Source organism: Agrobacterium sp. K11 (assembly GCF_059429395.1).
Genome location: NZ_JCAHRB010000002.1, coordinates 1 through 56,958 on the forward strand (window position 1 = coordinate 1; position 56,958 = coordinate 56,958).

The 56,958-nt window shown below is 58.4% G+C and carries 50 protein-coding genes and 1 tRNA gene (1 of these 51 only partly in view); 23 read left to right on the forward strand and 28 right to left on the reverse strand.

The features are described 5' to 3' along the window. Positions 1–66: 66 nt before the first annotated feature. Complete coding sequence (locus AC5SEO_RS01720; RefSeq protein ID WP_174068896.1) at positions 67–1,380, forward strand: sugar ABC transporter permease; 1,314 nt, start codon at positions 67–69, stop codon at positions 1,378–1,380. Between the two features lie 18 nt (positions 1,381–1,398). Further along, positions 1,399–2,181, forward strand: a complete 783-nt coding sequence (locus AC5SEO_RS01725) for an ATP-binding cassette domain-containing protein (RefSeq protein WP_003511297.1) — start codon at positions 1,399–1,401, stop codon at positions 2,179–2,181. Positions 2,182–2,381: 200 nt separating this feature from the next. Here the strand turns inward: AC5SEO_RS01725 and AC5SEO_RS01730 are convergent, their stop codons facing one another. The 7 genes from AC5SEO_RS01730 to AC5SEO_RS01760 all read right to left on the reverse strand — a co-directional run bounded on the left by AC5SEO_RS01730 (position 2,382) and on the right by AC5SEO_RS01760 (position 8,752). Next, complete coding sequence (locus AC5SEO_RS01730) at positions 2,382–2,612, reverse strand: hypothetical protein (protein ID WP_003511296.1); 231 nt, start codon at positions 2,610–2,612, stop codon at positions 2,382–2,384. A 94-nt stretch (positions 2,613–2,706) separates the two neighbouring features. Further along, on the reverse strand, positions 2,707–3,144 hold the full coding sequence (locus tag AC5SEO_RS01735) for a helix-turn-helix domain-containing protein (RefSeq protein WP_025595440.1): 438 nt from the start codon (positions 3,142–3,144) through the stop codon (positions 2,707–2,709). A gap of 69 nt (positions 3,145–3,213) precedes the next feature. Then, positions 3,214–4,419: a hypothetical protein gene (locus AC5SEO_RS01740; protein ID WP_174068895.1), complete on the reverse strand. Its 1,206-nt coding sequence runs from the start codon at positions 4,417–4,419 to the stop codon at positions 3,214–3,216. Beyond that, positions 4,416–5,129 (reverse strand): TfuA-like protein, encoded by a 714-nt coding sequence (locus tag AC5SEO_RS01745; RefSeq protein WP_003511292.1) that lies wholly within the window; start codon positions 5,127–5,129, stop codon positions 4,416–4,418. Before AC5SEO_RS01745 ends, AC5SEO_RS01740 begins: the two co-directional genes overlap by 4 nt. Next, positions 5,129–6,325, reverse strand: a complete 1,197-nt coding sequence (locus tag AC5SEO_RS01750; protein WP_041694704.1) for a YcaO-like family protein — start codon at positions 6,323–6,325, stop codon at positions 5,129–5,131. The genes AC5SEO_RS01745 and AC5SEO_RS01750 overlap by 1 nt, the downstream gene beginning before the upstream one ends. A 37-nt stretch (positions 6,326–6,362) precedes the next feature. Beyond that, on the reverse strand, positions 6,363–6,791 hold the full coding sequence (locus AC5SEO_RS01755) for a hypothetical protein (RefSeq protein WP_003511290.1): 429 nt from the start codon (positions 6,789–6,791) through the stop codon (positions 6,363–6,365). Between the two features lie 8 nt (positions 6,792–6,799). Beyond that, positions 6,800–8,752: an AfsR/SARP family transcriptional regulator gene (locus AC5SEO_RS01760; RefSeq protein ID WP_019564845.1), complete on the reverse strand. Its 1,953-nt coding sequence runs from the start codon at positions 8,750–8,752 to the stop codon at positions 6,800–6,802. Positions 8,753–8,925: 173 nt separating this feature from the next. Here AC5SEO_RS01760 and AC5SEO_RS01765 point away from each other — a divergent pair, with 173 nt between their 5' ends. Together AC5SEO_RS01765 and AC5SEO_RS01770 are read left to right on the forward strand one after the other, a co-directional pair. After that, positions 8,926–9,411: a hypothetical protein gene (locus AC5SEO_RS01765; protein WP_025595445.1), complete on the forward strand. Its 486-nt coding sequence runs from the start codon at positions 8,926–8,928 to the stop codon at positions 9,409–9,411. 188 nt (positions 9,412–9,599) lie between these two features. Then, entirely contained in the window at positions 9,600–9,923 is a 324-nt protein-coding gene (locus tag AC5SEO_RS01770) for a hypothetical protein (protein WP_236771355.1), read from the forward strand. A 29-nt stretch (positions 9,924–9,952) separates the two neighbouring features. On the opposite strand, the gene AC5SEO_RS01775 is transcribed toward AC5SEO_RS01770, so the two are convergent. Beyond that, complete coding sequence (locus AC5SEO_RS01775; RefSeq protein WP_013761759.1) at positions 9,953–11,092, reverse strand: ROK family transcriptional regulator; 1,140 nt, start codon at positions 11,090–11,092, stop codon at positions 9,953–9,955. A gap of 94 nt (positions 11,093–11,186) precedes the next feature. Here AC5SEO_RS01775 and AC5SEO_RS01780 point away from each other — a divergent pair, with 94 nt between their 5' ends. From AC5SEO_RS01780 to AC5SEO_RS01805, 6 genes are all read left to right on the forward strand, one after another. Then, complete coding sequence (locus AC5SEO_RS01780) at positions 11,187–12,560, forward strand: ABC transporter substrate-binding protein (protein WP_003511284.1); 1,374 nt, start codon at positions 11,187–11,189, stop codon at positions 12,558–12,560. Positions 12,561–12,627: 67 nt separating this feature from the next. Further along, positions 12,628–13,539 (forward strand): carbohydrate ABC transporter permease, encoded by a 912-nt coding sequence (locus AC5SEO_RS01785; protein WP_013761758.1) that lies wholly within the window; start codon positions 12,628–12,630, stop codon positions 13,537–13,539. Further along, positions 13,539–14,627 (forward strand): carbohydrate ABC transporter permease, encoded by a 1,089-nt coding sequence (locus tag AC5SEO_RS01790; protein ID WP_013761757.1) that lies wholly within the window; start codon positions 13,539–13,541, stop codon positions 14,625–14,627. Before AC5SEO_RS01785 ends, AC5SEO_RS01790 begins: the two co-directional genes overlap by 1 nt. Before the next feature lie 5 nt (positions 14,628–14,632). After that, the gene (locus AC5SEO_RS01795; RefSeq protein WP_013761756.1) at positions 14,633–15,745 is read left to right on the forward strand and encodes an ABC transporter ATP-binding protein; all 1,113 of its coding nucleotides are present in this window, start codon (positions 14,633–14,635) and stop codon (positions 15,743–15,745) included. An 11-nt stretch (positions 15,746–15,756) separates the two neighbouring features. Beyond that, complete coding sequence (gene ugpQ, locus AC5SEO_RS01800) at positions 15,757–16,482, forward strand: glycerophosphodiester phosphodiesterase (RefSeq protein ID WP_003511279.1); 726 nt, start codon at positions 15,757–15,759, stop codon at positions 16,480–16,482. Positions 16,483–16,508: 26 nt separating this feature from the next. After that, on the forward strand, positions 16,509–17,423 hold the full coding sequence (locus tag AC5SEO_RS01805) for a TIM barrel protein (protein ID WP_013761755.1): 915 nt from the start codon (positions 16,509–16,511) through the stop codon (positions 17,421–17,423). A 78-nt stretch (positions 17,424–17,501) separates the two neighbouring features. Here the strand turns inward: AC5SEO_RS01805 and eglC are convergent, their stop codons facing one another. Beyond that, positions 17,502–18,899 carry an endo-1,3-1,4-beta-glycanase EglC gene (gene eglC, locus AC5SEO_RS01810; protein ID WP_013761754.1) on the reverse strand — a complete coding sequence of 466 codons (1,398 nt, stop codon included), beginning with the start codon at positions 18,897–18,899 and terminating at the stop codon, positions 17,502–17,504. Between the two features lie 209 nt (positions 18,900–19,108). On the opposite strand from eglC, the gene greA reads away from it, so the two are divergent. Further along, entirely contained in the window at positions 19,109–19,591 is a 483-nt protein-coding gene (greA, locus tag AC5SEO_RS01815) for a transcription elongation factor GreA (protein ID WP_025595449.1), read from the forward strand. A 74-nt stretch (positions 19,592–19,665) separates the two neighbouring features. Here the strand turns inward: greA and AC5SEO_RS01820 are convergent, their stop codons facing one another. Further along, positions 19,666–21,048 (reverse strand): O-antigen ligase family protein, encoded by a 1,383-nt coding sequence (locus AC5SEO_RS01820; RefSeq protein ID WP_025595451.1) that lies wholly within the window; start codon positions 21,046–21,048, stop codon positions 19,666–19,668. A 136-nt stretch (positions 21,049–21,184) separates the two neighbouring features. After that, positions 21,185–22,522 (reverse strand): SGNH/GDSL hydrolase family protein, encoded by a 1,338-nt coding sequence (locus AC5SEO_RS01825; RefSeq protein WP_013761751.1) that lies wholly within the window; start codon positions 22,520–22,522, stop codon positions 21,185–21,187. Between the two features lie 420 nt (positions 22,523–22,942). Between AC5SEO_RS01825 and AC5SEO_RS01830 the strand changes: the two genes are divergently transcribed. Together AC5SEO_RS01830 and AC5SEO_RS01835 are read left to right on the forward strand one after the other, a co-directional pair. After that, positions 22,943–24,091, forward strand: a complete 1,149-nt coding sequence (locus tag AC5SEO_RS01830; RefSeq protein ID WP_013761750.1) for a glycosyltransferase family 4 protein — start codon at positions 22,943–22,945, stop codon at positions 24,089–24,091. A gap of 55 nt (positions 24,092–24,146) precedes the next feature. Next, positions 24,147–25,241, forward strand: coding sequence for a glycosyltransferase family 4 protein (locus tag AC5SEO_RS01835; RefSeq protein WP_013761749.1), 1,095 nt, complete (start codon positions 24,147–24,149; stop codon positions 25,239–25,241). A 38-nt stretch (positions 25,242–25,279) separates the two neighbouring features. Here the strand turns inward: AC5SEO_RS01835 and AC5SEO_RS01840 are convergent, their stop codons facing one another. The 7 genes from AC5SEO_RS01840 to AC5SEO_RS01870 all read right to left on the reverse strand — a co-directional run bounded on the left by AC5SEO_RS01840 (position 25,280) and on the right by AC5SEO_RS01870 (position 34,906). Continuing rightward, positions 25,280–26,485 (reverse strand): glycosyltransferase family 4 protein, encoded by a 1,206-nt coding sequence (locus AC5SEO_RS01840; protein ID WP_025595453.1) that lies wholly within the window; start codon positions 26,483–26,485, stop codon positions 25,280–25,282. 52 nt (positions 26,486–26,537) lie between these two features. Then, positions 26,538–28,097, reverse strand: a complete 1,560-nt coding sequence (locus AC5SEO_RS01845; RefSeq protein WP_013761747.1) for an O-antigen ligase family protein — start codon at positions 28,095–28,097, stop codon at positions 26,538–26,540. A 70-nt stretch (positions 28,098–28,167) separates the two neighbouring features. After that, positions 28,168–28,827: a hypothetical protein gene (locus AC5SEO_RS01850; protein ID WP_076845501.1), complete on the reverse strand. Its 660-nt coding sequence runs from the start codon at positions 28,825–28,827 to the stop codon at positions 28,168–28,170. Between the two features lie 10 nt (positions 28,828–28,837). Then, positions 28,838–31,093, reverse strand: a complete 2,256-nt coding sequence (locus AC5SEO_RS01855; RefSeq protein WP_076845502.1) for a polysaccharide biosynthesis tyrosine autokinase — start codon at positions 31,091–31,093, stop codon at positions 28,838–28,840. 130 nt (positions 31,094–31,223) lie between these two features. Continuing rightward, the gene (locus AC5SEO_RS01860; protein WP_025595455.1) at positions 31,224–32,132 is read right to left on the reverse strand and encodes a hypothetical protein; all 909 of its coding nucleotides are present in this window, start codon (positions 32,130–32,132) and stop codon (positions 31,224–31,226) included. Between the two features lie 186 nt (positions 32,133–32,318). After that, positions 32,319–33,428: an acyltransferase family protein gene (locus tag AC5SEO_RS01865; protein WP_025595457.1), complete on the reverse strand. Its 1,110-nt coding sequence runs from the start codon at positions 33,426–33,428 to the stop codon at positions 32,319–32,321. Between the two features lie 149 nt (positions 33,429–33,577). Next, on the reverse strand, positions 33,578–34,906 hold the full coding sequence (locus AC5SEO_RS01870) for a hypothetical protein (RefSeq protein ID WP_013761742.1): 1,329 nt from the start codon (positions 34,904–34,906) through the stop codon (positions 33,578–33,580). 470 nt (positions 34,907–35,376) lie between these two features. Here AC5SEO_RS01870 and AC5SEO_RS01875 point away from each other — a divergent pair, with 470 nt between their 5' ends. The 4 genes from AC5SEO_RS01875 to AC5SEO_RS01890 all read left to right on the forward strand — a co-directional run bounded on the left by AC5SEO_RS01875 (position 35,377) and on the right by AC5SEO_RS01890 (position 40,798). After that, positions 35,377–36,612: a glycosyltransferase family 4 protein gene (locus tag AC5SEO_RS01875; protein WP_019564824.1), complete on the forward strand. Its 1,236-nt coding sequence runs from the start codon at positions 35,377–35,379 to the stop codon at positions 36,610–36,612. Positions 36,613–36,773: 161 nt separating this feature from the next. Further along, positions 36,774–38,261: a lipopolysaccharide biosynthesis protein gene (locus tag AC5SEO_RS01880; protein ID WP_013761738.1), complete on the forward strand. Its 1,488-nt coding sequence runs from the start codon at positions 36,774–36,776 to the stop codon at positions 38,259–38,261. Beyond that, on the forward strand, positions 38,246–39,571 hold the full coding sequence (locus AC5SEO_RS01885; RefSeq protein ID WP_013761737.1) for a polysaccharide pyruvyl transferase family protein: 1,326 nt from the start codon (positions 38,246–38,248) through the stop codon (positions 39,569–39,571). Before AC5SEO_RS01880 ends, AC5SEO_RS01885 begins: the two co-directional genes overlap by 16 nt. Positions 39,572–39,580: 9 nt before the next feature. Then, positions 39,581–40,798: a glycosyltransferase family 4 protein gene (locus AC5SEO_RS01890; RefSeq protein WP_013761736.1), complete on the forward strand. Its 1,218-nt coding sequence runs from the start codon at positions 39,581–39,583 to the stop codon at positions 40,796–40,798. Between the two features lie 54 nt (positions 40,799–40,852). Here the strand turns inward: AC5SEO_RS01890 and AC5SEO_RS01895 are convergent, their stop codons facing one another. The 3 genes from AC5SEO_RS01895 to AC5SEO_RS01905 form a co-directional block, all read right to left on the reverse strand. Beyond that, the gene (locus AC5SEO_RS01895) at positions 40,853–41,644 is read right to left on the reverse strand and encodes a metallophosphoesterase family protein (protein ID WP_013761735.1); all 792 of its coding nucleotides are present in this window, start codon (positions 41,642–41,644) and stop codon (positions 40,853–40,855) included. A gap of 240 nt (positions 41,645–41,884) precedes the next feature. Continuing rightward, positions 41,885–42,490, reverse strand: coding sequence for a transglutaminase-like cysteine peptidase (locus AC5SEO_RS01900; protein WP_076845506.1), 606 nt, complete (start codon positions 42,488–42,490; stop codon positions 41,885–41,887). A gap of 148 nt (positions 42,491–42,638) precedes the next feature. Then, positions 42,639–42,941, reverse strand: a complete 303-nt coding sequence (locus tag AC5SEO_RS01905) for a hypothetical protein (protein ID WP_174068893.1) — start codon at positions 42,939–42,941, stop codon at positions 42,639–42,641. 321 nt (positions 42,942–43,262) lie between these two features. On the opposite strand from AC5SEO_RS01905, the gene AC5SEO_RS01910 reads away from it, so the two are divergent. After that, positions 43,263–43,820 (forward strand): HNH endonuclease, encoded by a 558-nt coding sequence (locus tag AC5SEO_RS01910; RefSeq protein WP_003511248.1) that lies wholly within the window; start codon positions 43,263–43,265, stop codon positions 43,818–43,820. A 31-nt stretch (positions 43,821–43,851) separates the two neighbouring features. Here AC5SEO_RS01910 and AC5SEO_RS01915 read toward each other — a convergent pair whose 3' ends face one another. Together AC5SEO_RS01915 and AC5SEO_RS01920 are read right to left on the reverse strand one after the other, a co-directional pair. Further along, positions 43,852–44,367: a disulfide bond formation protein B gene (locus AC5SEO_RS01915; protein ID WP_013761732.1), complete on the reverse strand. Its 516-nt coding sequence runs from the start codon at positions 44,365–44,367 to the stop codon at positions 43,852–43,854. 268 nt (positions 44,368–44,635) lie between these two features. Further along, positions 44,636–44,720 (reverse strand) — tRNA-Leu (locus AC5SEO_RS01920). Positions 44,721–45,016: 296 nt separating this feature from the next. On the opposite strand from AC5SEO_RS01920, the gene uppQ reads away from it, so the two are divergent. Further along, positions 45,017–45,658 carry a polysaccharide biosynthesis GNAT family N-acetyltransferase UppQ gene (uppQ, locus tag AC5SEO_RS01925; protein ID WP_019564818.1) on the forward strand — a complete coding sequence of 214 codons (642 nt, stop codon included), beginning with the start codon at positions 45,017–45,019 and terminating at the stop codon, positions 45,656–45,658. Positions 45,659–45,721: 63 nt separating this feature from the next. Here the strand turns inward: uppQ and AC5SEO_RS01930 are convergent, their stop codons facing one another. From AC5SEO_RS01930 to secA, 5 genes are all read right to left on the reverse strand, one after another. Then, positions 45,722–46,993 (reverse strand): GNAT family N-acetyltransferase, encoded by a 1,272-nt coding sequence (locus tag AC5SEO_RS01930; RefSeq protein ID WP_003511245.1) that lies wholly within the window; start codon positions 46,991–46,993, stop codon positions 45,722–45,724. Positions 46,994–47,001: 8 nt separating this feature from the next. After that, positions 47,002–48,417 (reverse strand): Wzx-type polysaccharide biosynthesis protein UppV, encoded by a 1,416-nt coding sequence (uppV, locus tag AC5SEO_RS01935; RefSeq protein ID WP_174068959.1) that lies wholly within the window; start codon positions 48,415–48,417, stop codon positions 47,002–47,004. A gap of 57 nt (positions 48,418–48,474) precedes the next feature. Then, complete coding sequence (locus AC5SEO_RS01940) at positions 48,475–49,677, reverse strand: acyltransferase family protein (RefSeq protein ID WP_174068884.1); 1,203 nt, start codon at positions 49,675–49,677, stop codon at positions 48,475–48,477. Between the two features lie 81 nt (positions 49,678–49,758). Then, positions 49,759–50,652 (reverse strand): DMT family transporter, encoded by an 894-nt coding sequence (locus AC5SEO_RS01945; RefSeq protein WP_065704351.1) that lies wholly within the window; start codon positions 50,650–50,652, stop codon positions 49,759–49,761. 149 nt (positions 50,653–50,801) lie between these two features. Next, positions 50,802–53,510, reverse strand: a complete 2,709-nt coding sequence (secA, locus tag AC5SEO_RS01950; RefSeq protein ID WP_038495808.1) for a preprotein translocase subunit SecA — start codon at positions 53,508–53,510, stop codon at positions 50,802–50,804. 243 nt (positions 53,511–53,753) lie between these two features. Between secA and AC5SEO_RS01955 the strand changes: the two genes are divergently transcribed. The 4 genes from AC5SEO_RS01955 to mutT form a co-directional block, all read left to right on the forward strand. After that, positions 53,754–54,617, forward strand: coding sequence for a peptidylprolyl isomerase (locus tag AC5SEO_RS01955; protein WP_013761725.1), 864 nt, complete (start codon positions 53,754–53,756; stop codon positions 54,615–54,617). A gap of 92 nt (positions 54,618–54,709) precedes the next feature. After that, complete coding sequence (gene argJ, locus AC5SEO_RS01960) at positions 54,710–55,951, forward strand: bifunctional glutamate N-acetyltransferase/amino-acid acetyltransferase ArgJ (RefSeq protein WP_174068883.1); 1,242 nt, start codon at positions 54,710–54,712, stop codon at positions 55,949–55,951. Between the two features lie 18 nt (positions 55,952–55,969). Further along, positions 55,970–56,746, forward strand: coding sequence for a GNAT family N-acetyltransferase (locus AC5SEO_RS01965; protein ID WP_174068882.1), 777 nt, complete (start codon positions 55,970–55,972; stop codon positions 56,744–56,746). Further along, positions 56,743–56,958, forward strand: the 5' portion of a protein-coding gene (gene mutT, locus AC5SEO_RS01970) for an 8-oxo-dGTP diphosphatase MutT (RefSeq protein ID WP_065659636.1). The gene runs 198 nt beyond the window's last position; 216 of the gene's 414 nt are visible here — the first part of the coding sequence; it begins with the start codon at positions 56,743–56,745; its stop codon lies beyond the right edge, outside the window. The genes AC5SEO_RS01965 and mutT overlap by 4 nt, the downstream gene beginning before the upstream one ends.

The window sequence follows — 56,958 nt, forward strand, 5'->3', positions numbered from 1 at the left end:
TGTTTGGGCTCCGCGCCATGGAGAGGTGGCGCGTCGCCTTTCAGATGTAAGGAGGACCGGCAGTCCATGGCCGACATGACACAATCCAATTCCACAGCGTCCCCCAAGACGGAAAAGACGGGCTCGATTTCGCGTTTCATCAGTGCCACGGAGCTTGATACCCGGCTGCTCGGCATGGTCGGCGCGCTTCTTCTGATCTGGATCGGTTTCCATATTCTTTCGGGCGGGCTGTTCCTGACGCCGAGAAACCTCTGGAACCTCTCCGTCCAGACCGCTTCGGTCGCGGTGATGGCGACAGGCATGGTGCTTGTCATCGTTACCCGCAACATCGATCTGTCGGTCGGGTCGATCCTCGGTTTTTCCGGCATGATCATGGGTGTCATGCAGGCGGAAATCCTGCCGCAGCTCCTCGGCTTTGAACATTGGGCGACATGGATCGTCACGCTTCTGGTCGGCATTCTCGTCGGCGGAGCGATCGGCATGCTGCAGGGCTCGATCATCGCCTTCCTGAACGTGCCGTCCTTCATCGTCACACTTGGTGGTCTGCTGGTCTGGCGCGGTGGCACATGGTTCGTCACCAGCGGCCGCACCGTGGCGCCGATGGTTTCCACCTTCCGCCTGATGGGTGGCGGCACCAGCGGCTCGATCGGCGCGACATGGAGCTGGATCGCAGCCATTGTCGCCTGCGTCGCCATTGTCGCGGCAATCCTGAATTCCCGCCACCAGCGTCGCCGTTTCGGTTTTCCGCTGCGGCCCGTCTGGGCGGAATATTTCCTGGTGGCACTTGGCTGCGTCGTCGTCGTCGGTTTCGTAGCTGTCGTCAACAGCTATCCCTGGCCGGTCAACATTGCCCGCAACTATGCCGATGCCAATGGCATTACCTGGCCGGATGGTGGTCTGTTCATTCCGCACGGCATTGCCATTCCGGTGCTGATGGCGCTTGCCGTCGGTGCTGTCATGACCTTCATCGCGACGAGGCTTCGCTTCGGGCGTTATGTTTTCGCCATCGGCGGCAACCCGGAAGCGGCGGAGCTCGCCGGCATCAAGACCCGCTGGGTTACGGTCAAGATATTCACGCTGATGGGCGTTCTATGCGCCATCGCTGCGGCAATCTCGACTGCCCGCCTCAACGCGGCCACCAATGCCCAGGGTGAACTGGATGAACTTTATACGATCGCGGCGGCGGTCATCGGCGGCACGTCGCTCGCCGGCGGCGTCGGCACCATAGCGGGCGCGATGCTCGGCGCGCTCGTCATGCAATCGCTGCAATCCGGCATGGTGCTTGTGGGCATCGATACGCCCTTTCAGCGCATCGTCGTCGGTGTGGTTCTGGTCGTCGCCGTCTGGCTCGACACCATCTACCGCGCCCGCGCCAAGTAAGAACCGAGGAGAACCCCAATGACGGAACAAGTCACGCCCCTCGTGGAAATGCGCAATATTTCCATTTCCTTCGGTGGTATCCATGCGGTGGAAAACGCCTCTGTCGATCTTTTCCCAGGTGAGGTGGTGGCCCTTCTTGGCCACAACGGCGCCGGCAAATCGACGCTCATCAAGATATTGTCCGGTGCATACCGGCGGGATGGGGGCGACATCCTCATCAACGGCGAGGATGCGGATATCCGCAATCCCCGCGACGCCAAGAAATACGGCATCGAAACCATCTACCAGACGCTGGCGGTGGCGGATAATGTCGATGCGGCGGCCAATCTTTATCTCGGCCGCGAGCTGAAGACGAAATGGGGAACATTGGATGATGTCGCCATGGAAGCTTCGGCCCGCGAGGTCATGGGGCGTCTCAACCCCAATTTCCGGCGGTTCAAGGAGCCGGTGAAGGCGCTTTCCGGTGGCCAGCGGCAGTCCGTGGCAATCGCCCGCGCCATTCTGTTCGATGCCCGCATCCTCATCATGGACGAACCGACGGCAGCACTCGGGCCGCAGGAAACGGCACAGGTCGGCGATCTCGTCAAGGAACTGAAACGGCAGGGCATCGGCATCTTCCTCATCAGCCACGATATCCATGACGTCTTCGATCTCGCCGACCGGGTGTTCGTCATGAAAAACGGCAAGGTGGTCGGCCATGCCCGCACGGAAGATGTGACGAAGGACGAGGTCCTCGGCATGATTATTCTGGGCAAGGTGCCGCCGGGTGCTGTGGCGGGTCCGGGCGCGGTCGTTGCCTGACGACAGAATTCTGTCGTCTTTACTTCCACTACAAATCGAGGCCCGGTAAAAACCGGGCCTCGACAAATGCTGGGAACAAAAGTTCTTGGAGTTGACTAAAAAATATATGCGTCCGGTGTGTTTCAGCCCAGCCGGAACCGCAGACGAAAAATGTCTGCGGCTCTGCGCAATTGCAGACGCGGTCGTTAAAAAGCGGTGTTTTAATGGAGTTCGGCGTGTGCGAAACCGCTGCCGTTCATTTCTGCGCCGGCCGGTAGCGAGCCATGCTGATTGATGTCCTGGGCCAGCGACAGCAATGCCATTTCCAGGAAATAGGTCGACATCCCCAGTTCCAGAGATTTGGAGCGCTGGCAAAGATAGGAAACCATCCGCCCGAGTGCCAGAATCTCGTCCGCATTGTCCTCTTCAAGTATTGCTGTGGTAGACGCCATGCTTCCCTCTCGACAATCGACAGTATGAAAACGCGTTGATCCCGCGTTGTTCATTATCGACCACATCGAGCGTCACGCGAGCGTCACACCTGAGTCAATCGTCGCTCTTGTTTTCGGGCGCGCCGTTATTTTCCGCCGCTTCGGTAGCCGCAAGCGACGTCACGAGGGCAACGATGCTCTTGCGCACGGTTGCGCTCTTGATTCGGGCAAAGGCCTGATTGAGCGAAAATCCTTCATTCGACGCAACGAAAGACTGCATGGCATTGATCGTGCCAAGGGCGGGATTGGCGTTTCCGACATCCGGCGTCGCATTGGCGAACAAAGAGCTGACATCGACGCCGAGAACCGATGCAATGGCTTGCAAACGGGACGCGCCGACGCGATTGGCACCCTTTTCGTATTTCTGGACCTGCTGGAAGGTAATGCCCAACCGGCCCGCCAGCGCGCTTTGACTCATGCCGAGCGACTTGCGGCGCATTCGGATTTGTGTACCCACATGCACATCGATCGGGCTGGGTAGTTTGGCCTGCATCATGAACTCCTCCAGTTGTGAGGTTCTTAAATTGGATATTTATCAATTAATATTGTTGAAGGTAGACATTCAACACAATTTCCACGGGTATTGTGAGGTGTTACTGATAAAGTAAGGCTGTTTTCCGTCGGTATGCTGTGCTGGTTGACGGTTTATCACCTTTGTTGCACATCGCAATGCCCCGTTTCGGCTGGCAAAATGGCTCCAGCCGGCCACGCCGATGGCGTGAAAGCCCAGTCTTTCCCAAATTTTCCTGTTCTCTCGGTCGAAACCGTCGAGCGTTTCCGCATCACCGAAATGGGGAACCCAGACGAATGGCTTCTCTTGGTCGGACCGCACGATATTTTCAACAAGCACGTTGTTATAAAGCCGAGGCAGGCATTTGTTGGTGTCGATGGCGGGTAAAACCGGAATGGGATTTCGCAGGATTGCGAAGCCCTGCTGTGCCAGCAATAGAACGGAGGCATCCAGTTTACGTTTCAAATCCATCGCATTACGGGCGTTGCATTCATGGGCCACCGGATCGGCAACCAGCAATAGCGGGTGGCCATCGCGTCTTAGACCTGTGACCGAAACGAACTGGTCGACGTGGAAACCGCATTGGTGGATTTTTCCGAAGGTGATCGCCGGAGGCGACGTTTTTGCCGAGGTAAGAGCGATTGAGGCCGAGGCATTGCCGAGGTCTTCCGGCCGATATCCGAAACTGCCCACGGTTCTGTAGTCGAGTGCCTGAACCCGCTGCCATTGTTGCGGCCGTTCGGTTGCCGCATTGTTTGCCATACCCCTGTCGTCCTGCAGGCTGGAATGGCCCACCAATCGAAAGTCCGGCCCGACCAGCTGGTTACCGCCCGGCAAAGTGACATGCGAAGCGTTGGCGGCAAGCCCGAGACGATTGGCGAGCTCGCCAGTGATGGCGCTTTCCGATGCACAAAGCAGTTCGGTTGCGATCCCATCAGCAGTCCGAACGTGGAACACGTCCTGTATCCACGGGTGCGAAACGCTGCTGGTTGCATCGAGCGGCAACAGTTCTGCGGTGCAGGTGGCTGCCAGCCTGCTGAGCCAGCTTTCAGCGGAGGCGAGACAGGGGCCATCGATAAGAACAAGGGCCGTGACGTCGGAAGGCAGAGCCGAAAGCAGGTTTCCGATCGGGATGAGCGGAGAGACGTCCCCGTCAGCCCTGTCACCCGCAAAAAACGCGGCGGGCAAGGCAAGCGCGATTGTCCGGATCAGCCCTCCGCAATCGGGCAGCAGAGACGGGTGCGGGGCAGCGGTCAAGACGCTTTTTCTCCCGCCGTCTGCCGCGTGGCCAATTGCTGGAAAAATACCGTGTTCTGTAATTTCCACGATTGCGGCGGCGGGGATGGCAATTCTCCGCTGCCAAGCAGGCCTAAAAGCCGGGCCGCATCGTTGCGTTTGGCGGAAACCGCGTTTCCGGCCAGAAAATTTGCGGTCTCGAGGTTGAGGTTTGCCTCAGTTGCCATTGCACGCCATGTCCTGCGGTTAAAATGCAGCTTGCGGGCGGCGTTCAGCAAGGCGTCGTGTTCCTCTGGGGCGATAGCGGCGCGACACGCTTCGAGCGTCGCTTCGGCATCGACAAGCGCGATTGTCAGCGGACGGTAGTCGAGTTCGCCGGGCGCGTGGCTGACTGCCACATCGGCGTCGGAAAAACGCAGCCCGTCCCGATAGGCTTGAAAGATTTCGCCGATGCCGATCATGCCAAAGGCCGCGCATTCCGCCGCTCTTAGCGCGCCCATGCTGGCGGCACCAAGAACAGTGACGCCGCCTGACAGCGCAAACAGGATTTCCTTGTGCCACACGGCGGCGCAGTCACCGTAGAGGCCGTCGATCAGCCCGATTGTCCGGGCACCCTGCTTTACCGCGTCGAAAATGTCGCCGCAGGCAGCCGGGCCACGAAGATCGAGGCCGGAAATCTGCGCGGGTGCGATGCCGTGGATGGACGGGCCTGCAAAAACCACCGGCTTCATCAAAGGCCTCCGAGGTTCAGGAACCGGTCGAGCGTCCGCTGCGATATACGTTGAAGGCCACCACCGGCAGGGGTGAGGCCGCTTGCCAGAACCCGGACGACGTGCAGACCGGATACGCCCGTTTCCAGCGCAAAGACATGGATGTCGTCGATCCCGGCGGCGAAAAGATGCTCTGCAAGCTGACGCCACGGCGGTAGAGCCGGATCGCTATCCGCAAAATCGAGACTGGCCGGGATCCGGTCCATTGGCCGCACCTCGGATGCCGCCGGTCCCGCCGCAAACATATCCCGCTGGTAGCGCAAAGGAGAGAGATCGTCCCTTGCGCCGCTGATATCAGTCAGGCGCGACTGGATCGCCTCCAGCAGCGCGGCAATTGCCGCGTCATAGGTGCCAAACCGGCACGCTGCGCCGGCAGCGCTGCGGGTGGCAAGTCCGTCCTGCGCGTGGATTGACCGTGGCAGGCTCGCCATGACTACAGGCACGCCGAGCGTATTGGTGAGATCAAAGAAGCGGGGCGGTAGTCCTATATGTGAAAGGTGTTGAACAAGAGCATCGAAGGATGCGTCGACACCCATCGGCAACACGACCGGTTCCGGCGCGATACTGCGGGTTTCGAAGGTATCGACGAGAAAGCAGGCGTCGTTTTCGATGAGTTCGAGCAAGGCGTGCAGAACCGCGTGGTCATGGTCGAAACCCGCCGCAAGACCTTGCGAACTCATGAGAAAGGCCTGCCGGTCCCAAGGGAAATCCGCGCGAAAATCCATGCCCACCAGTTCATAGGGGGCAAAAACCTCCAGCTGCTGGCGTATGGATGTTCCCTTCACCCAGGCGCGTTCGTTTCGCAGATCAAGAGTGTCCGGGTCGACCCGGCCGATTGTTTCGAAAGGAACGAGAGGGGCGCCCTTGTCCCGCATCTCACGAATGGAGCCGAAAGTGGTGATATGTTTGCGGGTGTCTTCGGCGACGGCACCTTCGATCGCTTCCATGATCGCGGAAAGCCGTGCCTGCTCCGCGACAAGCCCCTTGCCCTGGGAGACCGACAGTCCGCGTGAATTGGGCCGCGTCGCGAACCAGACGGGTATGCCGATAATATCGAGACCGGTCACGTCTCCGACGCGTGTAATCCCGAACCGCCGAAGCAGTTCGGGATCGAAGAACGAAGCGTCCGGATGCCCTAAAGCCGCTGTCGCTGGAATATGTGCGCCGTCAGCGGTCAAGGCTGCTGGGCCGCAATCAAGGCGCCGCGTTGGTGTCGTCGGCAAGGATGGCGTCGAACAGCTCGCCGGTGACGGAACCCGCCGGGCCAACAGCCTTCAGGGCCGATTCGATCGGTGCCTGCACCATGCGGTTGAAATCCCAGCCGGCGTCGATCACTTCGCCGACAAAGGCGAAATCGGCCTCGGAAACGACAGCGCCGCCGGCGACGAGGGCTTCGATGCCCTGGATCTGTACCTGATCCAGCTCGTTTTCGGGCTGGCCGTCCTGACGAACGAGCATGGATTTTGCCGCCGCAGCAACGCGCGCGTAACCGTCCACACCGGGATGGCTGGCTTCATAGGCGGCAATCGTCTCATGCGAGACGGACGCAACCCTGAGCGGCGCCGTGCGAATGAAGAGAACGCCGAAACCCTTTTTTCCGACAATAAAGAAGTGCGAGGACATAATAACTCCTATTTGATCCCAGCTAATCGAAGTGCGTTATAGAATTTTTCATTCGCTACCGGGTCTCGGTCTGGGGACAGGCTGCTGATTTCCCTCGCCGTCATACCCGGATAGTTTTCCTGAAGCCTGCTGCCGGTTTCCCGGGCAGCGTCCAAATCACCGTGGAGCGCGTGGCTCGCGGTCAAGACGCGCAATGCCGGCTCGTCATTTTCCATGCGCGCGCACAGTTCTACTGCCGCGCCGTAATCCTCACGCTTGAACGCGATGCTGGCGCCCGCCCACCAGTAGATGTCGGGTGCGAGCGGATTTAGGTCGATGGCTTGCTGAAACTTTTCCCACGCGGTTTCGGCATCGCCGAAATGGGCGAGCGCATCGGCATGCTGGAGCAAAAGGTCGGCGGAGTTGGGCGCAAGCGCCTCGGCTTCGAAGAACCTTTCGGCGGATATGTCGAAATCCCGCTGGTAGAGCGCCACGACGGCGCACATCCAGTGGCCGACGCCAAGAGCGGGATCGATTTCGACGGAGGCGTCTGCCTCCGCCTTGGCGCGGTGCAGCAGGTGGGGGTCGTTGCCGCCCAGCATCAGCCATTCCAGTTGCAGGCTCTGCGCCACGCGGGCGCGGGCAACCGCCATGCTGTTATCCAGATCGACCGCCTTGCGGAACATCGAGCGGGCTCTTCGAAGAAGCGGCAGGTCGCACTTGCCGCGCAGAAGCTGCTGGCCCTCCAGCAATTGCCGGTAGGCCTCGCCGCTGTGGTTGCGGTCTGGTTCCACCTGAAGCCGCTCGATCTCGCGGGCAAGCCCCGCGGCCACCTGTTTGGACAGCAGTCGAAAAGCGGCGTGAATATGCCGCGCGGTCAGCACAACCTCCAGCGACCAGACGATTTCTCCGGTCGCTTCCTCGATCAGCGCTACCGACATGCGGGCATCGTCGAAAACCGTGGAGACGATGCGGTAATCCGCCCGCAACATTGCATAACTGTCGTCGGTCCGGTCGTGTGTCGCTACAAAGGTGCTGTGCGTCGAAAGAACGGTGAAGGTCCGGTATCGAACGAGACTATTGGCGACATCCTCGACAAAGGCACTCATCACCGGCGATACCGCAAGCCCGTCCACCCGCACCGGACGGCTGAAGGCGACGCGTGGTTTTGCCATCGGTTTTCGGCGGCTACCCTCATCCGGTTCGGCGGGGGATACTATCGTCGAGGCCAGACTTTGTATCCGCCGTCGAAGCGCCACTGTCTCGGCCTCCGGAGGTCGGTCCTCCTGGCGGAGCTGTTCCATCAGAAGCTGGAAAATTCCCTCGCAGGCGCTGGTGTTTCCCACCCGCGCATAGGCCGCCATGGCGGCGCGGTAGGTTTCCTCGCGCTCCGGCTCGATCTTCAGCGCGCATTCGGCAAGCGATGCGATGTTGTTCGAACTGGCGCGGCCGAACCGCGTCAACTCCTCCAGAAGCGGTGTATAGCTTGAAAAGAACAGGTCCTTGAGACGGCGTCGCTCAGACAGCAGCCAGAGATAAAGGTGGTCCTGCCCAGCCTCCAGCCCCTCCAGCAGATCGCCGCCGAATTCGAGCAGGGCTTGCAGCCTCTGCATCGGGTCTTCTGCTCTCGCGCCGGCAAGAAAGATCGCAAGGTCGGTCCGCTGCGCCAGCTTTCCGGCCTTCAGGTCGTTCCCTTCTGTCAGAAGGATGGCATCGTCATCGCTCGACAGCTTCTGGAGGCGCAGGATCAGCTGCCGCAAATTGCCGAGTGCCCTTTTTTGCTCGACGTTTTCCCACAACAGCGATGCGGCCTGCTGGCGGGAAAGGGACTGGTTGGGAGCAAGGATCAGGGCGGCAGTGAGGGCAAAGCCCTTGGACGGGAAAAACGCTTGCCGCACCGCATCGCAGCGCGGGGTGCCAAAAAGCCGGATCGGTATCAGTTCAGCGTTCCCAGCCAATTTCGTTCCCTCATGAATCACCATCTAACAATGTGTCCGGGAAATTGAAAGTCATCATTGGCGTTCCATTTGACGCTGGTGTGACGCCGCTTGCCTATTGTCGTGAATAGAGGCGCGGGCGACGGGCGGAAAACAGCAATCATGCATCAGGCAGGCATCGGGAATTTTCGAAATTGATAGCGTTTAACGGAAGCTACATGGCGTTCGAGCCGCGTACTGAACCTTACCAGCGTGCCGACGACGTCGGTTATGCGGTGTGTGAGTTCATGTGGTTCAAAGGGCGCCCGTTCTATCCGGTCTCGGCGCTGGCCCATGCGAAGGTTGCCCATGCCAGACTGTCGGCATGCGACGACGAAGATGAGGACAATCTCGATATTATTTTCCGCATGCCATTTGCAGCCGGCGGGCATTTTTTCGAGATCGTGCTGCGCTCCAACGAAGGCACTTCCTACGGTGGCTGGCTGTGGGGAGAAGAGCTGGAAATACTGAACGAGGTCGTCAACGGCTATCGCGTTCTGGCGGGGAAGTTCGAAGACAGGCTGATCCGGTTTGAATATTCCAAGCGGTCTCATCGCTACCGGACAGCCGAACCGCTGCCGGTGGAGAAATCCGTCTTCCTGATCCAGCGGGAGGTAAGGCCTTACGCGGGAAGGCACGATTTGCCGGGAAACCCGGCACGTTAATGGCAGGGCTGATGCCGATGCGTTTCCGGGGGAGCGCAAGAGCGTGGGGCGAGAAGGGGTTCAACTGGCGCGGCGCGTATTGCGCGCATCGCAAATATGCCCGGTAAAGCCAAGGCTTTGTCGGGAGCAGCAGGTGAATTTTTTTATTTTTATTGTGTGGAAGATTTGTGATGCCCAATGGAGGTAACATGCGTAACAGGCGGGTGTCATCACAGCTATTAGCGGTGAGTTGCGCCTCGGGTGACGACGTGCTTTCCCTTGACGGGAGCGCCAACGACGACCCGCGTCCATCAGTTGCGAACGACAGGTTTTATGTCGTGGGCGAGCCGGTTTCCAGGAAGGTGCTGAGATCTCGCCCGCCGGAGAACCGGGTTGAGGAAGAGGCTTTTCGCGTGGCGGAAATCAGCAATACCGTCATCGATGTCGATATCCGGCTTGCAAAATGGGCCTGGGCCGTGCTGGTGATAGCGCATTGCTGGCTGATCTATTTCATGGTGACCAATCTCGGCTGAGGCCTCCCCCGGGACATGCGCTCCGGCCTTTAACGCACTTCTCCGACGCCGTGCAGTATCATCGCTGCCGCACCGAAGGCCACGGGGTCTGTCGCAACCACATCCGGCAGCTGGATTTTCGGCTGTATCACCCTTGCGCCGTCGAACGGGTCCGAGCGTTCGTAATCCAGCCATTCCGCCAGCCGCTGTCGTACGATCCTTGGTAAGGTGCCACCAACAAAGATTGCCGTGGGCGCCAGAACGGCGCTGACAGCGAAGGCGAGGCGCGCAACCTCGGGTCCCGCCCGTTCCAGCCACGCCTCAAACACGGCGGAATTGCGCAAGAGGTAATCCGTCCAGACCTCGGGTGCGCGCCCCGAGGGTTTTTCTCCCACATGCTCCACGCACCATGCCGCCAGGTCTTCGAAGGAGGGCCGCGAAGTGCTGCGGCCGCGCAAGGCGCCGATCTCGCCGGCATTGCCGAGATAACCGCGATAAAGCTCATTTTTGATAATGATGCCGCCGCCGATCCCCTCGGACAGATAGAGATAAGCGAAATTTTCGTGTCCATCCGCATTGCCAAGCGTCAGTTCACCCATGGCTGCGGCATTCGCATCATTTTCTATGATCACCGGACAACGCAGCGCCTCGCGCAGCATGGCGGAAAGGTCAGACCCGGCCCAGGAAATAACCTCTTCGGCAAGATCGAGCGACATGGCTTCCTTGCGAAAGCGGGTCGGCATGGCAATGGCCGCGCCGATCAGTTGGTTCCTGTTGATCGCATTTTTCGTCAGTAGTTCTTCGGATCCGTCCTGAAGCGCCCGTTGGACATCGGAAAACGCGTCGTAGGAGCCGCGCATCTGCAATTCTCCAACGATCTCTCCGCCAAAATTCAACAGCGTCAACATCACCGAATAACGGTTGGCGTGCGCACCAAGGGCGTAACCGACGGTTTTTTTGAGCGTGAGGTCGATATGGGGTGCGCCACGGCCTTCCTGCCGGCGTGCACCTTCCTCGATGATACCGCGCTCAAGCAGATTTCGCGTCATCATGCTCACGGCAGCCGGCGTTATGCTGCAATAGTCGGCAAGCTCGACCCGCGAGGCCGAACCCTTGCGCCTGATATATCCCAGAAGCGCGCCCTGTGTTGCGCCAATGCCTGCCAGCCCGCCCTGCCGTCTCTCAGTCAAAGTTTCACTCTCCCGCGCTTTACCTAGGGAAATGTCATGAAGCTGTTAATTAAGCAACTTAATTAAATAATCAGTTTCAACGGGAATGGATCACATGTTCAAGTCTCTCACCCTGATGGCCACGGTTGCCCTCGGCGCGCTTTTGCCGGCTGTCGCCTTTGCCGAAGACATCAACATCAAGCTCTGGACGCTCGCCGACAAGAATGCGCCGGGCCGCGTCACCAACATCGAAGCCGCCGCCGGCATCATGAACGCACAGTTCAAGGCAGCAGGCGTCGACAAACGCGTCGTCATCGACATCAACAACAGCGCCGTGCAGGGCTGGGACTCCTTCGCGCTCGATACGCTGAAGGCGTTTTCGGTGGGGCAGGGGCCGGATATCTACATCCTGCCGCATGAATGGATCGGCCAGTTCGCGCAGGACGGCTATGCCATGCCGATGGAAGACAAGATCGCCGCTGCTCCCTGGGTCTATGGCGATATCCTGCCGGTTCTGTGGAATTCGGCCAAGGCGACGGACGGAAAGATTTACGGCATTCCGCAGGACGCGGAAATCCGCATGTTCTTCTACAACAAGGACATGCTGCGCAAGATCGGCAAGGACGAAGCCTTCATCGAAGGCCTTCCGGCCAAGGTCGACGCCGGCGAATTCACGCTCGACGATCTGACGGCCCTGTCGAAGGAAGTGGTAGACGGCAAGGCCGCACAATACGGCATGCTGCACCGCCCGAATGTCGGTATCGACTATCTGATGGTGTTCCAGTCCTATGGCGTGAAGTTCATGGACGAAAAGACCGGCAAGCTGATGTTCCCCAAGGCCGAAATGGCCAAGGCGCTCGGCTGGTATGAGCGCAATGCCAAGGAAGGCGTGACGCCCGTCGACAATACCGCCATGAGCTGGGAGGCGATCCAGACGGCCTTCAAGCAGGAAAAGGCCTTCATCTTCCATCAGGGTGTCTGGGCGGTTGCCTGGCAGGTGGGTGACAAGAACGGCGCGACCTGGCCGACAGATGGCAAGGGATACTTCAACAAGATCGGCTGGATTTCCGCTCCGGCAGCCGAAAAAGGCGGCAAGCCGGCCAACCTGTCGCACCCGCTGCTCTACACCCTCAATCCGAAGAGTGCCAATGCCGATATCGCCGCCGATCTCGTGGCGCTTGCGACATTGCCCTATTTCAACAACGAACACGCCGTGACATCCTATCATACGGCCATCAGCAACGCCCAGACGGCCATGCCGAAATACCGCGATAACTGGGTACTCTCCGCTGCTTCGCCGATGATGAAATACGCGCAGTTCGTGCCCAACCACACCAAGTTCGGCAGCTACAACAAGGTGCTGTTCAGCGGTCTGCAAGCGGTTGAGACCGGCAAGATGACGGCCGCGCAGGCGGTCGATTTCATCGCCGACGAGCTTGAGCTGCAATTTGGCGCGGAGATCGAAATCCGCGACGCCGCAAGCAACTGAGTTTGCCCGAAACCATGCCGCCCGGTTCTGCCGGGCGGCTTTTCCGCGTTCCCACCGGTATATCGTAATGTCTCAATTTCAGCTTCGGGCGCGCCGCCCGGCCCGGCCGATCTTTTATCTGGCTCCGGCTCTCGCCTTGCTTGGCGTGTTCTTTCTTGCCCCGATCGTCGTCAATCTGGTGATCGCCTTTACCGATATGGGCGCAAACCTGAGGGTGGGCAAATTCACGGTCGAGAATTTCCAGCGCATGTTTCAGCGCGACGTGCGCCTGCCGATGGTGTTGCTGACGACGCTGATCTATGTCGGCGCAACGCTGTTCATCTTCAATATCGGGCTTGGCGCGCTTCTGGCCGTTACGACCACGGCGATACCGGACCGGCTAGGCAACTTCTTTCGCGGCCTCTGGCTGCTGCCGCGCATGAGCCCCGCCGTGCTTTACGGCGTGCTGTGGATATGGATCGCCGATCCGACGTCTTCCGGCCTGCTCAACCAGTTTCTTGGCGCGCTCGGCGCACCCGCTCTCAACCTGCGCAACGACTTTCCGCTGTTTCTGGTGGTGGTGGCGAACGGTGTCGTCGGCGCGTCTTTCGCCATGGTCATCCTCACATCGGCCATCCGCTCCATACCGTCGCATCTGGCCAATGCGGCGCGCGTCGATGGCGCCAGCGAATGGGGTGTGCTTCGCCATGTCGTCGCACCCGCGCTCTCGTCACCGATCCGTTTCATCACGCTCTATCAGGCGCTCTCACTGATGACGACCTATGAATATATCCTGCTCATCACCGGCGGTGGGCCTGTCTACGATTCCACGACCTATCCGCTTTATATCTACCGGCGCGCCTTCGAAAACGGCGCCTATGCCTATGGTGCTGCACTTGCGCTTGGCCTGATGGCGATAGGCGTTGCCATCACCCTCATTCAATGGCGCATCAGCAATATGCGCTCGACTTTCGCTCCCGCCAAAATCGAGGTGCTGTGATGACGCTCGCCCACACCCACTCGCCTGCCCACAGCAGGCGTGCGCTTGATCTGAAGCCGGACTGGACGCGTCTTGAAAGGCGCAGCCTTGCCCATCGCGCCGGTTTCGTTCCCGTCATTCTTGTGTTCCTGACGGTGGTTTCGGTTCCGGTTCTCCTGCCCTACCTGTGGCTGCTGGTGAAGTCGCTCACGACTTCCGACGACAATCTCAGCCGACTTGTGCTGTGGCGCAGCGGCGCAATCGCCGCTTTTGCCTATGGCGGGGCGATAGCAGTTGCGCTTCTTTCCGAGCGCCTGCGCAATCCCGCGCTGCTATGGCTGGCATTTGGTGCCGTGGTTGCGGCGCTCGTCTTCGTGCTGGTGCTGCCGCATCTGACTATCGACAACTACAGTTTCCTCTGGAGCCGCGATATCGAGAAAACCGGCACCACGCGCATGGCGCTGATGCCATCCGTCTGGACCGCCATGCGCAGTTCACTGCTGTTTGCCGCTTCCCAGACGCTGATCGTCGCGCTGGTCGCCACGCCGGCCGCCTATGCGCTGTCGCGCTTCACCTTCGCCGGGCGTGAAAATGTGCTGCGCGGGCTTTTGCTGCTGCATGCCTTTCCGGCGCTCGCGCTCACCGTCGCGATCTTCGTGCAGTTGCATTACATGGGCCTGCTCAACAATCTCTTCGGCGTCGTGCTGGTCATGAGTGCGCTTGAGCTGCCGTTTGCAATTTTTGTTCTCAAGGGCTTTTTCGACAACGTTCCCTGGGACATCGAAATGAGTGCCGTCACCGATGGCGCGAGCCGCTTCCAAGCCTTTCGCATGGTGGTTCTGCCGCAGGTAAGAAGCGGGCTGATCGCGGTTGCCACCTTCACCTTTCTGCGTGGCTGGGAAGAATATGTTTTCGTCCAGACCCTGCTCATCGAAAAAAGCCAGATGACGATGAGCCTCTATCTCTTCTTCGTGGCACAGGACAGCGCCGGCGTGAATTACGGCATGATCGCTGCCGTAGGCATCATCTATCTGTTGCCTGTGCTGATCATTTACATCTTCACGCAGAAATACATCACCCAGATGAGTTTCGGCGGGATCAAAGGATAATCGCCATGGCCAGGATCACCTTCGACAATGTCACCAAAAGCTGGGGCGACACCCGCGTTCTGCAACCGATGACCCTCTCCATCGAAGACGGCGAATTCGTCGCCGTTCTCGGGCCGTCCGGATGCGGAAAGTCGACCACGCTTTTCCTGCTCGCCGGGCTCTACGCGCCGACCGCGGGTCAGATTTCTTTCGACGGCCACAACGTCAATCGCATCGATGCGCGCGACCGGAATGTCGGCATCGTCTTCCAGTCCTATGCACTTTATCCCAACCTGACGGTGCGGCAGAACATCGCCTTTCCGTTGCGTTTCAAGAATGTTCCGCGTGAGGAGGCAGCGCGGCGGGTGGAGGAGGCGGCAAGCCTCGTGCAGATCAGCGCGTTGCTCGACCGACGGCCCTCGCAGCTTTCCGGCGGCCAGCAGCAGCGTGTGGCGCTTGCCCGCGCGCTGGTCAAGGAACCGAACATCCTGCTACTGGACGAGCCGCTTTCCAATCTCGATGCGACCCTGCGCATCACCATGCGCGCCGAGCTGAAAAGCCTGCAGAAGCGCCTGAAGATCACCACGCTGATCGTCACCCATGACCAGATCGAGGCGATCACCATGGCGGACAGGATCATTTGCATGAACAACGGCGCCATTGCCCAGATCGGCACGCCCGATGATCTTTATCGCCGGCCCGACAATCTGTTCGTGGCCGGTTTCATCGGCACGCCGCCAATGAATCTCTTGAAAGGATGGGCGCAGGGCGGGCAGTTGCAGATCGGCGATGCCCTGCTCGACCTCAATGCCCGCTGTGACGGCGAAGTCACCTTTGGCCTGCGCCCGGAAGATATCGCCCTCGTCACATCGTCCGAGGCGCGGCTTGAGGGGCAGGTTACCACCGTCGAGCCCATGGGGCGTGAGGTATTCTACACGATCGATACGCCCGCAGGCATGATCCACGCGCTCGAATATGGCGAGACGATACGCCACGCGCCGGGAGATCGTGTCGGGATCAGCTGCAAATCGGCGCTGACGCTGGTGTTCGATGCCGCCGGTAACCGCATCGCCGGGCTGCATGCCGATCTTTCCCACCATTCGACTATTCCGGCGCGTGAACCGCAAGCCGTAAACTGACAGGAATTTCCATGCCTAAAATCGTCTCCCATCGCGGTGCCAACCATTTTGCGCCCGAAAACACCTTCGCCGCCGCCGACCTCGCCTTGCTGCAGGGAGCGGATTACATCGAGCTCGACGTGCGCGAGAGCGCGGACGGCGTGCTTTATGTCTTTCACGACGAAACGCTGGATCGTACCACCAATGGCACGGGTCCCATCGGCCACATGCTGTCGAGCGAGATCGATGCGTTGGATGCCGGCAGCTGGTTCGGCGAAAACTTCAAGGGTGCGGCTGTACCGCGGCTCGATGCCTATCTCAGCCATTTGCGCGGCCGCTGCGGCGTCTATGTCGAGCTGAAATATTGCGATCCCGTCAAGGTGGCGGCACTGGTACGAAGCCTCGGCATGGTGCGCGATACCTTCTTTTTCTCTTTCTCCGAAGAAATGCGCCGGGGCCTGGCCGCCGCCGCGCCGGAATTCCGCAAGATGATGACGCTCGATATCGCCAAGTCGCCTTCGCTGGCTGCGGCTGTTCACCATGCCTCGATCATCGAGATCACACCTGCGCAGATGCGCAAGCCCGGCCTTGTCGCGGCATGCCGCAAGGCGGGTCTGGAAATCATGGTTTATTATGGCGGCGATGATGCCAACCTTCATAATGAGATCGCATTGGCCGGGGTAGACTACGTCAATATCGACCGCCCGGACCTGTTCGATACGGCGCGCCGCGCCGTACGGCAGCCTGAACTCGCATGACCTTCCTTACCCCTGGAGATGATGACATGAGCAATCTTATTGGAACCGGCTTCAACGCCAGTTCGGACGACGGTGAACTGGCCACACTCGAAAGCGATCTGCGTGCGCTTGCCGAAATTGGCTGCGACACCGTTGAAATCGCCGCAACGAGCCTTGATCTGATCGCAGGCGGTCGCATCATCGAGGAGCGCGCTCAACGGTTCGTGGCGCTGGCCAAAGAATTCGACTTCCGCTACACGGTGCACGGTCTTGTTTCGTCCAATTTCATGGACCCGGTAACGTGCCGCTACCAGATAGATGCAGCCAAGGCGCTGGCCGTCCTGTGCGATCGCATCGGCGCGGGCATCCTCGTTCAGCATGGTGGTGCCCTGCGTGCCGACCAGATCGCCGAGCGGGCCGATGCCGATGCCCGTGAGCGGGAGGCGCTTTTCGAGCTGGCGGAATTCTGCAAGCCCTATGGCGTGCGGGTCGCGCTTGAGAATATCTTCTCCACCGAACCCGGCCAATATCGTCAGACGCCTGCCGAGGTGGCCCAGACCGTTAAGGCCGTCGGCCATGATAACGTCGTGGCGCTGATCGACTTCAGCCACGCCTATCTCGAATCCACCTATCGCGGGCTCGATTTTCGCGAACAGCTTCGTGCCATGGCGCCGGTTGCCGGCCATCTGCATGTGCACGATTCCTTCGGCCGGCCGCAGGGCTTTTATCAGCCGTATTTCGACCAGGAAAATACCGCTCTCGGCATCGGCGATCTGCATATGCCGCTCGGCTGGGGAGATATCGACTGGCAGGGCATCTTCTCGGAGCTGACCTTCCTGCCGGATACCGTGCTGATGATGGAAATCGGCCGCCGCTACCGTGCCGAACAGCCCGCGAGTCTTGAAACGGCGCGTCATCTCATGTCGCTCTACACTGAGCGGATGCAGATCGCGGCTGAATGACTGAACTGAACAAGGCCCAGCCGACAGGCTGAGGTCTGAAGCGCCGGCAGTTCTGAACGCAACTGCCGGCGTTTTTCGTTACGCGGCCCAGTCGGAAAGCGAATAGGCTTTGATGTAATCGATCATCATTTGCGAACCGTCGCTGAAATCAACCGCCGACGGCGTTCCTGCCATGCCGCCGACAGCAAGATTGACGACCATATACATGGGGTCGTGCATGTCATCAGGCGTATCCGTCTGCGCCACGGCGACATCGTCGAAATACCAGGTAATATGCTCCGCATCCCACAACACGCCGTAGGTGTGAAACCCCTCCGTGCTCGGCACGCTGACATTGTTGATGACCGAACTCTGTTCTCCCGTTGCATTGGAGTGGGTGGACATGATCAGCGTATTGGGGTTTTGCCCACGCATCTCCACGACATCGAGTTCCGGCGGCCAGGATCCATCTTGCGGCAAAAGCCAGAAGGCCGGCCAAGCGCCCCGGTCGGTCGGCATGTCGGCGCGCATTTCGAAATAACCATAGGTCTGGCTGAACGACGAATAGGTGTTCAGCATACCCGAGGTATAATCATAGCCCTCAACCTCGTTGGCGATCGATTGCGGGGTTTCCGCGGCGGTGATGGTCAGGACACCGTTGTTGATGCTGAAGGGATTGACCTCTGATGTGCCGGCATAAGCGGGGTTGATGTACCATTGCGCCTCGCCATTCGTCGTCAGCGAGCTTCCCTTTTCCGGTGCCCACCAATATTTGGCATCCCAAGTCCCCTGATCGCCGCTGCGAAGTGAAAGTGCATCGAATTCGTCGGCAAAGGTCTGGGTGAGGGATGATCGGTCGAGGCTGAGCTCGAACTGGTCGGCCTGAAGATCGTCGATGGTCGTTCCGGCAAGAACGACGGCCTCGCCGTTGGCGAAGTTCAGCCGGAGATTATCGCCCTGTTGGGTGGCATTGCTGACGAGCTGCTCGAAGGATGTGATGCCGTAACCGTTAAGCCGGATTGTGTCGTTGGCGCTGAAATCCATGATGAGATCGGTACCGTTGCCGCTCGTAAAAACGAATGTATCCGCACCGCCACCGCCGATCAGCACGTCGTTACCGCCCCCGCCATCAATGGTCTGGCTGCCCGATCCGCCGGTTATGATGTTGTCCAGCTCATTTCCGAAGGCATAACGACCATCTCCGGTTACCCGCAGGTTTTCGAAATTGTCGGGCAAGGTATAACTCATCCAGGTGTCGATGGTGTCGATACCCTCCCCGGCATTTTCGACGGCGCGGTTAATGCTGGAATAGAGGTAATAAATATCGTCGCCCGTGCCGCCCGCCATTGTCACATTGACGGAACTGTCGCCCCACATGGAATCATTGCCGGCAGTGCCTGTCAGCAGCGGTCCGGAACCCGTGGCGGAGAAAAATCCGGTGGAATTGTCGCTGTAGTAGAGTGTGTCTCCAAGCGCATTCAATACTGTCCGGGCCATTGACCGTCTCCTGTCCGTTAGCGTTGGCTTTCTCACTCCTCTTGGGCAATACCCTAACAGGGCGAAAAGCCTCCTGTTAGAGCCAGAAATGAGGGGTACATGGGCGGTTTCTGTGGTGCACGCTATTGCAGCATTGCAATGGGCGGTGGCAGGATTGGACGGAAAGGGAGATGCTCAAAGCGGCATCTCATGGGAATGGAGTGCCAGAATTGAGTGTAGCCTTTACCAAGGAAGATAGTGCCGAAACCGCAGCCGAAACGGTTCTGCCGGACCGGGTGATTTCGCCTCATCCCAATCTGGTGACGGAGGCTGGGCTGAAAGCGCTGGAGCAGCAGCTGCAATTGGCGCGCGAAGCCTGCGAAACGGCCAATGCCGTCGAAGACGTCAATGAAAGACGTCGGCTTTCAGCCAATCCTCTGCGGGACATTCGGTATTTCGCGGAGCGCGTTCGCACCGCCCAGCTGATGCCGAGCCCTCCTGCTGATGGCACCGTTGCCTTCGGCAGCGTGGTAACATTCAGCCGTGATGACGGGAGGACGCAACGGTTTCGGATCGTAGGCGAGGATGAAGCCGATCCGGCCAATGGATCGATGTCTTATGTCTCCCCGGTCGCAGGATTGCTGATGGGAAAATCTGCCGGTGATGTTGTCAGCCTGGGTGGCAAAGAGATTGAAATCATCGAAGTGACCTAAAGCGCCCACTTGAAAACGGAACAAATTTTGGCAGCAAGGATGTGCGGTTTGGAGCGAGAGAACCTCGCCGTAATTTAGGCCGGCCGTGCCGTCGCCAAAGCGTCCTCTTCTGCCATTCCAGCCATCCGCATCATCGTATTTTTCAGAAAGAACCTGAAATCCAGATCAATGAAAGTATAGGCGAGTACGAGCCCCATATAGGCCATGAAAACGGGATTGAAATTCAGCTCTTCAAATTGATAGACGATAACGATTCCGATCGCCGAATAGGCGAAGAAACCGACTTTTCGTTTCCGGAGGATCGCGTAAACAAGCGCAAAGGCGCTGAGAAGGCCAAATCCTATGCCGGATGCATAGGCCGTGGCGAGAAAGCCATTATGCGGCGTTCCGATCCTCGATATTCTCGACAGTTCTTCGTATCGAGCGGTAAAACCAATGCCCAAAGGGTGATGGAGCATTACCTGAAAGCCGCCGGTTAGCGTGTCCCAGCGCTCCTGCGCATTGTTGCTGCTGTTGCTGTCCTCGAGAAACCGTTTTGAAAAGATCTGTTCCGCAAAATCGAAAGCGCCCAATGGCAAAATCGCTGCGATGACAAGGGCGGACAAGGCAAAACCAAAATAGGTGCTGAGCAGCATTTTGATGGAAAAATTTCTGATATAGAAATAAACCCCGATCGCAAGAACCGCAAATATTCCGGACCGGTTGAGAGTAAGTGTGAAGCTCGCCAGATAGACCAGCAAAAATACGGCAAACAGCGCGGGACGTTTTTGCCTTTCGGCAAGATAGGCGACTGCCGCACCCGCCAAGGCAAAGGCAGGTCCCGCCGTATTGCCCACCGGCCAGATACCTCCCGCTTTTTCGACACGCAAAAGCAACGGGCTCAATTCGCCTTTTGCCGCAGCTGCCAGCACGGCGGTTTCATCGAACATGAAAGAGAGGCCAAGGGAGGCGAGCTGGTCGTGAATGACGATGTCCAGAAAAAGCAGGATCGTCACCGCGATGAAGCCGGCGAAGATGCCCCAGCAGAACAGCTCGAGAAGGTTCTCCTTAAACAGCATATAGGCAAAAAACAGAAAATAGACCGCGTAAAAATATGCCATCGCGGTGGTGTAAAATTCACCTTCGCCACGTTCGTCGGCAAAGACAGCCGAAAGTGCAAAAAAAATGGTTAGCGGAACGAGATAAAGCAGGATGATCGACGGCGTCAGACAGCGAATGTAAAGCAGGGCAATAACGGGTAGCGTCATCAGGACAAGCATGTCGGTGATGTTGAGGAAGCGCAGGCCCAGATTGCTGGTCAGCACATTGCATTGAATGAAAAAGCCAATGGAAAAAACGAATATCGCCAGAAAGAGACCGGGCACCTGTATGGTTTTTGAAGGATAAAGAGGCATCGCCAAAACGAAACCCGGCAACGGGGATTGATGCGATGCCGCCATATTTGTGCTTCTGGTCATTCCCGGCCTGTATCCTTCACTGGCGGACCTTGGTGCGGCCCTGTGGGAGAGGACGTCATCACCATGAGGCGACAGGGTGATGACGATGAATAGTGGTCTTGATGACGTTGCCGCGCAAGACAATTTTCTATGGTTTTCAGTCGATCAGATTGCCTTTTGGCAGAGCGCCCTCAACGGCGATCACCCGCTGGATGTAGAGCGGTTCGTTGGAAACCGGTGCGCTCATGCCGAATGCCGGCATGATCCTCACATAGAAACCGTATCCGCTGGGGCTGATATCCGGGTCGATGGTGATCTCGTTGGCTATGGCCCACATCCAGCCGCTATTGTCGAGGGCATTCGCACCACCGAATTGCAGGGCGGAGCAGCTTATCGTCCGAACCGCGCCGCCGCTTTTCGTAATCAGTGTGACATAGGGCGCTCGCTGCCCCTCGCTATTTTTGTAAAGCACCGCGAAGGAGACGGTTCTGCCAATCATCGCGGCTGCCTCTGCATTCCGGAAATAACGAAACAGCGCGGCTGACTGGCTGCCGTTTGCACGCAGATCCAGGCTGTAAGCGAAGGCCGGAGAAAAGGTCACTGCGGCGGTTTTGCCGGCAGAGGCCGGCGCGGTGAGATTCCAACCCGCTGGAGCGGACCCGGTCCAATCGGTGAAATCGCCGTTGACGATAAGATTGGCGGCGGGAAGTTTTGGCCAACAAGGTGTCTGAAAGACGTTATCGGGCGCCGATCCCAGATAACAACTGAACAAGGTTCGGGCGATGAGCTGAGATCCGGCATCGTTCGGATGGACGTTGTCGCGGTAAAGCGCATGGTCCTTGCCTCTCGCTACAAATGGCGCGTGTGTATCCACCAGCGTGAGGCCCGGGTGCGCTCGGGCAAGGTCAAGGATCGCATTATAGACCTTGTCGTAACCGGTGCTATCGCGCCAGGGGTTCTGGGTGGTGATGAGTTGGGGGGCACCCGGCCATTGCCACTCCATCATGCCAAGCGGTCCGAGCAGGGCGGCTCGTCCGGAGCTTAGGATACCACCCGGTGTCTCGAAACTCTGCATATTATGCCCATGATGCGTGATGCACAGGTCGGGACGGGGAATCTTCAACGCCGCCGCGCGCTGGTCCGCGAGCATGTAACCGGCCATGCCGCCGGGCAGTGCCGCAAGATAGACCGTGAGCGTTGGCCCCATGCCTGCGCGCAGCGTAACCGAATCCGCATAGGCCTTTGGCCCGGTGGGGGCGTTTGTCTGCCATTCTGCCCAGCGGTGCAGCACAACCCTTGTGTCATGCAGATCGCCGAGCATCATGGCGAACTGCTGGAATGGTCCGGCATCGGCATAGGCGGTGCTGTCACCATTCACGAAGATCGTGGCATTCTGACCCGCAGTCAAACGCGCGCGCAAGGGTGAGAGCGCGTTCAGGGAAGGGACCATGGTGGGGATGTTTCGGGGGGTGATGCCGAGCGATACGCCGATCATGCCGGCACCTCTTCCGTTCCGGTCATATATATGCATATGTTGCGTTTGAGCGGTGTCATCATTCGTTCTCCTGGTCTGGCCCTAGGATAACTCCGCCGAAAGGCCGGGGGACAAAACGCAGGAAACGGGACGGCGAAAAGCAGTAAAATTATACGTCACGAATTTTTCTTCGATCTCTTTTAAAATATATAGATAGAATATTTTTCTTTTAATTTACGTATATCGGATTTTTATCCGCATAAAGGTTTGAATGTTATTTTTTCTAACCACAATCAAGCATTGTTGTTCTTATACTGAAATTGCCGGTGAAAATATCCCTGGCGTTGGCAAGTGCACTCGTCATTTTCACGGGCTGTCCATTCATGCCCGCAATTTAGGGCAATGGCAACTTGGGTGCTCTGGTACTTCACAGGTGATGTCATGACATCCGCTCTATTTGTCAGTCACACAGGAGAGAAGGGTGGCGCCGAGCTTTTTCTGACGGACCTCCTCAAGGCCGGACCGCATTCCTGGCGAGCGTGTTTTCTCAGTGGCGGTGGTGCTGCTGATGATCTGGCAGCGGCCGGGAGGCCTCCGGTCATGTTATCCGCTGGCGAAAAAATGCTGTCGATCCGCCGTGATTCATCGTTTGGCGCAATGCTGCGTGGCGCGGCCGATGTTGTCGCCGTCGCTTGGCAATTGAGCCAGCAGGCGAGACATTACGACGTAATCTGCGCCAATTCGCAGAAGGCGCTGTTCGTTTGCGCGCTTGCCGCGAAACTCAGCCGCCGCCCACTTGTCTGGGTTTTGCACGATATAGTCACCGATCCCGCATTCAGCTCCGCCAATCGCCATGCCTCGCTGGCATTCGCGCGCCTTTTCGCAAGGCTGGTGGCCGTCAATTCGCAGGAAACCGGCCGGGCTTTCGTTGAAGCCGGCGGGCAGGCAGAAAAGGTCCGCATCGTTTATAACGGCTTCGATCCCGCGAAGGCTGTGGCCCATGATCCCGGCAGAGCTGCGCGGTTGCGTACGGAATTGGGCCTTGGTCCTGAACCGCTTGTCGGATTGTTCGGCCGGCTGAGCGAATGGAAGGGGCAGCACGTCTTTCTGGACGCGATCGCGGCGATGGATGGCGTTCAGGCCGTCATCGTTGGCGGAGCGCTATTCGGGCAGGACGCCTATGAGACGCGCATCCGCGAGCAGGCATCCCGTCTCGGTCTGGATGGTCGTGTCCGCTTCCTCGGTTTCCGGTCGGATGTACCAGAGTTGATGGCATCGATGGATGCCGTTGCCCACACCTCTGTTGTCGCCGAACCGTTCGGGCGGGTGGTGGTGGAGGCCATGATGTGCGGGCGGCCAGTTGTCGCTACACGCGGTGGTGGGGTTACCGAAATCATTAGGGACGGCGAAACGGGTCTTCTGGTGCCGCCGGGCGACGCATCGGCGCTTGCGGCAGCACTAGGCTGCATCCTGTCGCAGCCAGCTCTGGCGGAAAGGCTGGCGCAGCAGGGCCGCGAGGATGTGAGCCGGCGTTTTTCGCTGGAGGAGACCTGCCGGTCTGTTTCCGCTTTGCTGTCGGAAGCAGTGTGAGGGGCCTCTTGGCGATCAATTCGGACAGAAAGTGCAGGCAAGCGGAAGGGTCAGGATGCGTATTCTCGTAAACATGCCGAGCCAGTATGGCGGCAAACCTTCCGGCGTCGCCCGCGTGACCTTCAGCCTGCTGGAGCGGCTGCTGGATCAGACGCGGGACGACTACATCCTGCGCTCTCCCTGGACGCGGGCACAGCTGCCCGAAAACCTGCGCGAAAGCCGCCTTCAGCTGATTGAGACGCCGCGGCCGCGTATCATGGTGTTTGATGTGCTGCGTCAGGCCATGACGCTACCGGCACTTTGCCGCAAGCTCGGCATCGATGTGCTGTTCAACGCCGATCCCTTCGGAAGTCCCAGCGGCGGCAAACGGCGCGTCACCCTGGTTCACGATCTATATTTCAGGACCATTCCCGAACAGATCGGCTGGCGGGCGACGTTGACGACGGATTTGATCTTTCGACTGATGATGGCTGGTTCGAACCGGATCACCTGCGTATCGGAAGCGACGCGTAAGGATCTGGCGCAGTTTTATCCATCGGCTGCCGGGAAAAGCCTGACTATCCATTCTGACAGCACCCTGAATGTCGATCTAGCGAGTTTAAACGGCCCGCCGCCAGTTGCCGCGCCCTACATACTGGCGGTCGGAAACGCGACGTCGAATAAGAACTTTTCGCTTCTGGGCAAGGCTTTTGCCGTGATTGGCAAAGTTAGGCCGGATTTGCACGTCGTGCATGTTGGCCGCGACGATGCCGAGGAAATCGGCAGCGTACTAGATGATCCGGAGCTGAAGGCGCGACTGATCCGGCTTTCCGGCATAGACGACCATCAACTGGCAGACCTTTACCGCCACGCCGCCTGCCTTTGCGTGCCTTCCACATATGAAGGGTTCTGCCTGCCGGTGCTGGAGGCGCAGCAACTGGGGTGTCCGGTCGTCTGCTCCAACCGTTCCGCAACGCCGGAGATCGCCGGAAAGGGCGCACTCACCTTCGATCCCGCGGACTCTGACAGCCTTGTCGCGGCACTTGAGCGGCTTTTTCGGGCGCCGGATCTGGCAAGCGATCTTCGCCAGGCTGGTTATGAAAACCGCAAGCTGTATTCATGGCAGAAGGCGGCGGAAAGCTATGCGCAGATTTTCCATGAACAGACCTGACGTCTAGAAGTCATGTCCCCGGGGTGAAATCTTACGGCTCATGCCCTGATGCCGCTGCGCAGCTCCGAATACAGAGCTTCGTATGCCCCGATTACCCGTTCGGGCGCGACACCCTGCGAAATGCGCGCTTTGGTTTCCGGTGTTTCCGCGAGAATGGCGGGGTTGCGCATCGCGTCAGTCATGCGGGCGGCAAGCTCGGCGGCGCTGCCCGGCGTGAAAAGGCGTTCCGGCCGGTCCCGACCGATCTGTTCGGCGACACCGGCGAGATTGGCGCCGAGAACCGGCACACCGCGTAGAATAGCTTCAGCGACAGTGCGCCCGAAAGCCTCTGGCCAGAGTGGTGGAACGATCAGACAATCTATACCGGCGAAGAAACTATCGGCGTCCACGTAGCCAGGAAATTCGACCGGAAGGTTGGCGGTTTTTTGCTCGTAGGCTTCGATGCCGCCCGGCGCGCGACCCGCCATGACCAGTCGCCAGCCCTTCGGCGGCAGGAGCGGCAGCGACTCGATCAGGAGATCTGCACCCTTGGGCGCCTCGATGCGGCCCAGATAGCCGAAAACAAGCGGGTCCCCAGGCGCGCGTGGAATGCGCTGTGTCTGTGAAGCTGGCGGCGCGATGGCATTCCAGATGACCGTGCGGCGGCTTTCCGGTACATGGGTGAAAAAGCCGGCCTGCACATGGCGCTCGACAATATCGTGGCCGACACCGGCGACAGCGTCGACGGCGCATTGGCAACGCCGGTGCAGGTAAGAGAAGGCGCGGCATTTTTTGCTGGTGCCGTCGCAGATGTGCCCGTCGTGAAACAGGGAGCCGTTGGTGCACATGCTGGTGAAATCGTGCAGGGAATGGACGAGCGGAATGCCGCGCTTGCGGATCATCGGCCAGATCAGCGGTGTCAGCTCCGACAGCGAATGGGTGTTGACGACATCAGGCCGGAAATCATCGATGACGCGGGCAAGCCGGCGCACGAGACCCGGATCCAGCTGCACGGCGAACTTGTAGTATTTTCGCTTCCATCCGGGTTGCTCTTCCCAGTCCCCGATAAAAAACGGCGTGGTATGTCCGAGGCGGTAAACGGCGAAATCATCCCGCAGCTCCACGGCCTGTTGTTTGCGTGAGATCGCCGCCACCGCTACCGTGTGTCCATTCTCCGCCAGCCCGCGCGCTAGGTCTTCCACGAATATCTCCGCGCCGCCGACCCGGTCCGGAGAAAACAGCGACGTTATTTGCAATATCCGCATGCCCAAATTCTCGCGTCTTTGTGTGGTTTGTAATCGTTACAACTATTGCGCATCAGCGAAATGATGGCTGCTGCCCATCCGGACTGATCTGGGCCGGCATTGCGGGATCGGTTGGAGATAGTTCGCGCCGCCGCGAACGGTCCCGTCCAACCCCTGGTGGGTTCAGGCAAAGCGTGACGACGGGCGCAAGGAATACCGCGTAAGCCATTGCGAAGCCGGGGATCTGCATCGAAAAATCGAGTGTCGAATGCAATGCGACGAGCAGCAGCCCGGCAAGGCCGAGATGGGAGGCGTAACGGTAGTTTTTGCGTTTGCGCGCCCCGCGAATAAAAATGGCGAGTTGGACGAGCACGAAAAAAGCCGCATAAAATGGAAATGCGAGGCCGAGCGTCAGCAGTCCCTCGGCATAGACATTGTGGGCGTGGGTGACGATGGCGTCCACCCCGCATTGCGCCGCATGATAGGGCGCATAGGTTTCCGTAAAACTTGCAAGGCCGGTTCCCCAAGGCCAGCTGTCAGAAATGGCACGCGCGATGCCCGGCATGTAGCAGAAGCGCATGTCGTCTTCCAATCGCGTTTCCATGCGAAGCGCCACGCGATTGGCGAAGAGCAGGAACAGGCCAAGCGTAATGGCGAGCACGATCGCCGCGCGGCGCTTCGTGCCGCGCCGCTTGCGCCGCAGGGCAGCCGCGTTGCGGCCTGTTTTGATGGGTGAGTTGAAGACGGTCAGAAGAATGAGGAAACTCAGTGCCGCAAAGCTTGATGCGATGCCGGCGCGCGATCCGGTCAGCATCAGGGCGATGAAGCAAAAGGCAGTGAGCACGCCGATGAAGGCGGCCTTGCGGATGAGGCGTTTCTGGCCGACTGGAACGGTCAGGCGATTTGCCACCAGCGCCCTGACCATTCCCCAGTCTGGAGCCGTCAGCCGTTTGTGCAGCATCACGACGAGGGTCAGGAGAATGAGACCGAAGAAGGTGGCGGCGGTATTACGGTTGACGAAAAGGCCGGTCAGGCTGCCGAGATAGAAGCGCTTCTGAATGAAGCCGAGTGTTTCTGGAAAAAGCAGAAATTGCACGATTGACAACAGTGCCAGCCATCCGCCGGCAATTGCGAACCATCGCAGCGCTTTTGCCGCGCGCTCGTCGGTATCGAAAATGACGAGGCCGGCCATGAAGGCGCCGAAGGGCAGGGCGGCGCTTAACAGGCCGAGCCGATCATCCGCCGGGGTGAGCGAAACCGTGGCGTCGGGCGCGAGCTGCATAAACATGGCGGCGGTCGACCAGGCGGGATTGGGTGGAGCAATACCCGGCACAGATGATTGCAGCCACATCTGGATGATGAGTGCCCCCAGCAAAAGGCAGGTCGCCACAAGTGCCAAGCTTGAACCAGCCCGGGGCGGCCCGAACAACAGGATGGCGGGCACGAGCAACAAATAAATTGCAACGGTGACGACGATACGGCTCTCGATTTCGGTTGCGCCGCGATTGAGAAGCGCAAGCAGGAAGATAGCCCAGAAGATGACTATGGCGGCCGTCCGAAAATAGTCTGGAAACGCAACCGGTCGCGGTGGCGATGAGGATAGCGGTTCTGATTGGGCTTCGATGGACGACATTGGCTTTCGGCTTTGCAATAACTGTTGCTGCGACGATGTCTAAGGTAGAAGGACGAGGCGGGCCGCTATGTCACGGAAGCGGCACGGTACGTTTCATGCCGGCCTGCGGCTGCTGCGGACAGATCTTCCGCAGGGTCCAGCGCAGGATTTCCCCCTCCTTCCCGCAGACGATTGCCGTGTCCGCATTGCGGGCCGCATCGGCCTGAGGCAGTGTGTCTTTTGGAAATTGCTGCCACATCACGAAGCGCCCGCGTATCAGGTTGGCGTCTGCAGGCCCGTAAAGTTGGGAAAAATTCATCAGAACGGCGATTTCCATTGGCGAGGCGTTACGCAGCGAACGAACCATGGCAAGACGCAGCCACACATCGCCATTTGCAGGCAAACAGGAGAGCGCGTGACGAATATAGCTTTCGGCAAAGCCGAGACGCGCCGCACCGGCCTCCGACGTCGCATCTTGGCCATTTGCATCGAGATCTGCGAGAACGAGCCGTAACCCGGCCTTGACGATATCCGAACGGCAGATTTTCTCCGCAACGACGGGGTGCAGCCCATCGACCGTCTTCGCCAGAAGATCGTGCGCCAGGCCGCTTTTGTCGTCGGCAATTCTTGCCAAGGCGACGACATCGGAAAACCGCCGGGTTTCGGAAAACGCCTGTGCGGCGACGGATAAAACAAACACGGAAAGGATGAGAACCGGCACGACCGCGAAGAATTTACGCAGGCCCGCCATTCCGTCCCGCCTAATCATGGTAATATCGCGTGTAGCGCGCGTGATAATATTCGCTTGAACCGTAAGCCCGGTAAAGCTTCAGCTTTTCCGTGTCCACCTTGTTGAGGATGACACCGAGACACTTCTTGCGGATCTGGACTTCGTTTTCAATCGTATTGCGTACCGCCCTGCGGGCGGTTTTGCCCCATTCTGTGACGAAGACGAAACCGTCGATCCGGCCGGCCATCGCGCGGGCATCCACCACCGGCCCGAGAGGCGGCAGGTCGACGATGATGTAGTCGAAGAGACCGCTCGCTTCGGCCAGCAATTTGTACATTTGCGCCGATGTCAGCAGCTCGGAGGAGTGCGGTACGCGCTGCTTGACGACCGTTGGCAGGAAAGCGAGCCGCGTCTTTTCGTCGTGCAGCAGCACATCGCGCATATTGCGGCCTTCTAACAGCACTTCGAGCAGGCCTTCTGCAGCATGGCGCCCCAAAGCGCGCGTGGCGCCCGGGTTGCGAATATCCGCATCCAGCAGAAGAACCCTTGCTCCCTGTCCGGCCAGAAGCTGAGCCAGATTGATGGAGATCGTCGATTTGCCCTCGCTCGGCAACGCCGATACGACGCCCACCACCCGCGCGCCGGTTTTCGGGGGAATGCCGAGATCTATCGCAAGCCGTGTGCTGCGCAGCGTTTCGGCGAAGGATGACAGCGGGTGATCGACAGTGTAGCGGGCAACGCTGGACGGTCGTGTGGCGGTAGGCGGCCCCTCCTGTCCCTTTGGCAACACATCCGTGCCCGGCTTGTTCTGGACGAGCGGGGTGTTGCCCAGAAATTCCAGCCCGAGAACGTCGCGAACCTGTTCTCCGGTGCGGAAGAAACGGTCGCGGAACTCGCGAAACATGGCGATGCCGCCGCCGGCCGCGGCGCCCATGATCATGAACAGCGCCAAAAGTAACGGTTTGTTCGGTTTGCTTGGAGTGTTGGGCGGAACTGCCCTCGAAATCACGCGTGCTTCCGTTACGGGGAAGGATTGCTGCTGCATCGCTTCCTGATAACGCTGCAGGAAGGTCTGATACATGTTCTTGTAAGTTTCCGCCTCACGCTGCAATTCGCGAAGCTGAACCTGGGTCTGGCTGGCCGAGTTGCTGACGCTGGTAGCCTTGGCAACGCTCTCCGCAAGTGATTTCTCTCTTGCTTCTGAAACCTCCAGATCGCTCTTGTAACTTTGCGCAATACGGCTGATTTCCTGGAACATCAGCCGGCGGTATTCCTGCATTTCGTTGCGCAGACGCACCGCCTGAACATGGTTGCTGCCGAGCCTGCGGGTGATTTCCGTTTCGATCTTCGAGGATTCGAGATATTTCTTGCGCAGATCGTTTGCAACCGAGCTCTCGAGAATGTCGGTGACGACGGCGTCGACATCGTCTGTGGCAAGGATATGTTCGATGCGTTGTACCCGAGCTCGTGACCTGGCTGTTTCCGACTGCGCCAGAATAAGCGCGCTGTTGGACTCGGCCAGTTGCTGATCGGAAAGCAGGCCGTTATTGCCGGTCTCGATCAAGCCGTGTTCGGCGCGAAATTTCTGTACGGCAAGGTCGGTGTCGAGTGCCCGCTGACGCAACTCGGCAATACGGTCGGACAACCAGTCGCTGGCCCGCTTCGTCGCCTCGTATTTGGAGTTCAGCTTGTCCACCAGATAGGCCGACGCCACCGCATTGACGATCTGGGCTGCTAGAACCGGTGATGTCGAGTTGTAGGTCAGTTCCAGCGCGTAGGTACGGCCGATACGCTTGACGCTGAGACCGTCCAGCAGCCGGTCCGACAGCGCCCGCTTCAGCGTGCCGTCGTCGATGACGGTCTCTTTTGCCGGCGAGAACCACTGCGACACGTTAACGAGCGAACGGATGGTGCCGAATATCGAACTCAGAAGCGAGGCGCGGTTTGCCCTGAATTCCTGATTTTCCGTGAGGTTCAAACTGTCGACGACGGCAATCCCGATGGTTTCCGATTGCAGGACCTCGACCTGGCTGAGAATGGAAGCCTCGTCCTCCACGACGCCGCCGATTGTCGAAAGCTGCTCGACGACCTGGCTGTTGTTGCGGTCGATCAAAAGGGTAGCCGAAGCTGAATAGATCGGAACGGCCGTCGCGGCATAAGCGAGACCGATTGTCCCGGCAATGGCGACTGCCGCGAGGACGACGCGCCACTGTCGGCGGACCGTGGCAAGAACGGCGTCTATATCGATAAAGTCGGCTGTAAATCCGCTTTTTTCGATATCGGCCATAGTCAGGGGATCGTGCCTTTGCAACAACTGTCAGCCTCGCTCTTTTTGGCCGGCGTGGCACCCGCCAAGTCTCGGTTGCATGGTAGGACAGGCGGCCGCCATTCCCGCAGGAAGGGCGGCAAAACCGGGTTCAAACGGGACTTGTGCTGACTGGCGTGCTGGTGCTGCCGGTTGAAAGGGGCGCGGCAAAGAAGTTGTTGGTTGTGGTGGTTCCGCCGCTGCCGGTGCTGCCACCGCTGCCGCCACCGCCAACCGGTGCGGCTCCGCCGCCGGCCTGTGCCGTACCGGCTGGTGAGCCCGCCGCTCCCGAGCCGCCAATGCTGTTGCCGCTTGCAGGTGAAGAGCCGGCGCCACCGATCGGTGAGGCAGCAGCTGCAGCTGCCGCAGGCGCTGCCGGACCGGCCGCCGTTCCCTGAACATTTTCGCTAAAGGCGATCAGAAGATCGGAGGGCACGCCGACACCCTTGGTCTGCAACTGGATTGCGGCGGCAAGTATCGTGTTGCCCCTCTGCATCGCCGTAGAATAGGCGAGCGCCAGACCTTCGCCGACAACTTCGGAGAAGTCCTTGTTGCCGACCTTCTGGGCCAGTGCGACGATGGTGGGCAACTGGCTGGAGTCGCTCAGGATCAGGCCAGAAAGCTGTTCGGAGAACTGCGCCGCGCTGGTGGAAACGGCAATGATCGGAAAGCCGTTCGTCACCTTTCCCGTCATGTCGGCGTTTGCCGCATCGGTGCTGGAAGCGATGCCGGCCAGATCCTTGACCGTTGCCTGCGTCGGAGACTGCTTGAACAGTTCCGCGGCAGCAAGGGAAACCGTGTCCGGATTGGAGCTGTTAACGCGAGCCAGAAATGCGGCGTTGGTTTCGTCGGCGGCCTTCACGGGTGTGCCAGTTGTCGCAGTCTGTACCGGCGGCGTCTGCTGCCCGGCAGCTGGCGGCGCTGGTTCCACGTTCTGGGCGTTGGCGACTGCGGAAAAAAGACCGAGGCTGGTGATCAATACCGCACCAGTGAGCGTCGAGCCAATACGAAGGCGGGACATCACAACTCTCCAAATTTTTAAAAAATACGATTTTAAGTAAGCAGAAATGCTGAATATGGTTATCCAACATCTAAAATTTTCTTTTTAAATCGCACAGCCCTAGCTAACGATCAAGTGCTAAAATAAACTTGTGAACGGAACTTCGGGGTATACTTAACAGCAGAAACGAGGACTTTTCTCTGGGCGTCAGGACACGGCGACTTTTCGCCGGGGTGTTATCAGCCTGTCACGAAGCCAGATATTTGCGGGCGTTTCGACAAGGACGTGAAATGCGTGGGCGATGGCGATGGTGCTGGCGACGACGATGAGATAGACGACATTTTTCCACTCCTGCGGCCAGGTGATGCCGCCGGAAGCAACCAGGAATGCCCGAAAGATGAATGGGTGCAGCAGGTAAAGCGCGTAGGAGGAATCGCCCAGTTTCGCCAGCGGCTGCGCAAAACGGGGCAGGGAGATGCCCCTGGTCAGGGTTGCCGCGGCCATCAGGAAAATCGCGCCACCGCCAAAAACGAGCAGCCGGGTATAGGAATAACAGCCCGGATTGCATTGGAATTCGAACCTTTTCAGATCGATAAGCGTCCAAATCGCCACGCCGCAAAGGGCCACCGCAATCCCCAGCAAGGGCGGTAGGCGCACGCCGCGCAGGAAAAGCACGGCGAGCAACATTCCCGCCACGAACTCCAGAATGATGGGCTGAAACCAGAAACTAAACGGCAATGCGAGACTGAAGTTGGAGCCGATGAGCACTGCGGCGAGCAGCACAGCCGTTGTTGTAAGCACGGCGCGTTCCAGCGGCAGGAAGATAAAAACCGCGAATACGACATAAAAAAACATCTCGTAATTCAGCGTCCAGCCCAGATCGATGATTGGAAACGGATAGGCGTCACCATAACCCATGCTGTCATAGGGAATGAAGAGGTAGGAGGTTAGGACGGCCTGCAAGGACGGGAAGGCCTTGGCGCTGAGAAGAACGGCGACCGCGGCCATGGCGAGCCGCATGGTCAACACGAACCAGTAAAGAGGAAGGATGCGAAGAAGCCGGCGCACAAGAAAGGCCGAGCGCCCTCCCTCTGCTGCGAAATACGGCCGGGAGGCATAAACGATGACAAAGCCGGAAATGACGAAAAACAGATCGACGCCCGCACCCAGCCTCAGGAGATGGAGGTTGACGAGCGAGAACTCCCAGTTCACCTGCGCGTGCAGCGCAACAATCATGATTGCCGCCAGGGCACGCATCATTTGAAGAATATCGAGACGCTGCGCCCCGGAAACAGGCGCTTTTTCATTTTTTTGCATCGTCATCATCTATAAAAAGAAAAAATTTATACAGTAATATTTTGCGCTCGCACCAGCGAGCAAAAGTGGTCTATTTCAGAAGGCTATCATGCAATAGGCTGACACGATATATAAAATTTGTCGGCCGGAAATTTTCGCCCGCACGCCGTTCAGAAAACCTCCAGCACCGTAAGCTGGTCGCTGACGGAAAGCCGGTATTGCCCACCTTCCTTTGCGATCACCCGCTGGCTTACGGAACCGTCATCGCCGAACCGGTGCGCGATGACTTGGCTATGCGGGCCGGTTACCGAAAAGGCCATTGCACGTTCGGCTGGCGGATTTTCGATCCGCGCCGGCCATTGCCAGCCGCGTATGCCAAGCCACACCGGGGCGAGCAGCGCGCCGTCTGGTCTTGTCAGGCGCAGGGAAAACCTTTCGGAATCATCGTTGAGGAAAGCGAGGCTGCGTTCCGCTGGCTCTGTTTGCCGACTCGCCTTGCAAAGGGCAAGAAGGGCACGAACGGCCCCGTAAGCAGGGGTCCGGCTCAGATCGTGGCGCAGCAGGCCAAAGGACGATTCCGGATTTGTCTCGTCTTCGGCAAAGCTGGAGACCATTTCATAGATGTAAGCCCGGCGGATGCCGCTGATGAAGGACCACAGGAGCGTGCGCGGCATGTAGCGCGCCTTGATGCCTTCGGTGACGGGAAAATGGAAGGTCTTCGGTTGCAGTGAGGTGTGGTACCCGATCTCAGTGGCGAGCACCGGCCGGCCGGCTGCTATATGCGCCGAGGCCGCGACAGATTTGGAGAGCGCCCCCGGCCCAGTCGTTTCGGGATGTTCCATTCCGGCGTAGGGGTGAATATTGCCGAAGTCGCATACGTTCTGCAGGTTTAGCGCCAGCTCCCTATTCGCCTGGATATAGCTTGGCGCGACAAGCGGTACGTTGCTCACGGCCGGAGTTGAGCGGATCGTTGCAAAAAGTGCAGCCTGATGCTCTGCCGAAATGCGCGGCGCATTGGCCGGGTCTTTCGTCAGCGTCGGTTCATTGCTGCCTTCGAAAACTTCGATGCCGCCGTCGCACCAGTCGTAGAAATCGGCAATCCTGTTCAGTGGCGTTGAGACGTAGGGGTTGAGATTGTCGTAACAGATGATCGTGAGGCGAACGTTGGCCGCCACAATCCTGCGCAGGCGCTGGAAAGCCGGGCTGTTGCGGCTGTCCCTTGCGGTAATCAGTCCCTCGTCACGCACGTGGCCCACACCAAGCGCTTCCAGTTCAGGCAGGATGCGCTCGAAGCTTTCCGGATAAATGCCGTTTGTGCGGGCGAAATGGCCACACACGCCCACACTGTCCAAAAAGGCTTCCGTGCTGGCCGAAAAAACGGATTGAGTCTGCGCGAAAGCGGGGCGCACACCCGTGGCGGCAACCAGTGCGAAAGGTGCAGCTGAAAGCAGGCCGCGCCGTGTCAGGTGGCCCATGGTGATCGGCTGTTTTCCGTTCATCTGCGTCTCCTGGTCATTCCGGCGAGATTATAAAAAGCAGCCGCGATCATATCGGCGGCGCCTCTCAAGATGTCAGATTGTCCTGGAAGTTTTTGGCATCTTCATTCGCCATCAAATCCATGTTTCTGAAATGAAATAAATATATAAATTAATGATATTATCTGCGGACGAAACAGAATTCACCGCTTCCGCCCGTACGTTTTTTCATATGAGAATGAAGCTAACACGGGACAGGTTCTTTTCGCAACACGGCATGACTTTTGTCGCGCCGCGAAAAAAAAGCACTTGAAATGCCGTCAGTTCCCGTGCTTTTTGAAAGTGGATTTTTGGTTATTCATATTTTCAAGCGTTAAATCTGCTCTGCCTTTTGTGTTTTTTGCACATGTCTCATTGGTCCCGGAGTATCCGGCAACATGGGCGAGGCCAAGCGGAAGTCATAAATTTTCGATAAGGAAATAGAGCGTATCCGTATGCGAATTCTCCATCTCAGCAGCCTTTATCCGCCGCATATCGTTGGCGGGTGCGAACGCTCGGTCGAACATCTTGCCGAGGAACTCGTCTCCATGGGACATGAGGTCGGTGCCGCCTGCATAGAGCGGCAGGCCGAACCCAAAACGGTGCGCAATGGCGTCAGCGTCTACCGCATGTTCCACAATAACGATTTCTGGCTGGAGGACTGGCCACAATATACGCCGCAGCAAAGGCGCATGCAGAAGATCAAGCAGCAATGGAATTTCAACGTCGAGAAGCAGTTCGAAGCCGTTCTTGACGATTTCAAGCCGGATGTTCTCAATACGCACTCGCTGCTGGATGTGACGACGCTGGTGTGGCGGGCGGCGCATAAACGCAACATTCCGATCGTCCACACGATCTGCGAATATGATCTTCTGTGCGGTAACGCCGCCATGTTCAAGGGCGGCAAGCCCTGCGAACACATCCATCTTGGCTGTCAGGTGGTGAATTTCACCAAGAAATTCACGCAGCGCTACATCGGCGCGGTGGCAAGCGTTGGCACGGAAATCCTTAAAACCCATGTCGATCACGGGCTTTTCCATCACCTGCCGGAAAGCATGCGCCGTGTGATCTTTTATTCCTGCACGGTTCCGGAGGGCGACCCGGTCGCACGCAGGCAGATCGACCGAACCGGCAAGCCGATGACCTTCGGCTATATCGGCCGCATCAACACGGAAAAGGGTGTCGGCAACATGGTCGATGCCTTCAGGGAAATCGGCCACGGTAACTGGCGCTGTCTTGTTGCCGGCCACGCGATGGACGATTCCATCGAACGCTTCAAGGCCCAGGCCGGCGACCTGCCGATCGAGTTCGTCGGCTGGGCAAAGCCGAAGGAATTCTTCGAAGAGATCGATGTGCTCATCGTTCCCTCCTTCTGGGCTGAACCTTCGCCGCGCACCATCTACGAGGCTTACGCGATGGGGGTTCCGGTCATCGGCGCTGCCTCGGGCGGCATTCCGGAACTGATCGGCGAGACCAACCACGACTGGCTGTTCGAACCGGGCAACGCCACGGATCTTGCCGCACGCATTCGCCGGGTGTTGACGCTTTCGCGCGAGCAATTGCCGACGGAGGCCGATTTCGGAAATATCGTCGAGGAATCCACCTCGCGCCGGGTGGGTGAGAACTATGTGAAGCTCTACGAGGACGTGCTGGCGAAAAGCAGGGAAAGCCGAACCTTACGCGCATCTTAGACCGGCAACGGACCGGGTCCGTTGCAAGCGTTTCTTCCAAGGAAAGAGCACATGGTAGAAAGCAATATCGGCAAAGTCCGTTTCCCCAAGCTGGACTTCGATCGTTTTCTGGCCGCTGCGGTGGTCGGGCTGTCACGACCGGCTTTGCAGGCGGCAGGTTGATGGCGGAGCAAAGTTCGATAGGCAGCGCCGCGATAACAGGCGTTTTCTGGTCCATCGTCCAGAACTGGGGTGGAAAGCTTTTTACCTCCATTCTTTTCATCGTTCTTGCCCGGTTCCTCAGCCCCACCGACTACGGCATGGTCGCCACGGCGGGCCTGGTTCTGATGCTCATCCAGATGCTGTCGGAGTTCGGTTTCGCAGATGCGATCGTGCAGAAACGAAATCTGGAGCCAAGCGACGTCAATCTGCCATTTTATGTGTCCGTTGCGCTGGCAACGGTGTTTGTCATCGTTGTTTGTCTGCTGTCGCCCAGACTGGAAAGCTGGTTCGAGGTGGAAGGGCTGGCACCGATCATCGTGGCAATCTGCATATTGCTGCCGCTGAATACCGCCTCGCTTTTTCAGGAAGTCAATTATCGGCGTGCGCTCGCGTTCAGGCCGCTGGCAATAAGAACCTTCATTTCGAATATTATCGGCGGTGGCGTTGCGATTGCTTTCGCCATTATGGGCCTGGGCGTCTGGAGCCTCGTCGTTCAGACTTATGTTGCAACCATTGTTACGCTGATCTGGCTCTGGCGCAAACCGCACTGGCTTCCGGGCACCACGCTCAAGCCCGACACTTTTTTCGAATTGCTTCGCTTCGGCTCGTCGGCTCTCGGTCTGCGCATCGTGGATTTCGGAGCCACGCGGCTGATCGACGTCATGATCCTGGGGCGTTACGGGGTTGCTCTCTTTGGACTCTACACCGTCGGCAGCAGGCTCTATCAGCTTCTCATGCAGCTGCTTCAGGCGGCGCTATATGATGTTTCGTTGACGGTGCTGTCCCGCATATCGCACGAGCGGGAGCGCATGGCGGAACTGTACAAGCAATCCATCACCATATCTTCGATCTTTTCGACACCGATCTTCGTGCTCTCGGCTGCGTTGGCGCCAGAGATCTGCAACGTCCTGTTCGGCGCGCAATGGCAGGGTGCCGACGCGGTTGCGCGGCCGCTGCTGCTGCTGGGTGCATTGCAATGCGTCCAGTTTCAAAACGGCCCGTTTCTGTCCGCACGCGGCAGGCCAGACAAGGTGCTGATTGCCGGGACGGTCAAGGCAATCTCTACCATCCTGTTGATATTGCTTGTCCCGACGGAAAACATCCGGGAAATCGTCATCGTGTTTGTCTTCGGGCAGCTCACTTCGACGCCTTTCACATTTTATTTTGTCGCCCGGGAACTCGGCATCAAGCTGTGGAGAATTTTCCTCCTGCTTTTGCCAAGCTTCGGTTCCAGCGGTCTCTGCTTCCTGTTCGTTCAGTGGATGCGACCTGAAGTTAAAATGCTGGGTGCGGGCGACCTCGTATCCGGCATCCTGCTCGGTGGTATGTTTGGCGTCGCATATCTGTTGCTTTTGGCTCTGACCGCGAGAAGCGAGGCCCGGTCCGCCATCGCCCTCATCATGAGCAAAATCGGTTCTCGAAAGGAAAGAAAATGCGCAAGCTCGTGAAAAAAATACTCCCTGCACCACTGCGTCGGAAGCTGGTGCAATATAACGAGCGGCGCAATCTGGATAATGCGGTCCAGCAACTCTTCAATGATCTGCAAGAGCTGAAGCACAGTATCAAGCCTATCAATGTCGGAGATCGGCTGAACCGGCTTTTGATCGTGGCTGGTGATCCCATCACCCTGTTCGGTTCCGCCGGCGATGACGCGATGATCACGGCGACCGTGCAGAATGCCCGTGCGAGCAATCCCAATGTCGAGATAGACATCCTCGTCGACGGAACGAATTTTGGCGACTCTGCTTTGCAGAGAGGCTTTGTTACCGTCGATATCTTTGGAAAGCCTGACTTCATCCAGGCCCTTGCCCAGCAATTCGCGGTGCGGAAGTACGATTGCATCGTCGTTGTCGGTGCCGACGTGATGGATGGCTATTATCATCCGCTGGTCAGCGCAAAACTTCTGGCAAGCGCTGATCTGGCTGCCGCCGCCGGGATCAAAAACGTTATCCTCGGTTTCAGTTTTAATGAAACGCCGCACCCCGCTTTGGCGAAGTTCTACAGCTCCCTTCATCCGGGGGTGTCGCTCAATGTGCGTGACGTTGTTTCCCTCGAGCGTCTGAACGCCTTTGCCACGGCCAAGGCGGCACTGGTTTCCGATTCTGCATTTAGTCTTGTCCCATCGGAACCCGATGAAGATACGATCTCGTGGATCGCGCGAAAGCGCGCCGAGGGATACAGGGTCATGGGCTTCAATCTGCATCCCATGCTGTTCAAGAATGCGGATAGCGCGCAGATCGCGGCGATCATCAGGCGCGGGGCCGAAGCACTGGAGTTCGTTGCCGATGCAAGACCGGTCTGCTGGCTGGTCATTCCGCATGACTACCGGAAAGACGTTGGCGATCAAGCCTGCCTCAAGGCCATTACCGAGCTTGCTCCATCTTCACAGACAGACAGGGTTCGATATCTGGATGGCAGATGGCCAGCCCCGGTTTTAAAAGGCGTTGCCGGTAAACTCGATGGCCTCGTCAGCGGACGCATGCATCTTGCGATCGCTGCGCTGGGCAAGGGCGTTCCTGTGATATGCATTGCGTATCAAGGCAAGTTCGAAGGGTTGTACCAGCATTTCGGTCTCTCCGCGGCTGAGCTGCTTTCGCCCGCCAAGTTCCATACGGATGATGGCATCAAGAATGCCTTGATCAATTTCGTGGATCAGGCCGATGAGATTCGCGAAAAAGTCGGGAAAAAGCTGCCTGAAATTCTGGACCTTTCCAAAAGGAATTTTCAGGTGTTCGAGACCTTCGCCAAGCAGCCTTGAGTCATTTTCATGAAAGTCGCTTTTGTTTCCGTATTCCCTGCCGTTCCCGCCAACGAGGGTGCGCGGAACAGGATTCTCCAGCTGACACGCGCCGTGCGTAGCCTCGGACATGAAGTGCATTTCGTCTATGTCGATACTCCGATGATAGCTGATTTCGATCCCGCGGCCCATGAGATAGAGTTTGGGTCCGGGCATATGCACGTCGTGTCCAGGGAAACATGCGGGTTTGCAGCACGGCTCATCGACGACTTCAGGTTCGAGATTGGGTTGACCGCATTTCGAACCCGTCGGAAAATTCAACGGCTCCTTGGCCGCGACAGCGGTTTCTACAATTACCTCGACGAGTTCTATTATCCGGAAATAGGCAGGCAGGTCCTGGATATTCAGCGTCGACTCGGGATTAACGCCGTTATCGTCGAATATGCCTTTCATTCGAGAGCTTTTCTTGGGCTGCCGGATGATGTGCTTCGCATTCTCGACACGCACGATTCCTTCGCCGATCGTCATAAGGCGTTCGTGAACACGGCCAACAGATTTGGGTACTGGTTCTCGGTTCCGCCGGACGTGGAATGCAAGGCATTCCGCCGCGCCGATGTCGTTGTCGCCATACAGGAAGAAGAGGAACGTTCGTTCAAGCAGCGGCTGGCAGGAGAGCCGCCGGTGGTTGAAACGGTGAGCCATATTCTGGATCTCGGCCAGAGAGTGGAAGACTTCACTTCCGCTGATTTTCTGTTTCTCGGTTCAGGCAACGACGCGAACGTCATTTCTCTCAATAGTTTCCTTCACAATGTCCTGCCTTTGGTGAGCGCGGCCCGTCCGGACATCCGCCTGGTGCTGGCAGGTAGCATATGTGGCAAGGTCGAGGACATGGAGGGGGTTCTCAAGCTTGGCCGGGTGGAGAACTTGAAGGATGCGTTCGCACGCGCGCCACTTTCCATCAATCCCATCACGCTTGGCACGGGCATCAATATAAAACTGCTTGATGCTCTGGCTGCGGGTGTCCCAACGATCAGTACCCATACGGGTGTGCGGGGGCTTTCGGAACGATATCGTGGTGGCGTGATTGTCGTTGAAGATAGAGATCATCAGGCCTTTGCCAATGCCATTATCAGGCTCTCTTCCAATCGGGAGCAGCGGCAGGAATTGGGAAACAATGCGTTCCTTGACGCTGTCGAATGGAACCGCCGGCAAATGACGGTGCTCGGCAATATTCTGAAGGGCAAATAAATCGCGATTGTGATGCGTCTGGCTGGTGCAACCTGATCCAACGATGGCAAGCCATCAGGCAATAAGTCGTGGCCCCGCATCCGTGAGCTTTAGAATGGTAAGCCTGCCCGTCGTAAACGCGCCGGTGTCGATGCCGATCCGTTGCGGACCTGTCTGTGGTTCCGGCGCCGGCGTATGGCCGTGAATGATGAGAAGGTCCAGTCCCGCCCCTTCCGACAGGAAGGGTTCCCTGATCCACAACATGTCCTCATCGGTCTGCGCCTCAAGCGGCACTCCGGGTTTGAGGCCGGCATGAACGAAAAAATAGGGTCCCATGCGGACGCAGACAGGCAGGCTGACTAGAAGTTGCCGATGGGCCTGCGGGATCGCGCCAATCAGCGCATCCCTGAACGGCTGGAGCCGCAGACGACCGTTGTTGATGAAGTAGCTGATATCGACCCCGTAGGACAGAAGCGTCTGGCGGCCGCCGAAATCCAGCCAGTGCATGTTGTCTTGCGGATTTTCGAGGAAATCGCTGAAGAGTTGTTCGTGATTGCCGCAAAGCGAGATGCGGCGCAGGGGCGCCGGCGGTGGTTGCAGCAGATGCTGGAGAACACCGCAGGAATCCCGGCCACGATCGACATAGTCGCCCAGAAGAATAACCAGAGCGGGGGATGGATTGCTTGCGAGATCGGCAAGGATTTTCTGTTCCGCCTGCAAAAGCAGATCGAGGCTGCCATGGACGTCGCCAATGGCATAGATCGGAAAAGACGGAGATTTGTCGCCGAGGTCTATTCTGCGCCGCCTCCGGTCGTCGCGGGGGGCTGGCTGTTTACGACCGCGAATCCAGTTGAGCACTTTAGGCATAGATGCCGATACTGTCTCTCTTGCACGAGGTCAAGAGTGTTGAAAGCCAACGCCACAGAGCCCGTAAAACCTGGGTCCATGCAACGGCTGCGGCATCCGCCAAAGCCCTGTCGGACAAAGCTATCCGGGGCAGGGAATTGCGAAAGCCGTTGTCGATTTTCGCAAGGCGCGCCGCGCCAATTGAAGAGGAACGGAGCGCCCCCTTCCTGTTCGAAGATGACTATCCTGTGCGAGATAGACCTAGAGTTTCAGCCAGACACGCGGGTTTTCGTGTGACTGGATCTTGATCCATTTCAGGTCAACCGCTTTCCAAGGTTTGACGACGTTGGTGCGGTTGTCCAGCACCAGATCGCCCTGGCTGGTGCTGACGACCAGAACGGCGTGGCCTATGCCGGTGGAGGTGCGGGCGGTGGCAATGCGCAGGGCGCCCGAGGGCCAGCCGGCGCGCAGAAGGCGTTGCCGCTTGGTCACCGCGTAGTCGTCACAGTCACCGCTTGCGGGGTTCAGATTCCATTCGTCCTGTCCGTCCGCTTCGCTTGTATAGATTATCGATGTGTTGATCTCGGCGTTGATGCGCTGGAGTTCCGTGCGCTTCTGCTTGGTCAGTTCGACCGTGTCGCGATCGCCAATCCGGACACATTGGTCGGCGGCGTCGTCGCAAAATTTTGCGAAGGCGATGGGTGCAATTGTCGGGCGGCTTGTCGTCATGAACAGGCCGGGGCGCGATGCGGTCGGGTTCTGCGCCAGGCCGGCAAGCGGGGCGGCCGATGCCATTGTCGCGATGCTTGCCGCCACGCTGACGGCAACTGCCAAAGTCTTTGCCAGACGGATTTGTCTCTTCGCCATGTCTCTGCCTCTGCCCGGTTGTTGTCTCTTGTGCATGGCAACATAGCGACCCTTCGTTGCGGGCCGTTTAAGTCGATAGATTGCTTTTTAGCGAAATCCAATTTTATTAAAGCGAGATAGAACAGCGGGGAAACCGCTGCGATTGCGCTTACTTGCAGCGGGTGCGGCCCTCGGCATCTATGATACATGTCTGCTGTGGCACAGCGTTTCGGTACTCACGCCGCGTATCGGTTGAGTTGCTGCGACTTGCCGGCGGCCGGTCGTAATTGCGGTAGACCTCGAAATTGCGCCCGCCGATCGTTCCCTGCGCACCGCCACGGCCATCCGGCGTGACTTCGAAATTCTGATATTGCTGGGCAGAAGCGGAAGCGGGCAGGACCATGAGCACGGCAAAGGCGCCAGCCGCCAGGCCCTTCCATAACGCTGCCGTTTGGTGCCTGCGCGAGATCATGGCCGTTTCCTTCCCTCGACAGAACGATAGATACGCATTCTGCTTTCCCAATCGTTCGTCGCGTTGACTATATCACTGATCTCGCATTGAGGGTGAGAACGAATATAGCGTTCGTCGGCAGGCGAATCGCTTCGGTACCGCTGGGGGCATCACCAGATAGTGGCCAGACGACTATCTCGCCGCCCGATTGTCCGGATCGCAAAAAAGACGTTTTTAGAGCTGAAAAATTAAGCTCTTCTCCGCTGCATTTATGGGCTTCACAATCCTGTAACAACGGACCTAATATACAAGTGCAGATGCCGAATCGATCAGGAGAAGCCCTTGACGATTGCAGTTTCACCACAGGCCCTGCCGGCGCTCGTTCTGAACGCAGACTACAGGCCACTGAGTTATTATCCCTTGTCGTTATGGTCCTGGCAGGACGCGATCAAGGCCGTCTTTCTAGACCGTGTGAACATCATTGCAGAATATGATCACGCGGTGTCGTCACCCAGCTTTTCCATGCGGTTGCCGAGCGTCGTCAGCCTCAAGACCTATGTCCAGCCCACCCGCAACCCCGCCTTCACACGCTTCAACGTGTTCCTTCGGGACAAGTTCGAATGCCAATATTGTGGCACGCGGGACGACCTGACCTTCGATCACGTGATTCCCCGCGCCCATGGCGGCGAAACCACGTGGCACAATGTCGTGGCGGCCTGCTCTCCCTGCAATCTTAGAAAAGGCAGCAAGCTTCCCAAGCAGGCGGGCATGTTCCCGGCGCAGAAGCCTTTCCAGCCGACGGTTCAGGACTTGCACAATAACGGGCGGCTGTTCCCGCCCAACTACCTGCACGAAAGCTGGATGGACTATCTTTACTGGGATACCGAGCTGCAGCCCTGATCCTTTGAGGACTGCAACGCGGCTTTTCCGTTTAACGGCTTTTCCGGCTCGCGCCAAAAAAGGCAACGGCCGCAAGCGCAACGCTTGCAATGACATTCCAGCCGGCAAACGAAAGGCCGAGCACCCGAAGTGCAGCGTCGTTGCAGGAGGGTGCCTTGATGGCATTCAGATTGCCAAGCAGGTCACCGGCATTGGTGGTGATGGATGGCGCACCCGTGGCGCAGGTGATAGGCCCTGCCCAGAAACCCCATTCCACACCAGCGTGATAAACACCAAGCCCGGCGCCGATCAGCATCGCCACGCCAATGAGGGCGAGAAGCAGCCGCGTGATCTGAACCGGCAGCTTGAAGATGCTGGTCGCTATGGCCAGAATACCCAACGGAATGGCGTAGTAATAGGGATCGCGCTGCAAAAGGCACAATGCGCAGGGCGTATAACCGCCAATATGCTGGAAACCGAGGGCGGAGCCGACAGTAAAGATCATTCCCGCCGTTACGCCAAGAGCGGCGAGCGTGCGGCTGTTGTCGGCGGTTGTTGCAGTGGCCATAATGTTTTCCCCAAACTTCACGAAGAAGCAGATATCCCGAACGGGCTTTCAAAAAGGCGGGCGTGATGGCGAAATTAAGTCGCCGGTTCAACGGTGTATTCCCGGATTCGTCTAATCCAGTCCTTTGCATCTGGCAAATGAAAGCCCGGTAATATTCGAGCGGCGAATGAGCAAAGTTTCGTGAGTGTCTTGATGGCCGCGAAGCAATCGACCGGTCTTTCTGAAAGACCGGAATAAAACGAAGAAAATCAATATGATTTTTAGGTAATGGTACCCCAAGCCGGGATCGAACCAGCACTCCTTGCGGAACCGCATTTTGAGTGCGGCGCGTCTACCAATTCCGCCATTGGGGCAACGGTGGTAATGCCACGGCGTCTATCACGGCCAATGGCATGCGTGCAACCCCAAAGCTGATTTTTCCTGTCTAATGACGTGCGTTTGCAGCCTTCATTTCAGAGCTTTTACCGGGCGTGGAATGAAAGGAGAGTGGCGTTTGTCCGTCCCGTATCGGTACACCGACGGTTGTGGCGTTAAAGCAATATTAGATACCACTAATAAATTAGAATATACACAATTGCTAATTGAATTATGATGTTTGCGTGGAGTTTCCACGCGGGGCGGGAGAAGCCAGAACTCATAGGAGGAAATTATGAGGGCGCTTTCTCGCAATTTGTTACTGTCTGCCTGTCTGATTTTACCGGTCAACGCCCACGCGCTGGATATCGGGATTGGCGGTGAGAACGGGGTGAATGCCAGTGTGGGCGGCAATGGCAGCGGTGGGCTCGGTGTCGACGCTTCCGTTGGTGGCAGCAATGGCGTCAATGCCAGCGCTGATGTCGGCGGCAGAAGCAGTGGCGGACTGGGCGCGGATGTCAACGCGTCGGTCGGTGGCAGCAGCGGGGTTAATGCGGATGTCAACGCATCCGTCGGCGGCTCGAGCGGTGTCAGTGCGGGCGCCAATGCTTCGGTTGGCGGCTCCAGCGGCATCAATGCAAATGTTGGTGCGAATGTGGGCGGATCGAGCGGTCTTGGCCTTGGTGTCGGGCTTGGCATCGGCGGCTCCAGCTCGCCAGGCAATCCGGCGAACCCTGGTAATCCGGGCAATCCTGGAAACCCCGGCAACACGGGGCCGGTATCGCCCGGTGGCATGCGCAATGCCATACAGGCCTATAACGACATGTCGCGAAACGAGCAGATCAAGCTTGCCCGTCGTTGCGTCGATATTCTCGGCGGCGGATATGACGCCGCACTGACGCAATTGTGCAAGATGATCCGGACGGCCTCGCGCTGACGCAGCGTCAGCCCCGTGGATAGTCCGATACCAAACCGAAGGATGCTGCGGCATCCTTCGGGATTAACTGTTCTTGCGCCCGAAGGAGAGGATTTTCTGGCGCAGGCTGCGGGCGAGGTTGCGGGTGTTGCGATACATGTCCACCTGCGTGGAAACCTGTCGCACGTCACGGTCGCTGTTCTGCGCAAGCCCGACGACCAGAGTGCCCATTTCCTGCCGTTCCTGCCAGAAGCGGCTCATGATCGGATGATCGGGCACTGCGCAGCTGTCGCTGCGCAGAATATTGGCGTCGTCCAACTGCCAGTCGGTCAGTTTCTGCACCAAAAGTTTGCCGGGTGAAAACCGCGAATAGGATTCGTCAAAGGCGGTCTTCCACGTATAGGCCTCGCCAGCCGTCATGAAGACGATCATGGAGGCGATGGCACTGCCATTGAGATCGATGGTGTGAATGCGCACTGCATCCGCTTCGGCCAGATTTGTGATTGCCTCGCGGGCGAAGGCGGCGCGATAGCGGTCATTCACCAGCGCGCTGCGTTTGCGGCCTTTCCAGCCACTCGCTTCCAGCGCCAGGAATTCCTCCATGCGGTAGCGTATGTCCTTCGGTTGCCGGGTAACGGTGTAGGAAAGGGCCCCGAGTTTTTCGAGCTGTCGCCACTGCCTGCGCATTTCCCGCAAATGATGTGGCGCAAGTGAATTACGCAGATAGGCTTCGCCGTCCAGAAGGCTCTCCAGCATCGGCCGCTGATAGTTACCAGTCGTCGTCACCGGCAGGTTGCGGCTGATTGCTATGGCCTTGAACATCCGGGCAAAAGGCCCTTCAAGCCGTACATCCGGCAGTACCAGAACATTCGGCAGGCGCATTTCCCGGTCGGAAAGGGCATCGAAAAGATTGTCGAGCGTTTCTGCGGCACCTTCGGTATCGACCAGCGGCGTGCCGAGAGGGCCGAAGGGGTTGGCCCAGCCACGGATGATGGAGGGACCGATGGAAAAACCCGGCTTTTCCACGGTGAAGGGCATCAGAAAGCGCATGCGGCTTCTAGCGCCGTTCTCGTCGCGAATAAGGGCGAAGCGCACGGACTTGTCATCGATACGCGGCATGGCGGGTGCAAGAAGCCGCCCTGTGAAGAAGACATTTGCCTCCATGACGCGGTTGGACAGGAAGTCGAGTTCTTCCTGCATGTCGTAACCGAGCCGGCCAGGATAGATGCAGAATTCGCGGCCGTCGCGTCCCACGCGCCGGCTGCTGTCGGCCACGGGTCGGTCACGCTCCGTAGACGCCATCAGCGCAGCGATGCGCGGGTCCTGAAAATCCGGATTCTTTGGGTCGCTGGACATGCTTATCGTTACACCGCCTTCCCAGTGTCTTGACCCGCCCGGGGATCGTTGAAGGCAAAAAGGACGATCCCGAGTGTGCGGCGAATGGCAATATGCAATAGCACAGCTTCTATGCACATTGCTATCGCCACAGCTGCCGCAGCGCCAGTCAGACCATAGACCGGAATCAACACCATGTTGAGTATAATGTTACAACCGAAGATAATAATATAAAGAGCTACGCACAATTTTTGTTTGCCGGCCATATTCAGCAGCGTTTCTCCCGGGCCGATCAGTGCTTTTGCGAGGAAGCCGGCAAAGAGGAAGAACATCAGCTTGTAACCCTGTACGAAGCCGGGACCGAACAGGGACAGCAGAAACGGCCCTGCCAGAAGCACGAGACAGCCAACGGCAAGCGATGGCCAGAAGGCCCAGCGCGCCGCCTGGCTGGCGAACCCGGCCAGCCCCTGCCTGTCATTGGCAGCAATGAGCGCGGCCAGACGTGGGGCCGCAGCCGCCTGCACTGAAAAAAACACGAATTGCATCAGCACGATGGTTTTTGCCGCGGCAAAATAGATGCCGACCTGATCCGGCGGCAGATATAGACCGACGATTACTACATCTGAATTGGTCATCAAAAAACCGATGCCGTCGATCAGGAACATCGGAAAGGCAAACCGTATCCACGGACGGAAATGCACCCTGCGGGCAGCGCTGCGGAAATGCCGGTTGAGCCGGCGGTTCATGAACACGAAGTGGAAAAGCGTGGTGACATAGGTGGCCAAAAGGGCCGCAAGCATCGCTGTCGTCGCGGTTTTTTCCGCGCCGAGACGGATCGCCACCAGCATGAACAGCAGGATCAGCACCGGGCGGATGATATAGGTGGGGCTGAGGGCTGAAACCGCCCAGCCGTTGGCACGAGCTGTCCCGTTCAGCACATCGCCAAGCGCCACCATCGGCAGGGTGAAAAGCGCCAGCGAAACCGGAATGAGGTAATAGGCGGAGATGCGCTCGCCGAAGAAATACAGGAAGACGAAACCGAAAAATGCAAGCGCGCTGGCCGAAAGCATGGCGAAGAGGCGCGCTGTCGAGGTCAGACCCATGATCTTGTCGTGGGCATCCTCCAGGCGGTAGCCGGGCAAAAAGCGGATGACGGTGGTGTGAAAGCCGAGACAGGAGAGGTTGCCGAACAGGATGACCAGAACCCAGACAAAGGCGAACAGGCCATATTCGAATTCGCCCATCAGGCGGGCAAGGATGATCTGGGAGATGAAAGCGATACCGGCACTGATGATGCGCACCGCAAAGGCGACGAGCGCCATGCGCTGGGCCCGGGAGACATCGTCTCTGCCGGAAACGACGACGGCGATTTTTGCCCCCAGCGGCGCCAGTTTAGCGCGCAGGCCTGCGGGTAAGGCTTTTTCCGCCGTGTTGAGGATAGCCATAATCCACACGCCATCATTTCCAGTTGAGTAGGCAACTGGATTATAAGCACCTTATCATTAACGAAGGGTTTGGGAGACAGGCACCTGTGTGCCGATATTGGCCACCTGCCTCGGTTTGCGGATCCCGTTGAAGAGAAAAAGGGCAAGCGGACTACGGCGTATCGCCTGATGCAGCAGATAGGCCGTTATCGTGGTGGCGACGACGATGATGGCGAATTCCAGGATCGGCGGCAGCGAGATCAGGATGAAGAGGGTGCCGAAGGCATAAATCAGCGGGTGGTGAAACAGGTAGATGGTGAAGGAAGCGTCGGTCATTCTCCTGGCAAGCCAGCTTGGCCGGTCGAAAAAGCGGCAGGCGATGTCGATCAGCACGCGGCTTGCCGCCACGGCGGCGATTGCGGAGACGAGTACCAGCAGGGCCGAGTTCGAAAAAGGATATTCCAACCGCAGCGTGACCGCTGCCGCGATCGCGGCAAACGCGATGACGCCCGTGAGGATGCCCGTCTGGCGGAAGCGGTGAAAAAGAGCCCGGTCGCGATGAAGCAAAGCCCCGATAAGGAAGAACGGTACGTAACGCGCGTAAGGGTCGGAGGCCCGTTCATAGAGAACGAGAAGGCTGTTCCCATTTTTGCCAGCAAGCAGGCCCGAACCGTAAACCGTCAGCTCCCATAAAACAGGGAAGGCGCAGAGCGCTGCGAAAAACGCGGCAGGATATTGACCCCGCATCCTGCCGAACCAGTCTCTTGCATGGGCGAGGGGCGGGCGCCGCGCCAGAAATAGCAGGCCGGCAAGCAGACCCGAATAGATGATAAGGGCGGGTAGGAACCATAGATGCATGATCCATTGCTCACCCGGAAGCAGCAAATCCGGCAGGTTCGCGAGCAGCCGGTCGGCGGGAATATCACCTTTGGCGATACCTGCCAGTTTCAGCAGGAAAAGCTGCGATGGCCCAAGCAGGAGCACGGCCACGATGAAAGGGACGCCAAGGCGAAGGAAGCGCTGTCTGAGCCATGGCATCTTGCCCTTCCTGCCGATGACCATGGTGGAAAAATAGCCGGCCACCAGAAAAAACGAAGGCATGCGGAAGGTGACGAGCGCTGCCCCAAGCGCGGTCAGGACTGGGCTGGTCTCGAAATCCTTGATGTCCCAGGGCAAAGCATAGCTGTAGAGCAGGGAGGCGTGATAGGGTATGCCGAGCAGCATGAGGAGTGCCCGCAACGGGTCCCAATAATGCTCATAGTCTGATTTGCCCGGTTGCATTTTCCCCTCGCGTGACGAACGCGATCCCGCCTGATCCGTAACGATCAACACGACTATTGGTGGAAAACGCTAATAAACCCTTCATGCCCCCGACGGGGTGGGCGGGGCCTTTTTCTTGGGCATGAGGTCAAGCACCAGTGCGCAGCCCAGAATGATGATGCCGGCACCGAACAGCTGGGGAAGCGACAGGGGTTCGTCGAGCACCAGGGCGCCAACAAGCACCGCCACAACGGTGACGGCAAATTCCACGCTGATCGCCTTCGTTGCGCCGATCGAGGAGACCAGCTTGAAATAGGTGATGTAGGTCAGGCCGCTCATGACGACCGCCTGTATCAGAAGATAACCGTAATCGACGAGATCGGGCGTTCCGGGCAAGGGCACCGCGAAAAGAAGCGGCAGGGTCATCAGGCCGCCTGTCAGGAAGGAACCGATGGTTATTTCCCAGGATCCAACCCCCTTGAGGTGCAGGCTCGCAAAATTGCTGCCATAGGCGGCACAGATGCAGGCGGCGACAGCGGCAGCACAGCCAATGACAAAGCCGGATGTGACAGGAACAGCGGGAAAACCAACGAGCAGGACGATGCCGGCAAAGCCGATGACGAGACCGGCAATACCCTGCCGCGTCAGGCGTTCCAGACCCCAAATCTGCGAGATCAGCATTGAAAAAAGCGGGATGGTCGCCACCAATATGGCTGCCATCGCAGTGCCGATCTGAGGCGTCGCATAGGACAGGCCGATCAGTTGCCCGGCGACCGTGGTTGCGCCGACGATTGCGAAAGCGCGCCAGCTTGCGGAGAATACCAGCTTCCGGCGTGCCGCACGCGCAATGAGAAAGAGTGCTACAGCGGTTATGAGCGAGCGAAGCGTGACTGCGCCAATCCAGCCGAAGGCTGCGACGACATGTAGAAGCAGCAGGAAAGACACGCCCCACGTAATCGCGAGAAAAATATAGGCGGCAAGATCGCGAGGGGCCATGAAAGCAGTTTCCGCAGGATGATCCGGCTCCCATATGGAAAGTGCCGATACCAGTCAACACCCCGACCAGCAGCAATGATCCTGCCTAAACAAAATCGCCCGTAACGCAGGTTACGGGCGATCGATTGCTGGCATAAAGCCCTGGCCTTTTACGCCTGTTCGTAAACGCCGTGGCAGTGCTTGTACTTCTTGCCCGAGCCGCAGGGGCACATTTCGTTGCGGCCGATACGGCCCCAGGTGGCGGGGTTGTTCGGGTCGCGGTCCTCGGCCGGTACGAAAGCGACCGGCACGCCCTGCGCCATCTCATCTTCCCCGGTGACGGGGTCGAGGTGATGCGCGGTCATTTCCGGCAGCTCCGGCTGCTGCGGTTCCTGCTGCACCAGTTCCACGCGCATCAGTTGCGCGGTGACGGCTTCACGGAGGTTGGTAAGCAGCGACTGGAACAGCTCGAAGGCTTCCGCCTTGTATTCCTGCAATGGATCGCGCTGGGCGTAACCGCGGAAACCGACGACGGAACGAAGGTGATCGAGGTTGACGATGTGTTCGCGCCACAGATGGTCGATTGTCTGAAGCACGACCGAGCGCTCGACATAGGTCATGATCTCCGGGCCGAAACGTTCTGCACGTTCAGCGGCGTATTTGTCCGCGGCCTCGGTAACGCGCTGAAGAATGTCGTCCTCGGCGATGCCCTCTTCCTTCGCCCATTCCTCCACCGGCAGGTCGAGGTTCAGGAACTGGGCGATACCGGCCTTGAGACCGGCGATATCCCACTGTTCGGCATAGGCATTTTCAGGAATATGCTTGGTGACGAGCGCTTCGATCACTTCGTGGCGCATGTCGGCTGCGGTTTCACCGATATTGTCGGATTCCATCAGCTCAAGGCGCTGCTCGAAGATGACCTTGCGCTGATCGTTCAGCACGTCGTCATATTTCAGCAGGTTTTTGCGGGTCTCGAAGTTACGGGCTTCAACCTTCTTCTGGGCGCGTTCCAGCGCCTTGTTGATCCACGGATGGACGATGGCCTCGCCGTCCTTCAGGCCGAGCTTCTGCAACATGCTGTCCATGCGCTCGGAACCGAAGATGCGCATCAGGTCGTCCTGAAGCGACAGATAGAATTTCGAGCGACCGGGGTCGCCCTGACGGCCGGAACGGCCACGCAGCTGGTTGTCGATACGGCGGCTTTCGTGGCGCTCGGTCGCGATGACGTAGAGACCGCCGGCGGCAAGCGCCTTTTCCTTGAGAACCTTGATCTCTGCGCGGATGGCCGCTTCCTTCGCATCACGCTCCGGACCCGGCTCCATGCCTTCCAGCTCGCGCTCCAGACGCATCTCGACGTTGCCGCCGAGCTGGATGTCCGTACCACGACCGGCCATGTTGGTGGCGATGGTGACCGCACCGGGAACACCGGCCTGCGAAACGATATAGGCTTCCTGCTCGTGGTAACGGGCGTTCAGAACCTGGAAATCGGTAAAGCCGGACTGGCGCAGCATGTGGGCCAGAAGCTCGGATTTCTCGATGGAGGTCGTGCCGACGAGAACCGGCTGACCACGATCGTGCGCCGCCTTGATCTCGGCGATGATGGCAAGGAACTTCTCTTCGCCGGTACGATAAACCTCGTCGTCCTCGTCGATACGCTGGATCGGCAGGTTGGTCGGCACCTCGATGACGTCGAGACCGTAGATGTTGCCGAACTCTTCCGCTTCCGTCGATGCCGTACCGGTCATGCCGGCCAGCTTTGCATACATGCGGAAGTAGTTCTGGAAGGTGACGGAAGACAGCGTCTGGTTTTCCGGCTGGATCTGCACCTTTTCCTTGGCTTCCAGCGCCTGGTGCTGGCCTTCGGAATAACGGCGGCCCGGCATCATGCGGCCGGTGAATTCGTCGATGATGACGATCTCGTCGTTGCGGACGATGTAGTCCTTGTCGCGGGTGAAGAGCTTGTGGGCCTTCAGCGCATTGTTGATGTGGTGAACGATGGCGACGTTTTCGATGTCGTAAAGCGATTCGCCCTTGAGCAGGCCCGCCTGCCGCAGCAGGTTTTCGAGCTTCTCGGTGCCGTCTTCGGAGAAGTTGGCCGAACGCTGCTTCTCATCGATTTCGTAATCTTCCGGCGACAGAAGCGGAATGAAGGCGTCGATGGTGTTATAGAGATCGGAGCGGTCGTCCAGCGGGCCGGAGATGATAAGCGGCGTGCGCGCCTCATCGACCAGAATGCTGTCCACTTCGTCGACGATTGCGTAGTTGTGGCCGCGCTGCACCATCTGGGCGCGATCATATTTCATGTTGTCGCGCAGATAATCGAAGCCAAGCTCGTTATTCGTGGCGTAGGTGATGTCGCAGCCATAGGCCTCGCGGCGTTGGTCGTCATCTAGCCCGTGCACGATCACACCGGTCGTCAGACCGAGGAAACGGTAGAGCTTGCTCATCGTGGCCGCGTCGCGCTGGGCGAGGTAGTCGTTGACGGTAACGACATGCACGCCCTTGCCGGCCAGCGCATTGAGGTAGACCGCAAGGGTCGCCACCAGCGTCTTGCCTTCACCGGTCTTCATTTCGGCGATGGCGCCCTGGTGCAGGATCATGGCACCGGTCAGCTGCACATCAAAGGGTCGCATGTGCAGAACACGGCGCGACGCCTCGCGGGCGACGGCAAAAGCCGGGATCAGCAGATCGTCCAGCGATTTGCCGTCCGCAAGCTGCTGGCGGAACTCCGCCGTCTTTGCCGCCAGCGCGTCGTCGGAAAGAGCCTTGGTGGCTTCCTCCAGCGCATTGATGGCTGCGATCTTGCTTTTATAGGAGCGGACGCGGCGTTCATTTGCCGAACCGAACAATTTGCGGGCTATTCCGCCGAGGCTGACCATCTTACTGGCCCTTTCTGAAATTCCGTTTTCGCAGGCGGTTTTTTCCATCACGCCGATTTCGGCAACAAATGACGGACTTCGCCCTTCAACGTATCTGGACGCGAGGTTGCGTGACAGATAAGAGGGGGGGCAAATGATGTCAACGGTTCTGCCCGTTACAGAATGGCCACAATCCGGTGTTTGGAAGTTTTTTCAGAGCCGGAAACCATGTCTGGAGCCGGCATTGTCCCCGAAAGGTTCAAAATGTTGCGCTATAATAAAATTGCGGCTGCGGTGATTGTGGCCACGCTCGGCCTCCAGTTTCCTGCCTTTGCACAGGAAGACAAGGTTGTCGCCAAGGTTGGCGATCTGGAAATCCACCAGTCCGAACTCGACCTTGCCATGGGCAATCTCGATCCGCAGCTCGCACAGCTTCCCGACGAGCAGAAAAAGGTCGCAGCCCTTTCCGGCGCGATCGACGTCAAGCTTCTCGTGAAGAATGCCAGCGCCGAAGGTCTGGAAAAGACCGAAGACTTTAAGAAGCGCATGGAGTTCATTCAGGACCGTGAGCTGCACAACGCCTATTTCCGCAAGCATGTGGTTGATGCTGTCACCAATGAAGAGGTGAAGGCGCGCTACGACAAGGAAGTCGCAGCCTTGCCGAAGGAAGAAGAAATCAAGGCAGCCCATATTCTGGTTGCAAGCGAAGACGAAGCCAAGGACGTCATCAAGCAGCTTGATGCGGGCAAGGATTTCGCAGCACTTGCCAAGGAAAAGTCGACCGACTCCAACAAGGATGATGGCGGCGATCTCGGCTGGTTCGGCAAGGGCCGCATGGTTCCGGAATTCGAAGAGGCCGCTTTCGGTCTCGAAAAGGGCGCCTACACCAAGACGCCTGTCAAGACGCAGTTCGGCTTCCACGTCATCAAGCTGGAAGACAAGCGCATCGCACCGCCGCCGGCTTTCGAGCAGGTCGAGCCGCAGGTTCGTCAGCTTGTCATGCGTGACAAGTACGTTGCCCTCATCGAGAAGGCAAAGGCTGACCAGAAGATCGAAATCATGGATGAGACGCTGAAGAAGGGCTACGACGAAGCCACGAAGGAACAGCAGGCACAGCCGCAGCAGTAATAAAACCGTGTTACGGGGCGGCCACAGGCCGCCCCGCTTCATCTCAGGCACTTTCAAACCTTCCCCGTTTCCAGAATCTCAGGCGCTTTCCCATGTCCGTTGCCGTTTCCCCGCTCGCTCCGAAATCCTATCCCGACATGCCCGCGCTGCGTGGTGTTCGCATGGCGACGGCTGCCGCCGGCATCAAGTACAAGAACCGGACCGACGTTCTGTTGATGGTGTTCGACAAGCCGGCAAGCGTGGCTGGCGTTTTCACAAAATCGAAATGCCCCTCGGCCCCCGTTGATTTCTGCCGCGCCAATCTCGGCGGTGGCGTGGCGCGCGCCGTGGTGGTCAATTCCGGTAACGCAAACGCCTTTACCGGCGTCAAAGGCAAGGCCGCGACCGAGTTGACGGCGAAATCCGCAGCCGCTGCCGTCGGCTGCTCTGAAAATGAAGTGTTTCTGGCATCGACCGGCGTAATCGGCGAACCGCTTGATGCCACCAAGTTCGCCGGGGTTCTGGGCGACATGCAGGGCATGGCCGAAGCCGATTTCTGGCAGGAAGCCGCCAAGGCAATCATGACGACCGACACTTATCCCAAGGTCGCGACCCGCACCGCTGAAATCGGCGGTGTCGTGGTCACCATCAACGGTATCGCCAAAGGTGCCGGCATGATCGCGCCCGATATGGCGACGATGCTTTCTTTCGTGGTGACGGATGCCGATATTGATCCGGCCGCGCTGCAATCGCTGCTTTCCGCCGGTGTCGGCCCGACCTTCAATTCCGTGACTGTTGACAGCGACACCTCCACCTCCGATACGCTGATGTTGTTTGCGACAGGTGCGGCGGCTGAGGACGGTCAGGTCAAGGTGACGCGCGCCGATGACGAGCGGCTTTCCTCCTTCCGCGCCGCCTTTAACGATCTCCTGAAAGATCTTGCCCTGCAGGTGGTTCGCGATGGCGAAGGCGCACGCAAGATGGTCGAAGTCACCGTTACCGGTGCGGAAAACGATGTCGCGGCCAAGAAGATCGCCCTTTCGATTGCCAATTCACCGCTGGTGAAGACCGCAGTTGCCGGCGAAGATGCCAATTGGGGTCGCATCGTCATGGCTGTGGGCAAATCCGGTGAAATGGCCGACCGTGATCGCCTTGCCATCTGGTTCGGCGGCGTGCGCGTTGCCGTCAATGGCGAACGCGATCCGGATTATTCGGAAGCGGAGACCACCGCCGTGATGCGGCTGGAAGACATTCCGGTGAAGGTTGACATCGGTCTCGGTGAGGGCAAGGCCACCGTATGGACGTGCGACCTGACCAAGGAATATGTTGCGATCAACGGCGACTACCGGAGCTGACCGTTGGAGCCGAAGAGAATGCAGGACAATAAAATCGTCAATCTGCCGCTGGTTCGCCGTCTGGAAGCAGTCAGCTTTCGGGCATGGCCGGCCTCGTCGGTGATTTATGACGGTAGCTGGCAAATCCGCCTGACGGGGTCGCATCCGTCCAAACGCATAAATTGCGTGGTGCCGCTCGATCCTTCCGATTATGGAAACTGCGCGGTGCGGCTGGAAAAGGCGCGCAAGCGCTTCGAGGATTTCGGCCGTCCGCTGGTGGTGCGCGAAACGACGCTGATGCCGCCGCAACTCAAGGATTTTCTGGTAAAGGACGGCTGGTCCATGGTTGAGGAGGTCAAGGTCATGACGGCCGATCTCGCTGGCATGGAACTGCCGGAAACGCTGGTCAGCCTGCCGAGCCACGATATTGGCCGTTTTGTCGAGGCGAGCATCAAGGTCAGCGATGGCGACCCGACCCTGCGCCCGGCGATCGCTGAAATCCTCAGTTCGATCAAGCCGACCCTTGGCCTGTTCATCAACGAAGAAGCAGGGGGCAGCGCACTCGCCACCGTTATCTGCGTGCAGGATAACGATCTTGCCGGCATTCTTTCCCTTGATGTCGAGAAGTCGCAGCGGAAAAAGGGCCTCGGCACGCAGCTGCTGGCGTCAGCACTGCGCTGGGCCCGCATCAGCGACGCCAAAAGCGCCTGGTTGCAGGTCGTCTCCACAAATGCGCCCGCGATTGCACTTTATGAAAAATTCGGCTTCACCGAGGCCTATTCCTATCGCTACTGGCGCAAGGCTGGTGAAGAATGAGCGAAGCGGGCAAAAAAATCCTGCTCGTTGCCGCCTGCGCCCTTCTCGATCAGGACGGCCGTATTCTTCTGGCGCAACGACCTGAAGGCAAGTCGCTTGCCGGCCTGTGGGAATTTCCAGGCGGCAAGGTGGAACAAGGCGAAACACCGGAGGAGACCCTTGTCCGCGAGCTCGACGAGGAGCTGGGTATCGAGACCAAGATAGCCTGCCTT

Bases quoted from the DNA above. Each gene is read 5' to 3' on its own strand.
- AC5SEO_RS01840 (WP_025595453.1), bottom strand. From the start codon at position 26,485: ATGCGGATATTGCAAATAACGTCGCTGTTTTCTCCGGACCGGGTCGGC.
- AC5SEO_RS01780 (WP_003511284.1), top strand. From the start codon at position 11,187: ATGTTCAAGTCTCTCACCCTGATGGCCACGGTTGCCCTCGGCGCGCTT.
- AC5SEO_RS01900 (WP_076845506.1), bottom strand. From the start codon at position 42,490: ATGGCGAAGAGACAAATCCGTCTGGCAAAGACTTTGGCAGTTGCCGTC.
- AC5SEO_RS01865 (WP_025595457.1), bottom strand. From the start codon at position 33,428: ATGCAAAAAAATGAAAAAGCGCCTGTTTCCGGGGCGCAGCGTCTCGAT.
- AC5SEO_RS01770 (WP_236771355.1), top strand. From the start codon at position 9,600: ATGCGTAACAGGCGGGTGTCATCACAGCTATTAGCGGTGAGTTGCGCC.
- AC5SEO_RS01845 (WP_013761747.1), bottom strand. From the start codon at position 28,097: ATGTCGTCCATCGAAGCCCAATCAGAACCGCTATCCTCATCGCCACCG.
- AC5SEO_RS01895 (WP_013761735.1), bottom strand. From the start codon at position 41,644: ATGCCTAAAGTGCTCAACTGGATTCGCGGTCGTAAACAGCCAGCCCCC.
- AC5SEO_RS01905 (WP_174068893.1), bottom strand. From the start codon at position 42,941: ATGATCTCGCGCAGGCACCAAACGGCAGCGTTATGGAAGGGCCTGGCG.
- AC5SEO_RS01760 (WP_019564845.1), bottom strand. From the start codon at position 8,752: ATGGTGATTCATGAGGGAACGAAATTGGCTGGGAACGCTGAACTGATA.
- AC5SEO_RS01725 (WP_003511297.1), top strand. From the start codon at position 1,399: ATGACGGAACAAGTCACGCCCCTCGTGGAAATGCGCAATATTTCCATT.
- secA (WP_038495808.1), bottom strand. From the start codon at position 53,510: ATGGTCAGCCTCGGCGGAATAGCCCGCAAATTGTTCGGTTCGGCAAAT.
- AC5SEO_RS01835 (WP_013761749.1), top strand. From the start codon at position 24,147: ATGCGTATTCTCGTAAACATGCCGAGCCAGTATGGCGGCAAACCTTCC.
- AC5SEO_RS01955 (WP_013761725.1), top strand. From the start codon at position 53,754: ATGTTGCGCTATAATAAAATTGCGGCTGCGGTGATTGTGGCCACGCTC.
- AC5SEO_RS01790 (WP_013761757.1), top strand. From the start codon at position 13,539: ATGACGCTCGCCCACACCCACTCGCCTGCCCACAGCAGGCGTGCGCTT.
- AC5SEO_RS01870 (WP_013761742.1), bottom strand. From the start codon at position 34,906: ATGAACGGAAAACAGCCGATCACCATGGGCCACCTGACACGGCGCGGC.
- AC5SEO_RS01820 (WP_025595451.1), bottom strand. From the start codon at position 21,048: ATGACCAGAAGCACAAATATGGCGGCATCGCATCAATCCCCGTTGCCG.
- AC5SEO_RS01965 (WP_174068882.1), top strand. From the start codon at position 55,970: ATGCAGGACAATAAAATCGTCAATCTGCCGCTGGTTCGCCGTCTGGAA.
- AC5SEO_RS01765 (WP_025595445.1), top strand. From the start codon at position 8,926: ATGGCGTTCGAGCCGCGTACTGAACCTTACCAGCGTGCCGACGACGTC.
- AC5SEO_RS01940 (WP_174068884.1), bottom strand. From the start codon at position 49,677: ATGCAACCGGGCAAATCAGACTATGAGCATTATTGGGACCCGTTGCGG.
- uppV (WP_174068959.1), bottom strand. From the start codon at position 48,417: ATGGCTATCCTCAACACGGCGGAAAAAGCCTTACCCGCAGGCCTGCGC.
- AC5SEO_RS01850 (WP_076845501.1), bottom strand. From the start codon at position 28,827: ATGGCGGGCCTGCGTAAATTCTTCGCGGTCGTGCCGGTTCTCATCCTT.
- AC5SEO_RS01855 (WP_076845502.1), bottom strand. From the start codon at position 31,093: ATGGCCGATATCGAAAAAAGCGGATTTACAGCCGACTTTATCGATATA.
- AC5SEO_RS01720 (WP_174068896.1), top strand. From the start codon at position 67: ATGGCCGACATGACACAATCCAATTCCACAGCGTCCCCCAAGACGGAA.
- AC5SEO_RS01735 (WP_025595440.1), bottom strand. From the start codon at position 3,144: ATGCAGGCCAAACTACCCAGCCCGATCGATGTGCATGTGGGTACACAA.
- AC5SEO_RS01795 (WP_013761756.1), top strand. From the start codon at position 14,633: ATGGCCAGGATCACCTTCGACAATGTCACCAAAAGCTGGGGCGACACC.
- AC5SEO_RS01830 (WP_013761750.1), top strand. From the start codon at position 22,943: ATGACATCCGCTCTATTTGTCAGTCACACAGGAGAGAAGGGTGGCGCC.
- AC5SEO_RS01880 (WP_013761738.1), top strand. From the start codon at position 36,774: ATGGCGGAGCAAAGTTCGATAGGCAGCGCCGCGATAACAGGCGTTTTC.
- AC5SEO_RS01745 (WP_003511292.1), bottom strand. From the start codon at position 5,129: ATGAAGCCGGTGGTTTTTGCAGGCCCGTCCATCCACGGCATCGCACCC.
- AC5SEO_RS01860 (WP_025595455.1), bottom strand. From the start codon at position 32,132: ATGTCCCGCCTTCGTATTGGCTCGACGCTCACTGGTGCGGTATTGATC.
- uppQ (WP_019564818.1), top strand. From the start codon at position 45,017: ATGAGGGCGCTTTCTCGCAATTTGTTACTGTCTGCCTGTCTGATTTTA.
- eglC (WP_013761754.1), bottom strand. From the start codon at position 18,899: ATGGCCCGGACAGTATTGAATGCGCTTGGAGACACACTCTACTACAGC.
- AC5SEO_RS01785 (WP_013761758.1), top strand. From the start codon at position 12,628: ATGTCTCAATTTCAGCTTCGGGCGCGCCGCCCGGCCCGGCCGATCTTT.
- AC5SEO_RS01930 (WP_003511245.1), bottom strand. From the start codon at position 46,993: ATGTCCAGCGACCCAAAGAATCCGGATTTTCAGGACCCGCGCATCGCT.
- ugpQ (WP_003511279.1), top strand. From the start codon at position 15,757: ATGCCTAAAATCGTCTCCCATCGCGGTGCCAACCATTTTGCGCCCGAA.
- AC5SEO_RS01890 (WP_013761736.1), top strand. From the start codon at position 39,581: ATGAAAGTCGCTTTTGTTTCCGTATTCCCTGCCGTTCCCGCCAACGAG.
- AC5SEO_RS01915 (WP_013761732.1), bottom strand. From the start codon at position 44,367: ATGGCCACTGCAACAACCGCCGACAACAGCCGCACGCTCGCCGCTCTT.
- AC5SEO_RS01805 (WP_013761755.1), top strand. From the start codon at position 16,509: ATGAGCAATCTTATTGGAACCGGCTTCAACGCCAGTTCGGACGACGGT.
- AC5SEO_RS01875 (WP_019564824.1), top strand. From the start codon at position 35,377: ATGCGAATTCTCCATCTCAGCAGCCTTTATCCGCCGCATATCGTTGGC.
- argJ (WP_174068883.1), top strand. From the start codon at position 54,710: ATGTCCGTTGCCGTTTCCCCGCTCGCTCCGAAATCCTATCCCGACATG.
- AC5SEO_RS01825 (WP_013761751.1), bottom strand. From the start codon at position 22,522: ATGATCGGCGTATCGCTCGGCATCACCCCCCGAAACATCCCCACCATG.
- AC5SEO_RS01945 (WP_065704351.1), bottom strand. From the start codon at position 50,652: ATGGCCCCTCGCGATCTTGCCGCCTATATTTTTCTCGCGATTACGTGG.
- AC5SEO_RS01885 (WP_013761737.1), top strand. From the start codon at position 38,246: ATGCGCAAGCTCGTGAAAAAAATACTCCCTGCACCACTGCGTCGGAAG.
- AC5SEO_RS01730 (WP_003511296.1), bottom strand. From the start codon at position 2,612: ATGGCGTCTACCACAGCAATACTTGAAGAGGACAATGCGGACGAGATT.
- AC5SEO_RS01755 (WP_003511290.1), bottom strand. From the start codon at position 6,791: ATGTCCTCGCACTTCTTTATTGTCGGAAAAAAGGGTTTCGGCGTTCTC.